This is a genomic window from Mycolicibacterium sp. SMGY-1XX (genome assembly GCF_059132455.1).
In genome coordinates this window covers 4016870-4073398 of sequence record NZ_CP101139.1, presented here as the reverse complement: position 1 = coordinate 4073398, position 56529 = coordinate 4016870, and the positions used below count along the sequence as shown (strand labels likewise).

Genomic DNA, 56529 nt, shown 5'->3' with positions numbered 1-56529 from the left:
GGCCAGAGCGGTAGCATTTGAGCAATCAGAAGCACTTGGTGTGCTCCAGGTTTCGTGGACCGGAGACAACCCGACAAGCCAAGAATTGCAGGTGGACGACGAGTCGGCGGAAGAACGGGATCAGCCATGACCGACGAGGTTCCCGCAGGCCTCGACCTCGACGACACCGCCGCCGTTCCCGAACTCGCCTCTCCTGAGCTCAGCGACGACGAACTCGGCCGGGTGCTCGAGGCGTTGCTGCTGGTGGTCGACACCCCCGCCACCATCGAACAGTTGTCTTCGGCGACCGACCAGCCCGGTGCCCGGATCGCGATCCGGCTGCACGAGATGGCCGACGAGCTGGCCGCCCGTGACAGCGGCATCGACCTGCGGGAAGCGGCCGGTGGGTGGCGGATGTACACCCGGGCGCGGTACGCGCCGTATGTCGAGCGGTTGCTGCTCGACGGGGCCAGGTCCAAGCTCACCCGGGCCGCGCTGGAAACGCTGGCCGTGGTGGCCTACCGGCAGCCGGTCACCCGGGCACGGGTCAGCGCGGTGCGCGGGGTCAACGTCGACGCGGTGATGCGCACGCTGCTGGCCCGCGGTCTGATCACCGAGGCGGGCACCGACGCCGACAGTGGCGCCGTGACGTTCGCCACCACGGAACTGTTCCTGGAGCGGTTGGGGTTGTCCTCACTGGCTGATCTGCCCGATATCGCGCCGTTGTTGCCTGATGTCGACGTGATCGACGACATCAGTGAGACGCTGGACTCCGAGCCACGTTTCATGAAACTCAATCCGGCGGCCACCCCCGAGGTGCCGCCGGCTATCGAAATGGACGAGGACTGACATGGCCCCCTCACATTCCGACGACGGCGTACGCCTGCAGAAGGTGTTGTCCCAAGCCGGGATTGCCTCGCGACGGGTCGCGGAGCGGATGATCACCGACGGCCGCGTCGAAGTCGACGGCCAGATAGTCACCGAGCTCGGCACCCGGGTGGACCCCGCCGAGGCGGTGATCCGCGTCGACGGCGTCCGCGTCCAGCTCGACGACGAGATGATGTATCTGGCGCTGAACAAGCCGATCGGCATGTACTCGACGATGTCCGATGAGCTGGGCCGGCCCTGTATCGGTGACGTCATCGAGCACCGTGTCCGCGGGAACAAGAAGCTGTTCCACGTCGGGCGCCTCGACGCCGATACCGAGGGTCTGATCCTGCTGACCAACGACGGTGAACTGGCGCACCGGTTGACCCACCCGTCCTACGAGGTGCCCAAGACGTATCTGGCCACCGTCACCGGCAAGGTGCCCAAGGGGCTGGGGAACACCTTGCGGGAGGGTGTCGAGCTCGACGACGGTCCGGCCAGCGTCGACGACTTCGCGCTGGTCGACACGATCCCGGGCAAGTCGCTGGTTCGGGTGACCCTGCATGAAGGACGTAACCGGATCGTGCGCCGGCTGCTCGAGCACGTCGGTTTCCCGGTGGAGGCCCTGGTGCGGACCGCGATCGGTGACGTGACCCTGGGGGAGCAGAAGATCGAGACCATTCGGGTGCTGACCCGTAAGGAAGTTGGCGAGTTGTACAAGGCGGTAGGCCTGTGAGCAGAGCGAGCGGATGGAGCGCAGCGACTGACGGGAGTGATGCGAACGATCGGGGTCCTGTGAGCAGAGCGAGCGGATGGAGCGCAGCGACTGACGGGAGTGATGCGAACGATCGGGGTCCTGTGAGCAGAGCGAGCGGATGGAGCGCAGCGACTGACGGGAGTGATGCGAACGATCGGGGTCCTGTGAGCAGAGCGAGCGGATGGAGCGCAGCGACTGACGGGAGTGATGCGAACGATCGGGGTCCTGTGAGCAGAGCGAGCGGATGGAGCGCAGCGACTGACGGGAGTGATGCGAACGATCGGGGTCCTGTGAGCAGAGCGAGCGACGGCTTGGTCGTCGCGATCGACGGGCCCGCGGGTACCGGAAAGTCTTCTGTGTCACGCGGTTTGGCGCGCGCTCTGGGAGCGCGCTACCTGGACACCGGGGCGATGTATCGCATCGTGACCCTGGGCGTGCTGCGCGCCGGTGTGTCCCTGGACGACCCCGCCGCTATCGCCGCGGTGGAGGTGCCGGTGTCGGTGGGCTATGACCCCGACGAGGATCGGGCCTACCTCGCCGGCGAAGACGTCTCCGCCGAAATTCGTGGTGATCAGGTGACGGGCGCGGTGTCGGCGGTGTCCGCGGTGCCCCAAGTGCGGACACGGTTGGTGGCGCTGCAGCGTGACCTGGCCTCCGGTGCGGGCAATGTGGTGGTCGAGGGCCGCGATATCGGCACCGTCGTGCTGCCGAATGCCGACATCAAGATCTTCTTGACCGCGTCCGCGGAGACCCGTGCGCGCCGCCGCAACGATCAGAACGTCGCCGCCGGCGCCGCCGACGATTACGAGGGAGTGCTGGCCGATGTGCGCCGCCGTGATCACCTCGACTCCACAAGGGCGACGTCGCCGTTGCGCGCCGCCGAGGACGCACTGGTGGTCGACACCAGCGACATGACACAGAACGAGGTCGTCGCACACCTTCTTGACCTCGTGCACGAAAGCGTTGGTGTGACACGATGACCGAGAACGACGCCTCCCCTTCAGGGCCGGAACTGGCCGGAGACGGCACCTGGAGCGACGAAAGTGATTGGGAGGCAATCGACTCCGAATACGCCGAGGAGCTCGAGGAGTTCACCGGGCCGCCGCCGGTGGTCGCGGTGGTGGGCCGGCCCAACGTGGGCAAGTCCACCCTGGTGAACCGCATCCTGGGCCGTCGCGAGGCCGTCGTGCAGGATCTGCCCGGTGTCACCCGCGACAGGGTGTCCTACGACGCGTTGTGGACCGGACGCAAATTCGTCGTCCAGGACACCGGCGGGTGGGAGCCCGACGCCAAGGGACTGCAGCAGCTGGTCGCCGAGCAGGCGTCGGTGGCGATGCGCACCGCCGATGTCATCATCTTGGTGGTCGACTCGATTGTCGGCGCCACCTCCGGTGACGAAGCGGCGGCCAAGATCCTGCGCCGCTCCGGTAAGCCGGTGTTCCTGGCCGCCAACAAGATCGACGGTGAAAGGCAGGAGCCCGAAGCCGCGGCGTTGTGGTCACTCGGGCTGGGGGAGCCGTTCCCCGTCAGCGCGATGCACGGTCGCGGGGTGGCAGACCTGCTGGACAAAGTGCTCGAGGTGATGCCCGAGGTCTCCGAGGTGGCGTCCTCCCAGGGTGGCGGACCCCGCCGGGTGGCGCTCGTCGGCAAGCCCAACGTCGGCAAGAGCTCGTTGCTGAACCGGTTGGCCGGTGACCAGCGCTCCGTTGTGCACGATGTCGCTGGGACCACCGTCGACCCGGTGGACTCGTTGATCGAATTGGGCGGCAAGACTTGGCGTTTCGTCGACACCGCCGGGTTGCGCCGCAAAGTGGGGCAGGCCAGTGGTCACGAGTTCTACGCCTCGGTGCGCACGCACGGCGCCATCGATGCCGCGGAGGTGGCGATCATCCTGATCGACGCGTCGCAACCGGTCACCGAACAGGACCAGCGGATCCTGTCGATGGTGATCGAATCCGGCCGCGCCGTGGTGCTCGCGTTCAACAAGTGGGACCTGGTGGACGAGGACCGGCGCTACCTGCTCGAGCGGGAGATCGATCTGGACCTGGCGCAGGTGCAGTGGGCACCGCGGGTCAACATCTCGGCGATGACCGGGCGCGCGGTGCAGAAACTGGTGCCGGCGCTGGAGACGTCGCTGGCGTCGTGGGACCGGCGCATCACCACCGGCCAGCTGAACACGTTCCTCAAAGAGGTCATCGCGGCCACCCCGCCGCCGGTGCGCGGTGGCAAGCAGCCGCGCGTGCTGTTCGCCACCCAGGCCGCGTCGCGACCACCGACGTTCGTGTTGTTCACCACCGGATTCCTGGAAGCGGGCTACCGACGGTTCCTGGAACGGCGGCTGCGCGAGACGTTCGGGTTCGAGGGCAGCCCCATCCGCATCAACGTGCGGATGCGGGAGAAGCGGGGCGCGCGCTCGCGGTGACGCGGCCTCGATAGGGTTGCCCGAGTGTCCGTCACTCACATGATCCTGATCGCGTTGGCCGGTGTGGGTGCAGGAGCCATCAACGCGATCGTCGGATCCGGCACCTTGATCACCTTCCCCACCTTGGTGGCTCTCGGGTTCCCGCCGGTGACCGCCACGATGTCGAATGCGGTGGGTCTGGTCGCGGGCGGCGTGTCCGGAACCTGGGGTTACCGGCGGGAGCTGCGCGGCCAGGGCAAGCGGCTGCGCTGGCAGATTCCGGCGTCGTTCCTGGGTGCCGCCGTGGGCGCCTGGTTGCTGCTGCACCTGCCGGAGAAGGTCTTCATCCAGGTTGTTCCGGTGCTTCTGGTGGCGGCGCTGCTGCTGGTGGTGTTCGGCCCCCGGATCCAGGGCTGGGCGCGTCGCCGCGCCGAGCAGTCCGGGAAATCGCTCGAGCATGTGTCGCGGAGAAAGATGGCGGCCCTGGTGCTCGGCACGTTCGCGGTGGGCATCTACGGCGGGTATTTCACCGCGGCCCAGGGCATTCTGCTGATCGGCATCATGGGTGCGCTGCTGCCGGAGTCCGTGCAGCGGATGAACGCCGCCAAGAACCTGCTGTCGCTGGTGGTGAATGTCGTCGCCGCCGTCGCCTACACCGTGGTGGCTTTCGACCGGATCAGCTGGCTGGCGGTGGGGCTGATCGCGGTCGGCTCGTTGATCGGTGGTTTCCTCGGCGCGCATTACGGACGGCGGCTCTCACCGGGTGTGCTGCGCGCGGTGATCGTGGTGGTGGGTCTGATCGGGCTCTGGCGGCTGCTGGCCGTCTGACAGGCACGTTGGGGCGGGGTGCCTCCAAGCGCTCAACGGCGCGTGTGTTCAAGTCAGACCCGAAGGCCGACACAACAGGGGTCACCCCGCCAATTCGAGCGTGGCACTGTTGAAGGCCGAGTACAAGACCTAGTTTCGGCTAGAACTGTCGGCGCGCTGATTCCTGCTCCACGACGGCCTCCAGATCGCTGAGCCGGTCCATCGACGACACCGCACGACGGGTGCGGTTGTTGTTGGCCAGCCTGTCCCGGTGGCGGTGCACGAAGGCCCAGTAGCCGGCGGTGAACGGGCACGCATCGTCTCCGAGGCGCTTCTTCGGGTCGTAGGCACAGTCGCCGCAGTGGTCGCTCATCTTGTTGATGTAGGCCCCGCCCGAGGCGTAGGGCTTGGTGGCCAGGCGTCCGCCGTCGGCGTGCTGACTCATGCCGACGACGTTGGTGGGCATCACCCACCGGAAACCGTCGACGTAGGTGGTGGCGAACCACTCGGTGAGCTCAGCCGGCTTATAACCGCGCTGCAACGCATGGTTGCCCAGCACCATGAGCCGCTGGATGTGGTGGGTCCAGCCGCGGTCGCGCACACCCATCAGCGCATGGCGCAGGCACTCGGCGGTCACCGCGTCGGCGTCGAGGTCGGCCCACCACTTCGGCAGGGCGGTCTGCGCGTTCAGGGCGTTGTTGGAGCGGGTGTAGTCCGGGCCGAAATGCCAGTACAGGTGCCACATGTATTCGCGCCAGCCCAGGATCTGGCGGATGAAGCCCTCCACCGCCGACAGCGGGGCCGCCTTGTCGCGGTAGGCCTGTTCGGCGGCGTGTACGGCGTCCAGCGGGTGCAGCACACCCAAGTTGAGCGGCACCGACAGCAGCGAGTGCGACATGGCCCAGTCCTGGCTCATGATCGCGTCCTCGTAGCGGCCGAATTCGGGCAGGCGGTGTTCGATGAAACGGTCCAGTGCACGTTTGGCTTCGGCTGGGGTGACCGCGAACAGCCGGGGTCCGTCGGCGCCCACGGTGTCCAGGTTCATGGCGTCGAGATCCGCGCGGACTTGAGCGTCGATATCGTCCTCGCGCGGCTGATACGGCTTGGGAACGTCGAGAGTCTTCTGTTTCTTGGGTGGGGGTTCGCGGTTGTCGTGGTCGTAGTTCCAGGTCCCGCCCTCGGGTTCGGAACCGCGCATCAGGATGTCGAAGCGACGGCGTTGGTCGCGGTAGAAGTCCTCCATCCGGAAGCGGTTGCGGTTGCCGGCCCACTGCTCGAAGTCCTTGCGCGGCAACGCGAAGGTGGGGGTGGGCAGCACGTCGGCGACCAGCCCCTGCTTGTGGAGCCGGTGCACGAACTTCTCCGCGGCGTGCGAGGTGGGCTGGTGCACCAGCACCGGGCGGTCGAACTGCTCGAGCGCATCGGTGTAGGTGTCCGCCTGGATCAGGGTCGAACGCTCGCCGAGGTCGCGGTGAGCGTGCCGGAGCGCCGAGAGCACGATGTGCAGCTTCTGGCGGTGGTAGCGACGTTTGGCCAGTGCCGAATGCGCCTCGACCAGCAGGACCTCGCGGTGAGCGTGCTCTCCGCCGTAGACCGCCGGGCCCAGCTGATCGGCGAACAGCCACAGGGGAGTGTCGTCTCTGCTCACCTCACCGGTATGCCCCGAATCTCGGTCGACCTCGCGGTTTCAGTTCCGGGGTCACGCTGATGTAAGCTTTCGACCGCTGCCGGCGATCCCGGCAGCGCCGCGGGCTGTGGCGCAGCTTGGTAGCGCACTTGACTGGGGGTCAAGTGGTCGCAGGTTCAAATCCTGTCAGCCCGACGCAGGTCAGAGGCGGTTTCCGGACAACGGGAACCGCCTTTTTCATGCCTTTACCCAAACGCTGTACCCAAACCAGCGCTACGAAAGTTTGGCGACACGGCGGAAGTCAGCGACCACGGCTTTGTGGAGATCATCGAGACCACGCACCGACAGCAACTCGATGTCGGTCATGGGATCTGTCGATCCGACCCTGGCGTAGTCCCACTCGGCACTTGAGTGGGCTTTCCATACCCGCTCAGCACTCGCGGCGAGGCCATCGTCAAGTAGCCGAATCTGCTCGACAATCAACTCCATCTCCGGGACATGCCGGACCGCAACGTCGCGCTTCCGATTCGGTAGGTCGGTCTGGAAATGCGACTCGTAACCCTCATAGGCGTCGCCGAGTTCGCTTTGGCGGTCCCTAGATAGCTGCAGGAGCCTGCCGACAAGCTTCTGTAATTCCTCGCGACGCCACTTCGCCATGTCCCTGCGGCCCGTTGCCCACTGCGTGTAGAGGAAGTTGGCGACGGTGCCAGCAGCGGCGAACGCGGAAATTGCCAATGCCCACATGTGAGTGAGGATAGGTTGCAATGTCGTTCGCTGACACAGCTACAAGCCGAGTGCCTTGCCCAAACCGTCAACCGCCGCGCGTGCAGTGTCATCGGAGGTGTGGCCGTACAGATCGCCCGTGATGCTGATCGACGAGTGCCCGAGTAGGTCAGCTGCCGCCTTGATGTGTACGCCCGATTCCAGCCATGCCACAGCTGCGCTGTGGCGCATGGTGTGTGCTCCGACGTTGGCGATGCCAGCCTTCTTCGCAGCGATCTCAACGGTGCGCAAAAGATTGCGCGGGTCGACCATCGTGCCGAGCTCGGTGGTGAAAACCATCTTGGTGTCCGTCCATAGGTTCCCGGCAGCAAGGCGCTCCTCCTTTTGCTGCTGACGCCACGCCTTCAGCTCGGTCACGACACCCGCATGTAGCGGCACACGACGACGAGACCGCTCGGTCTTCGGCTCGGCGAGGACCAGCTGCTTGTCCACCCGTGACAGGGTGCTGCGGACCCTGAGTTCGCCCTTGTCAAGATCGACGTCGGACCATGCAAGGCCGCACACCTCGCCTCGACGCAGGCCGGTTGCGGCCATCAGCAACACCGCCACGTAATAACGCAGTGGCCGCGCGGTCTCCAGCAGTCGTGACACTTCGGCGGCTGATAGATACACCGCCTCACGACGCGCAACCCCGGGACGCTTCACCTTGCCTACCGGGTTTTCGGCGAGCAGTCCGTCGCGCACGGCGACATCGAGCGCTTGCCGCAGGATCGTGTAGCACTGCCGCACTGACGAATCGGCCAGCGCTACGCGCAACTCCACGATCAGTGCCTCTACGTCGGATGGCTTTAGCCGGCCCAACCGCTTGGCCCCGATGGCGCCGCCCTCAAGATGCTTCTTGGACAACGAGGCGTATAACGCCTTCGTCGTCGCGGCGCGACTGCTTGCAGCCAACGACGATTCGCGCCACTGGGCGAGCCACGACGCCACTGTGTCGATGGCGTCTCTTGCCGGTTGACCATCGCTGATGCGCTTGAGAACCTTCTTCAGTTCCTTGCGACATTCCGCTGCCGTGGACCCGTACACCGATACAGATCGGCGCTTCTCTAGAACTGGGTCCATGTAGGACACGCGACCCTCCCATCTTCCGTTGGCACGTTGGCGCACACTGCCTTCCCCGTTGGCGCGCTTACCCATGGAGGTAACCCTCTTGCCGTGCTTTCTTGATGTACCGAAGTGCGGTCCGTTCATGAACCGAGAATGCGGCAACCACAGCCGCGAGGCGCCTACCCTCCGGCGCCGCCCTATGAACTTCTGCAACTTTCTTGAGCCGTTCATCGGTCATCGTCCGGCGTGACGTGGCACGGTTAACCGCCTTCCGCGCTTGTGGCGGCGTCATCTCGTACTCGTCGCCGTCCGTTGTGAATGTCCCTACCCCGATGGCGCTGTAGACGATCTCCCGGATGTCGTCGAGTCGAATCACGTGCAAGTCCTTCGTCCTCAAACCGACCCCCTGAGAGCGAACGGCAACGCTCATGCACTGGGGCGCACCGTCGCGAAGCTCCCACGCGATCTCAACGCCGTCGCGCCGGTAGAGAGCCCTCCGGCAAGCGAAGCCGTCACCCATAGAGGCGAGATCCTTGAGGTCTTCAATCACGACAACCCCGCCATCGCGCAGCGGAATGGACACGTTCTTGGTGGGAACCGTCTCCCACCCGTCTTCATCGGGTGACACCAGGAAGCCTTTCTTGTCAGGTGCAATTTGTCATGCGTACATGGCAGCATACACATGTCCCGCTGATTGGCAGCGGGCGACGAAAGGAAGACAAGCATGGAATCGACCGCCAAGTTGATGTCATACGACCTCGCGAGGTCGGTGCTCGGTGGCGTTGGAAGGACGACCCTTTACATGCTCATCGACTCCGGTGAGCTCCACCGAGTCAAGATCGGCAGCCGTGCATTCATCACCGCCCAGTCTGTCTTCGACTACGTGGAACAGTTGTGCACGTCGGCCGGCTACTCGATGGACGATGCAGCGTGATGCGCCATCTGCAATCACTCGGGGTTTCTCAACCCGCAACAGGAAGTGAAGTAGTGAATCAACACCTCGTCGAGCTGGACAGCACGTTCAAGAAGTGGCTCGGCGCCGATTATGACTTGGACGCAATCCATCTCACGCTGGCGGCTGCGGCAATCGCGAAGCACGAGGGCGATCCACTATGGGTCCTTGTGGTTGCTGGTTCCGGCGCAGGGAAGACAGAGTCGACGGTAACCCCGTTGGTGGGATGCCGAGGCGTTCACGAGGTATCGACGATCTCGTCAGAGGGCGCATTGTTGTCTGGCACCGGGAAGAAGGACTGCGCCGACGATGCAACTGGTGGGCTGCTCCGCCAAGTTGGCGACAACGGCATCATCCTCGTCAAGGACTTCACGTCAATCTTGAGTTTGGCGCCCAGCGTGCGTCCTCAGATCCTGGGCGCGTTGCGCGAATGCTACGACGGGTCTTGGTCGCGCCAGATCGGGGGCGACGGGGGTAAGGAATTAAAATGGGTGGGACGCCTGACTGTGATCGGCGCGTGCACCACGGAGTGGGATCGGTACCACGCGGCCGTCTCTGCGATGGGTGATCGTTTCGTGTTGCTGCGCCTGCGCGTCGATCCGATGCAGGTCGGGCGGCAGGCCATTGCCAATACGGGGAAGGAGGCAGTGATGCGAGCTGAGTTGAGCCTAGCCACAAAGCTGCTTCTCGATCAGTCCTGTTCAGTCCCCTTACAGCTCACCGAAACCGAACGTGACGCACTACTCAATGCTGCCGACTTGGTGACATGGGCGCGCACGGCCGTAATTCGCGAAGGCGGCAAGGTCGTTGACGCTCACCAGCGAGAGGCGCCCACGCGGTTCGCAAAGCAACTCTTCCAGGTTATGCGCGGTGGCGTAGTAATCGGCCTAGCGCGACATGAGGCACTGCGGCTTGCGTTGCGGGTGGCAGAAGATTCGATGGTGCCGATGAGGCTAGACCTCCTGCAGTATTTCGCCGACCATGGCTTCGGCGCCGATCACCCTCAAGGGAGTGACGTTGCCAGCGTTGCCCGCACTCTCGACAAGGTGCACAACACGGTGGACCGCGAGTTGAAGGCTCTCCACATGCTGCGGTTGATCACTCTCGTGCCAGAGTCGAGCCCTTGGCGCTATCGTCTGTCTCCAGGCGTAGACGTTGGTGTCCTGAATTCCGCCAGGGTGTTTCAACAGGTATATCAAGACACAGAAGCCAGTTTCAGTCCAAATAGTAAGACTGGTACCTCTAGTGAGTGGGTGATGATTACATCTGCTGAAACAGGCTCAGAGAGCCTGGACGAATCATGGCTCGACAGCGCTCCTGAAGGGCTCTTCAGCAACTGTGTCTGACACGACGTCGGCAGCTGTGCGGATCTGGCCTCCCCGAGATGACCGGATCTCCGCGCGCGTTTTCTCTAGCCCGTAAGGGCTACAAATGATCCCGGCCGGAGACCTCGGCTCGACTGCATCAACTCCCCGCAGCCGAGGTCTCTCGACCGGGCTCTGGCACGCAACTCGAAGTTCCAGTGATCCAAAGCTTCTCGACCAATAGAACTTAGAATGTCGACGACAACGGACTTAGTTTAGAGGAGCGTTAGTCAGCTATTCAGGGTCCCGACGCAGCATCGACTGTCGCGGCGAACTCTGCCCCGGTTCGTATCTCGATCTCGAACTCAGATGCCTTCTCGCGGACGGCTTCGTCGTCGGAGACAACAACCCAAGTGGGGCCAAAAAGCTTATCTTCGTCTCGTTCCCTTGCATCTAACGCACATGCCACGATGAGTGGGTCGGCGTTGCCGCGGTTCGCGTACAGATCAACGAGCCTCGTTTCGGACACAGGCACAGTCTTCATCACGGCAGTCAGGTGTCGGAGGACGTCAGTTGTCATCTCGTACGCTCGCACTCTCAGTTCAGAGATGTCCGGGAAACCCCTTGCCTCGTATAGCACTTCGTCCGGAATGTGACAGTGCGTCTGAAAGAACTTGCTCGCACGCTGATTCCGGGACAACGTGGAGAGAACGTTGTTGTCGATGAGGAACTGATACCCGGTCAACGCATCGCCGCTCTGAGATCGTCGATCTGAGAGGGCTTGATGTGGTTGAGACACACTGTTCGGCAGAAATCTCCTGGGGAGATTTTCCGTGAGTCGAGGGCATCGAGCATCCGGACAGAGAACTCTCGACCGTTGTATTTTCGGACTGCATTGACGATCAGCGGAGTCCGCGCAATTGGTTTGGGTCGGCTGGCGTACTCGCGTGCGAGTTCTTCAAGGTAGGACTGTGCGACGTCGTGGCCCAGGATGTTGAGTCGCGTGGCCCTGACCGTCACTGCACTCGCGGTGACATTCAACCTGGTTGCCAGGACCTTCACGTCATCCAACGCGGCGAGGCTATGGTCTCGGACCTCTGCGGCAGGCATTAAGATTTCACCGACTATGTCGTACTCCCGGCCGGCATCTTGACCGAGACTGCTGCCGTTGTAGGCGACCGGAGCGAAGATTTTGCGGGCGATGAGCACCGCGAGAAGCGTAATAGTGAAGATGCGACGCCCACCGGGCTCTTGGCTGTCGCCGTGGTCTCCTCCCGTCAGAAATATGTATGGGACTTTATTGTCCTTGATGGTCATCCCGCTGAACCTCACTTTTACCCTCTGCGGCATCACCGAACTAGCGCTCTGAGAGACGAGCACCTGTTTGGCTTCAAGTCGGCCTACGAGGTAGGCGAGCATCGCGTCCTTGTCTTCGATAGATCGCATTACGTCATGCGTGAGATCGAGTGCGAGCATCAGTTTGTCTGCGTCTTGCTTGACAGACTTACCGGGGCTCCGCAACAGGCCGATGATTGGGTTCCTGACCAGAGTCGTATCATGGCGTTTGAGCAATTCTTGCTTGCGCAAAAGATCTTTCACGATGAGCTCGATGTCGCGTAGCTGGACGAGGTCTCGGGAGTTCAGTGAGAATGTCGTTTTTGTGACGCCAGCCAGCAGCTTGTTAGTTTTGGCCGCGATCTGCTCACGGACCAACGGAAGTGGCGCGAAGAAAAGTGAGTACGGGATCTCGCCACGCCGGCTGAGGAACACGAGGTCGGAGAATGTGATCGCCCCGGTGGTGAGCGCCTTAAGATACGCGGCGTATGTGCTGGAGACGGAGTTCTCTAGCAGAGACGTAAATACTTCGTGGTCAACCGGCACAGCTTTACCGTTGATCAGCACGTCAATGCTCATGAACCCTCCCGGCCGGTCGCGCCATCAATCTCGAAGTTCCTCAGAGTTTCCAGCAAACGAGGCTTAATCGGGTGGGATTTGATCGCGGCGACAGGATCGTAGTTGCGGTCGCGCCGGGCACGTGCCGCAGCCGAACGTAGACTTGACGTTGCCTGCCGGGAACGGGTCGATACGCGACCTCATCTTCAACTGCACGTGGAACCTGCCACTCCTTCGCGAACGAGTGCTGGAGTACGAGAACGCAAAGACCGAAGGGTAGCCGCCGTGCGGGAATACGTTGAGTTCATACCCACCGCCGGCGTCTGCTTGACCACAAAATCCGTTATGGATCGGCGCGGCATGGTGCGCTGGATGAAACGAGACCCCTCCGCACGACCGGCCGACAATGGCTGGAGGATCTTCAGTCACATCGACACCACAGAGGACCTCAAAGACCCAGCCAACTGGCAGATCGAAGACTTCAACAACGTCTGCTAATTGAACCCGCACTCATAGGCATCTACGACTTCCCAGTCGGGTCTGACCTTGAGATTGTGCGCGACGAGCAGGGAATCCATATCGTAGACACCCAGACGGGGCGGGAAATCCTACCCGACAACTTCTACGTGCCTCCTCAGTTCCGCGCATGACTCCGAATCACACTGGCTCGCACCGGAACCACGGGGGCGTGTGGTGTTTCGATGACGTTTCAGTGTGGTCGTCGGCGCGGTTGAAACGGGACTGACTGCCCTTCGATTACAACTACGATCAGCGCCCGAACCGGACTCAGGAGCCTACCGACGAGGCTTACCTCGAAGACCCCGAACAGTTCCCGCGCCAAGCTGATCAGATGCCCGACTGGTATCCACGCCCTGCCTGACCACGTTCTGCCGCTGCCCTCCCTGCCACGGGAGCTGCGCCTGAACCCGTCGGATTCCACGCACCGCCAGAAACCGCGTCTGGTTGGACTAATTGTCGGCAAGCACTCGATAGACCGTTGCGCGCGAAACACCCAGGGCCGATGCGATAGTGGTCGCCGGTTCACCCGCGGCGTGCATGCGTCGGGCGAGTGCCGCCTTTTGGGCATTGAGCGCCTTCGGGCGGCCTATTGATTGCCCGCGAGCACGCCTAGCCTCACGAGCTGCAGTGCGTCGCTCTCGGCCAAGCTCAAGTTCCAACTCGGCGAGGCTGGCCAGGACACCGGCCACCATTCGGCCAGCGGCGTTTGAGGAGTCAATGCCCTCTCGCAGCGACCGCAGCACTATCCCGCGCTCGCCGAGCTCACGGATGGTGGACATGACCTCAGCCGCATTGCGTCCCAGCCGGTCGATCCCCACTACGACGATGCTGTCACCTTCGCGGGCGTAGTCCAGTAGCGCAGCCAGACCGGGACGCTGCTCTCGCGTCGACGTGCCCGACAACTTGTCGCTGTAGACACGGGAACCGTCAACACCCGCAGCGGTCAGCGCATCGACCTGTTGGTCGAGTGACTGATGACCCGTCGAGACGCGGGCGTACCCGAGTTGAGTGCCGGTGTTCGCAGACCCGATAGCGGTGGACATACCAGTATCGTCTCAAAAGTCTCAGAAGCCGTCAATATGCGACTGCTATTTTGATCCATCTTCTGAGACACGCCGACATGGGATTTTCTGAGCTGCTGGTGGTTCGGTAGGAACCGTCTCAATTGTTTAGTTGTGAGAACGCCCGCTCAGTTCTGAGATGGGCCCGTTAGGGATGTCGGCGGCACGGCGGGCGGAAGCCGGGCGCCCTATTGGCAGTCGAGCACTCCCAAGATGAATCGGTCGGTGCGCTTGACGTTAGACAGGATTTGTCTTGTCCTGGCCGCAAGGACTTCCCACTGACGGCACGTGGCCGCTCGCAAGTCCGGCAGTTTCGAGAAGCTCGCGAAGATGGCCGAGGAGAGCCGACGGTCAATTGGCCGCCACCAGGCGCGCCCATTCCTGCGACAGGACATCGTCCATCTGAGAGTGAGTCCGGGCTCCAGGAACGGAAGCAGTGTCGCGGAGGACCTGGCGCTGATGACCTCGACCCACGCGGTCAGTCATTGAGCCTGTAGAAATCCGCATTTGCACTCAGCGCCACCCTTCCGAAGTTGAAGACTGACACCGCATTTCGAACAGACCAACAACTCGTACGATCTGCGAACCGCCAGTCCAAATTCTCGCGCATCGTTGTCGCTAAAATTCTCAGCCCAAGAGGTTGAATGAGCGCCTACCAGATTCCTCATGTACAAATGTTTATCAAGCGACTCCAGCGATGAACTAATTGCGCTATACCTGGAACAGCGTTCTTTGATCCCTGGAAGTACGTCGCCAATCGTATATTTGTCGCTCTCAGTTCGCACGACCTTACATTTCAGTGAAATGCTTATGTTCTCGAATAGTTCTTCGATCACCCGGCTTGCGATGGTCGGGACAAGTTTGTAATCGCCATTCGCGAGAGAATCAACGAGATGGTCGTAGCTTGAAGAATACCCTTTGGTAACGCGAACCTCTCCACCAATATCACGCCAGATTCGTCGGCGCACATGCGGAAATTGTTCCGCCTTCGCGATGTCGGAAAATCGTTCGAACCAAGCACGCTCATGGAAGGCGATGATGAGCTGCCAGCCGGCAAGTTCGCGAAAGAGGTACCCAGCGAGTCTGTCACGCAGCGTGTTGTCCACGCTTTGAAAAACGTCGTCAAGAATTAAGACGCGCGACTGACCACGGTTCGCACCGTCCTGCACCAATGAAATCAACGCGAGAAGGGATGCAAGGTCCAGCGATGCTTCGCTCAGGACAGTGGCCGCTGGTACTACCACACCGTCTGGCAGGACAACTGAGAGCGCGACGCTCCCGCGTCCGGGGGTTTGCGTCAGCTCGATTCGGGACACAATGTTCTGGGTGTCGCCGTGCGCGAGCTCATGGAAAGCTGAATTCAAGCGATCAGAGGCTGCGGTGAGAACGTCTATTATGGGTCCACGTCGGCGTTCGACAGCCGCCTCAGCAAGTTGGTTAACACTTTTCTCGTGCTGGTCGGCCGCTTCCTGAAGACGGGCACCGAGGGCAGAAAGTTCTCGGATCTTTGGGCCATATCTCTTTGCACGCCCTCTACTTATCTGTTTTGAAGTAATTCGCTTGGCGGTGAGAAATATCTGGACATCAGAGGGGCTCATGGGAGGAGCTTCATGAGGCCGGATGGACAACATTTGTGTCAACTCCGCGCTCACCTTCTCAAACTCTGCTCTTGCGGCCGCTTTTTTGGCGGTCAGCGCCGTTTCTCGTTCGCTCAGTTCAGTCTTGTCGATAGACCGTGCTCTGACAATAGTTTGTAACAGCTTTCCGCGCTGATCATCATTACTTCTACCAAACGCCAGCAGATGGTCTCGTTTGATCAACAATGAAACAAGCCCGAACTCGGGAACTTGTGTCCAGGATTTGCTCTTTGACGAAATGGTGCGACCATCGCTCATTAGCACCTGAGTTTCCATTTCATCTTTGTCGGTAGCGAGATAATTCCGCGGATGCATCCGCAAAGACTGACCGACTTGAACTAATCGTGGCATTTGACCGGAAAGGCTGTAATTGATTGCTTCGAGAAAGCTCGACTTCCCGGAGCCATTGTCACCAAGTATGAACGTAGAAACGGGAGCACCGTCATCCGAGGTAAACGTGAGACTACCCTGACGTATCCCTCTAAAGTGAGTAACCGCTACGGACTTGACCCTTAAAGCCTGCGGATGTTGAGTTCTCATATAGTCCTAATCTGGTCACACATCGGCCGATTCGTTCTGAACCCACTCGGCCCTTTACGAGATTGCTCGTCCTTTATAGCGCGTTCCCTTCGATTGGTTGGTGACATCAACAGCAAGAGCTGCATGGACAGGCGTCCGCGAGTTCGATAATCGCGCATCGGAACCAGGGCTAGCGGTCGGCTCGACCAGGCTGAACCGCGCGATTGAACCGACAATTGAGAAGCTGAGAACGTTAGTTATGAGACTAGATAAGAGCCTCAGAATCGTACGCCGATACCGCCGTTTCGATACGTCTGACCCGAACGCACCGGGACCAACTGACGCCGGCAATCTACGTCCTCTGTGCTTGACTGGCCTCGAACTTCGTACCATCCGTGCGGAGTCCCGCAGCTGCTGAAGCACCCACGGCCGGCAATCGCTACGGGAGTGCGGTGACGACCTAGCGCCTATCTCAACAGGTCAGGTCCAGCAGTCGCCGCTGCTACCAATGAAATCGTTGGCCGTCGACAGCTGCTCGAATCATGGATTCCGGTACCAGTACGTCTGCGTGAGGGTTGAAATTCAGGTTCAATGCACCTTGCCCATAAGGTAAAGGGGAATGTCGCGCCGGGGTGTATTCGATCAGCCCTGATAGCCAATGATAGGTAGGATTTTTCCAGAGTCTCTCGGTCACGAGCGGCGACATAATGGTCCAATCCGCCCGACCGGTATGCAGGCCAATCGCAACTAGAAAGGGCATGCCAGGCGCACTTTGTCGCCGCTTGTTATCAATCGATCTTCTCAAAGAATCAACGGCATTATTGATGTCTTCGTCGGTTAGTTCTGGGTTCCATGCAAATGCAAACTGTTGAACTAAGCCTGAACCCACAGAAAACCCCCTAGCACCGGTGGACCTCACGAGATCCCAGTCAATGGTGGACTCGCTTTCAAAGTGCAAGAAAGGTTGCCATGACAGCGACGCGAGACGGTCAGCTCCCACGTCGAACGTCAAAGTTGCGCTGGGAACATCGATGATCATCTGGCACACTGCCGGACTGGCCACGAGTTTTCTGGTCGCATCATTGGCGGTGAGCGGTATTGCCGCCCGGATGTCGCGTAGAGCTCCAGCCTTCTTGACGCGATTTTCGATCACCTTCGATATTTCAGCCACCATCCGCTCCCAGCGCACGAGTCGTTCCCAGTGCCAGACGGTCACTTCGATTCCCACCACGGTTTCGGGCAGTTTTACGCCATAGTCAGGGCTGGATGGCTTATCGGGTGCAAAATGTAGCTCTTTAGGTACCAAGGGTTCCAAAGAAATGGGGCTAAAATGTTCGGTTAAAGTTGCTCCAACTTGGAACTCGGTGAGAGACTCCTCGAACTCTCGATCATTCGTTGGCCGGAGTAGAGATGCAAGTTTTGTGTCGAAGAGTTCACCGGACTTAGCGGTTATATTGCGCGAAAAACGATTCATTGCAAATGCAATATTGATAAGAAATGTTGCTGATTGTCCGGTAGCTGTTCTCCAAGGTAATGCGAGCGGCCCAACCGGATTCAGGGGCCAGTCCGTGTCTCCAATTCGAACGAAGAGATCGCGATAAGTTCCTTGTGCAAGCAATACTGTCTCTTCTGCGTTGTCGCCGTATCCTTCCGGATGAGCATCGCCAGGGTTTATGTAGAGAAAGTTAGGTTTTGTGACATCGGCAGGCTGTGACATTTCTAACCCTTCCCCCTCTTTAGCTAGACTCAGTTTACCGAACTATTACACACTTGTCTTACGAATTCCTGTTGGCCATCTCCCGGAGGGCGCGGTCGGCACTTCCTTGAACCTCGGCGATAGTCGGATGTAAAAGACCATTGCCACTCGGATGGAATCCCTCGCTACGCTGTGAGACGTGAGCGCGCACCTCAAGCTGTCGGAGGCGTCGAAACTATGCGGGATCAGTGTCGCGATTCTTCGCCAACTGATCGACGATGGCCTTCTGCGAGAGGCAGCACGCAGTGCGAACGGCCATCCAATGCTTAGCCGCGAATCGCTGCCCACTTGGGAGCAATGCCGCGATCTTGTTGCAGCGCAAAGGGATCGCTCCGTCCTCCGCGCACTGCAAATGATTGATCGAGTGGGCATCGAGGTCGAGGCGGTGCGCAACGACCTGCAGGAGGCGCGCGACCACCCAGGCCAACCGCTAGGAGTCGACCTCCTTGCTTCCGGGTTCTACGCCGCGAGCAACCAGTCCACTCTCACTACCGCTCTCCAAGAGCTGTCGCTGGCGCGATTTGACGTGGTTCTGTATCACCGGATGCTGCGCGAGGTGATCACAATGGTGCGGCCGTGACTTGATCACGTAGCCTGCCGCAGGGGGAGGGGCGGGGTCGAAAGTCTAGCGCCCTGCGACGCGGTGACACTCAGTAGCTGACCATTTTCGCAGGGCGACTCTGACTTCAACATGTTGACTGACGCTTCGCCGCCGAGCGCGCGTTGCCGACCCCGTACCCAAACGGGTACCCAAACCAGGCCAGAAATCCGCCTTCATCCGGTGGCGACCGTGTGTGCTCGCTGACGGCGTAATCCATTGCGAGACTTGAGCAATACAGGCTCCAACGGGCTTCGGCGAACATACGTGCGATGCCTGGGGGTCAAGTGGTCGCAGGTTCAAATCCTGTCAGCCCGACAGGAGAAAACCCGCTCTGACCAGTGTCAGAGCGGGTTTTCTGGTTCTCGCGGGGGTGCGTCGTGGTCTCGCCTGATCAATCAGCGGTGTTTTCCGGGTACGAGGTCATTCGGACGGGTGACGGTGGCAGAGCAGCGGGGGAGCCTATGCAGACTGCGTCATCACGACGTCATCTCGGTGAGCAACTCCGTCAGTGGCGCGGTGGCCAGGCCGACCGCGCCGTCGGAGATCCCGTAGGGGATCACCAGCGTATCGGCGTGCACCAGCGCGCCGCATGAGTACACGACGTTGGGCACATAACCGTTCTGTTCGTCGGGGCTGGGCCGCAGCAGGGGCCGTCGGAGCCGGCCCAGCATCCGGGCCGGATCGTCGAGGTCGAGCAGAATAGCCCCAATGCTGTAGGTGCGCATCGGCCCCACCCCGTGGGTGAGCACCAGCCAGCCGGCCTCGGTTTCGATTGGCGGGCCGCAGTTTCCGAGCTGAAGTGCCTCCCACGGCTCAGTCGGTTGCTGGCAGGGTGACGCACTGGTCCAGACGGCCAGATGGTGACTCGAGGCGAAGGTGTTGGTTTCGCGGTCCGATCGCGACATGGCGGCGTACCGGCCGCCGACGCGCCGGGGAAAAAGCGCCAGGCCCTTGTTGGCCGCGGCTTTGCCGACGAGCGGCCTGGAGGTGAAGGACCGGAAGTCCGTGGTCTCGAGCAACTGTTGGCTGATGACGGATCCGCTGTAGGCGGTGTAGGTGGCGTAGTAAGTGACTGCGCCGTCGTCGTCGACGAAGCGCACGAACCGCGCGTCCTCCATGCCGGCGTGCTCAGCTGCCATGGCCGGAAACAGCACGCGCTCGGACAAGTTTGTCTCGCTGGCGAATTCGACAGCATAGAAGCGGTCGGCAATCGTGCGAAACAGCCCGGCCGCGCGTTCACCATGCCCGCGGGTGCTCAGGTGCGCACGCAGGTTGTCGAGCCGCTCCTCGAGGTCGGCTCGCGTGAAGCGGTCGCCGAGTGAGTCGAACACGTATTCCGCGGACTCGCCGATATTGGAGATTCCGCTGAGTTCGCCGCGGAACACCGCCGCGTCGAGCAGCGCGTCATGGACACGTCCCGTCGCGGCCAAGGGCGGTGATTCGTCGATCGTGGGTCGGCCCGCAGCGTCGATGACACCGGTGCGGAATCCGATCGACGACCGGTGGCCCTCGCCGATTCCCCGCACGCTCATCACGATGCGCAGGCTTCCCGGCGCCGTATCGGCCTGATCGGGGTGAGCGACAATGCTCGGGTTGCACAGGGCGGCTCCCTCGATGGCGTACTCGCTCGTGAAAGTCGCTCCTATCAACAACATTCGCGCGTCAGACAGGTGCTGGTCGGGGCTCAGCCGGTCGGCGAGCTCACGGGCGTGCCGCCGGAACGTCCCGGCCAGATCACGGTGCCGGCCGTCGAAGCGGACGATCACGTCGTCGAGGGAGGACTGAACGTCGTCGTCGGACAGGGCCAGGACACGCTTGAGCACGATTCCCGCCCGGGACTCCTGGTCCTCGAAGCCTTCCTGGCCCGGCACAAAAAGTCGGGTGATGACACGCGCGGGATCAGCGACGAGCTTCTGCGGGCTGCGCGTGATCAAGCCCTCTTGTACGCAAGTCACTGTGACACAGCGGAGAATCGACGCGCCTGCTGAAAGGTGGATATCACGGCGAGCGTCGACTCCGCGCCCTGGTTGAGATTTACCCCGTCAGCACGCAGACCGTCGAAGCCGCCGCCGGTCTGCGGGTCCCACATGACCTGGCCGGCGTCGTTGTCGCCCAGGAACCAGGCAGCACAGGAGTGAATGGCTTTGGGCCAGAGCGGCCTGGGGTCCACGGCGGCCGCCCGCGCGCATGCGTCGGCAAGTGAGGCGATCTCGATCGGCTGCTGGTCGAACGCGGGCCTGGTGTCACGGGGTCCGCGTCCCCCGGCTGGGGTGGGCGAGAAGTGACCGCCCGCGGTCTCAGCGTCGAGCAACCACTCGAGCAGTTCCAGGCCATGTTGAGTCAGCGCGGAATTGTCCAGCGCGACGCCCGTGGCGATCATCGCCTCGGGCAGCACGGCGTTGGCGTAGGCCAGGCGGGTCTCGGGCCAGGGCCAGTCACGGTCGCCGGTGGGTCCGGCGACGGAGGCGGCGTAGTCGGTCAGCAGTGCCAGCGCCGACGGCCGGCCGGGCTCGACACTGACGAGTTCGGCCGCCCCGATCGCGGCGAAGGCCATCGCCCGCGGGTGCGGGGATCTGACCGCGGCGGCCCGGTCGAACTGAGTTGCTGCCAGCCGGCGAACCATGTTGACGTCGCTGTACGCGGCGGCCGTCCCGAGAGCCCAGAGGCAGCGGCCCCACGGGTCGTCGGTATTGGGCTGATCGGTCCAGTTTCCGGCCGCGTCCATCCGGTTGCGGCAGCCCCCGCTGTAGGACTGCGCCTCGTTCAAGAAGGTCAGTGCCTTACCGGCCAGACCGTTCAACACACCCGGCGTTTCGGGCTCCCGGGTGGTGACAATGAGAACCCTGGCCATGTCGTCGGTGCAGTATCCGTGCTCACGGCGGCGTTCGCCGAACACCGCATGCTCGAACGTGCCGCGGTGGTCCGTCATCGCGAGGAGATGCCCGAAGACCGGGTGGGGTGCGATGCCCGTCGCGGCGCTCACACTCCGGCCGAGCGTGCAGCGACGAGCCGTTTGGCCACGGTGAGGTACGCGTCGGCCACGACCGGCCACGCCATGGTCGGTGCCAACCCGCGGGCCTCCGATGCCATGGAACCTGCCGCGCGCGGGTCCATCAAGACCCGGCGGAGTGCGCCTGCCAGTGCACCGGGGTCGTCGTGCGGGACGACGAGCCCCGCACCGGTACCGAGCAACTCGACGGCGTGGGGGAAGGCCGTAGCGACGATGGGCCGACCGGTTGCGACGGAATCGACCAGCACGCCGGACGTGACCTGCTCTGTTGAGTCATAAGGCAGCACCACGACGCTGGCCTGCAGAATGAGCATGGACAGCTCAGCGGGACTGCGGTACCGGGGGTCGAAGGACACTGCATCGGCGACGCCGAGGCGCTGCGCCCTGGCAAGGCACGCGTCACGGTAGGCCTCGCCTTCGGCGGCCAGCACCTTGGGATGGGTCCGACCGGCGATGACATAACGCGGATTGCCCGGAAGCGACTTGAGCATGGGCATGGCGTCGATGACGCGCTCGAGGCCCTTGCCCGGGCCGATGAGGCCCCACGTCAAGATGATCGGGCGGGCGCAGCGTTTCAGTGCGGCGGTCGCCGGAAGCGCGGCGCCGTGGGGAATCGTGGTGACCTTGTGACGCTGGGCAGGGTAGGCCTCGCGCAGCCGGCGCCGGGCCGTATCCGACATGACGACGATCTGGTCGGCCAGTGCAACGACCCGTCCGAGCACCCGAAGTTGTTCAGGTGTAGGAGCTTTGAGCACGGTGTGGGCAACCACGACCGACGGGACCCGCAGGCGCTCCATGATCTCGATGACTTCGTCGCCGTCGGGACCGCCGTAGATGCCGTACTCGTGCTGGATGATGGCGATGTCACTTCGGTTAAGCAGCTCGGCTGTTTGTGCTATCGACGACGGTGAACCGTTGACGAGCTCCCCGACGACGTTGTTGCGCGTGGAGACCTCGTCGTCGGCGATGCGCACCACGCTGACCGCGGCGCCCTTCGCTGCCAATCCGTCGGACAGGGCCGCGCTGAAGGTCGCGATACCGCACGGAGTCGGCGGATGCGTGCTGAGGATGCCAAAGCTCGGCATATATGGAAAATGTTGCACCCCAAAAGGAGCGAACAGCGGCTGAATCAATGATGGAGCATTCAAGATAATCCCGACTGAGCGGTCAAGCGATGAATCCGGCGTGAGCGGATGCTCGACAGACCAGTGTCAGAAAACTGAACCATTTTCCGGATGGACTGGCAGTGCCAGCACCCTCGACACTACACCCCTGCGGGGCTCGAGCGCGCGGGTCGAGAGACTTGTCACTCGCTGGACGGCTGAATCAGGTACGTGCTCGGTGCTCTGAAGGCAGCTGCGGTGAGGCCCAGGACATCGCGCTCCCGAGCTGGCCAACAGAGGCGACGGTTCGCCTCGAATATGCAGTGCCGCAGTCTTATTCGCCGATGTAAGCGCGCCCGTGGTCATTGCTGGGGGCGGGCTGGTTCCATCGGCAGGCGGCGCCCACTCCGGCCTAGTCATGAAACGCCGCCGGGATGATCGGGTTACGTTCGACGCTTCCGGTTCGGCTGATCGTGTCGAACCGCAGCGTAAACGCGTGCTTCGCAAACACTGTGATGCGTAGGCAGGGGTGGCCGGCTATGCCGCCCAGGTGCATCGTTTGTGCCAGTCGGCGTGCCGGCGAGATAGAGAAAACTTCAAGATCGTAAGCGGGCAAAGTCTTCGTTTCACAGATATGGGGACACGGCGAAATTGTGGGCCGAAAGGTTTGAGAAAGTTCGCAGCCGTCCTCCAGATGCGTGAAACACTGCCCCATATGAGAGGCAGCCCTTTGCGGAACATGGACCGATTCGGCGCGGCTGCGGTGTACCGGATTGGGTCTACCGCGACCTATAAGAAGATTTTCCGGTATTGGTATCCGTTCATGACCCGTAGGCTCGTGGACAACGAGGACGTTTTTTTCCTGAACTGGGGCTACGAAGAGGACCCGCCTTTGGGTCTACCGCTCGAGGATTCCGATGAGACCGACCGGTACCACATCCAGCTCTACCATCAGACTGCCAACCAGGTCGATCTGAGCGGCAAGGAGGTGCTGGAGGTCAGCTGCGGACATGGCGGCGGAGCGTCCTTCGTGGTGCGGACACTGAAACCCGTTGCCTACGTGGGGCTGGACTTCAACGCTTCGGCCATAGAATATTGCCGCAAGCGACACCGACTACCCGGCCTGACGTTCGTTCAGGGCGACGCCCAGAACTTGCCGTTTCCGGACGAATCGTTCGACGCGGTGATCAACGTCGAGGCTTCCCATATCTACCCGGACTTCGACGCTTTCGTGGCCGAGGTGGCGCGCGTCCTGCGCCCCGGTGGGCACTTTCTGCATGCCGATTTCCGTAACCGTGACAATTTCGACAGCTGGGAATCGGGGTTGAATCGGCCTCCGCTGCGTCTTGTTTCTAAAAAGATCATCAGCGACGAGGTGCTGCGTGGCTTGCGTTTGAATTCACCCCGATCGAGTGAACTGATCGATCGCTATTCGCCGCCGTTGTTGCGCCGCTTCGGCCGTGAATTCGCGGTGGTGGACGGCTCGATGTTCTATAAGGACCTCGAGCGTGGCGAGCTCTCTTACCGGATCTACTGCTTGACAAAGAGTGGGGCTGGGAACTGAGCATGAAGGCGCGCTCAGCAAACTAGGGCACAACGGGGTTGCCGCCTCCCATGCTCGCCGAGGGTCGAGGCTGCTGCGGCCGTTTCTCTGAGGTTCCCGTCGGCGCATTCAGCGGGGAGACAGGTGCGACTCGCGGCTTTCGAATCGGCCTGAATCGAACCGGTGGTCGTATCGGTTGATGCAGCGAGGATCAGGGTGCGGGCCGGCCCCTCAGCCACGCCACCTCGGGATTGAGGAAGCCAGCGATGTGCTGCATCGACCTAGACCGAGGGCCGGCCCTCATTCAAGGTATCACCTGTTCACATGAACCGTCAGACAGATCGCATAAGGTGGCCATCAGGTCGCTGACGTCGCACAGCATCGCGTGCGCAGCGGCCGCAGCCCGCACCTGGGCCGCGCGATAACTGAACACCAGAAAGGAAGCCGCCATGGCTGAATACACGCTGCCGGACCTGGATTACGACTACGGCGCCCTCGAGCCGCACATCTCCGGGCAGATCAACGAACTCCATCACAGCAAGCATCACGCCACCTATGTCAAAGGGCTCAACGACGCGGTCGCCAAACTCGAGGAAGCGCGCGCGAAGGGTGACCACGGGGCGATCTTCCTCAACGAGAAGAACCTTGCCTTCCATCTCGGCGGTCACGTCAACCACTCGATCTGGTGGAAGAACCTCTCACCCAACGGCGGGGACAAGCCCACTGGTGACCTGGGCGCGGCCATCGATGACCAGTTCGGCTCGTTCGACAAATACCAAGCCCAGTTCACCGCCGCCGCCAATGGTCTGCAGGGTTCGGGTTGGGCGGTCCTGGGCTACGACACCCTCGGGCAGCGGCTGCTGACCTTTCAGCTGTACGACCAGCAGGCCAATGTTCCCCTGGGGATCATCCCGTTGCTGCAGGTCGACATGTGGGAGCACGCGTTCTACTTGCAGTACAAGAACGTCAAAGCCGATTACGTCAAAGCGTTCTGGAACGTCGTGAATTGGGAGGACGTCCAGAACCGCTACGCCGCGGCCACCACCAAAGCTCAAGGACTCATCTTCTAGCGTCGCCGGAAACCCGACGCACCGGAGTCGCGTCGAAGGGCTCCGACTCCGGTGCGTACCGTCCGATGAAGCGGGGACCGTCAGCCGCCGACGCGCCACGGGGCCGCCGGTGAACGCGCAATGGCCGCCGCATGTCGATTGAACAATCTGCCCGGCGATTCGCTATCGCCGTGTGCCCGGCGGACGGTATGAATCAGCGGTGAGCAACCACCACGTGAATCTGACTCCCCAGGAAACCTCGTTGATCGCCGAGAGTCATCCGGAAGCCCTTGCGCGCATTGACGATAAACAGCTCAAGGAATTGCAGATCCGGCTGCGGACCGCGCGCGAAAAGAACTTCAGCCTGCTGCGGCGCCAAGGCGCAGCCCGGGTGGAGGCCGAGGGAGCCCGGGGCGCCGCCCAGCCGGCCAACGAGAAGCGCCGCGAAAAGGTCGAGGTCTTCGACGAGGCGCTGGCTCGGGTGCATCAACGCCTCGAAGAGCGCACGCCAGCTGAGTGATCCGCTACGCGGATTCTGCTGCGGCTGCGCTTCGGAGCTGGACGGCGTGGTCAATGCTCGGCGCGGCGGCTCCGGGCCCGTCGTACCGCTTCCTCGACGACTTGTTGGGCGACCTGGGCGAGTTTGCGGTGCTCGTTCTGGCTGGCGGTCCGCAGCTTGTCGAATGCCTCGGATGCGGTACAGCCGCTGCGGCTCATCACGATGCCGATGGCCTGATCGATCACCGCGCGACTGGTCAGCGCTGTGCTCAGATTGGCTGACAGACGGCGCGTTTCATCCAGCTGATAGGCATTGTGGACGGATATTCCGGCCGGGATCGCAAACAGCTCACCCAGTTCGCCGGCGCGGTCGTCAAAAGCGTCCGTGGGGTGGGCGTACACATTCAGGACACCGATGACAGCCCCCGCGCCCCGCAGCGGCAGCGACAGCACGCTGTGGACCCGGAGTCGGCCCACGCGAGGCCCGAAGCGGGGCCACTCGCTGTCGCCGCTCAACGATCCTGAGCGGACTGTGCGGCCTTCGGCGGCCGCGGTGATGCACGGACCCTGCCCGAGCCGGTACTGGATCTCGTCGACCTGCCGTACGAACTCGGAGCTGGCCACCACGGTGTGGGCCTTGCCGTCACGTACCAGGGTCAGTCCGGCGCCTTCCGCGCCCGGAATCGCCTTGGCCGCGAACTCAGCGACATGGGTCAACATTTCGGTCAGCCCGGCCGCGTCCAACGTCACCCGCGACAGCCCGGCGAGGCTCTCCCGCAGGTCGGCGTCGTCCTCTGCCGCTTGCAGTTGGGTGGTGGGATCCGAGATGGTGCCGTCGGAGGTCTCCAGCGTCGGATCGGATGGGTGGGTCATGGCGCCTTTCCGCCGCCAGTGAACACACGGGCGGATTCGAGAGAAGTCTATTCCCCGAGGCGGGGAACCGGTTCGGGTTCCGCATCGACAAGTCGTCTCCGCGGACGCGGCGTGACACCGCGAGAACGGTCCTCCGACCCGGTTCGCAGGACTCGGAGTGTTCGATTGTTTGAACTCAAAAATCTTCAACTGCAGTGCATTACGCAGACACTTGGGTGCTGAGCGGGTCAAGCGCCAGAGGCCGGGGGGCGGCTGTTCTCCCCCTGCATATCGGCGAGGATGCTCTGGCGCGCTTCCCGATCGCTGATGAGGCTGCGCGAGACCTCGGTGAGGTGGTTGTCGTGGTCGCGCGCGTAGCGACGCAACATTTTGAAGGCATCCTCCACGGACACGTCGAAATGTTCTCGCAGAAATCCTTTGGCCTGCTCGATCACGATCCGGCTGGTCACCGCGGACTGGAGCTGGGGAAGAACCGACACCGGAGTGGGCGTGTGGTCCTGCAGGATCGCCACGCACGCGACATGCGCCAGGGTCTGGGCAACCAACCGGTCGGCATCGTTGAGCGCACCGGTCATGCTGCCGAACAGCCCGAGCGCGCCCAGCACCGTGCCGGCGGCCCGCATCGGAACGGCGTGCACCGAGGCAAATCCCGCGTCGGCGGCGGCTGCGACGAACTGCGGCCAGCGCTGCCGTTCGGCGGACAAGTCGGCCACCGTGATCGCCTCACCGGTGTTGTAGCAGTCCAGGCACGGTCCTTCGTCAGACTGCAGCTGGAACAGTTCGAGTTCGCGGGACTGCTCGGAGGTCGCCGCGATCAGGTGCAGATGCCGCCGTGGATCGGCCAACAGCAGCCCGGCCGCCTCGACGTCGAGGAGTTCGGCGCACCGCGACGTGAGGTCGGTGAGGATGTCAACGACGTCGAAACCGTCGAACAGGCTGTCCACCAGTGATACGACCGCAGCCAGAACTCGGGTTTCCCGGGGGGTGTCAGTCATGATGAATCCGTTCTGCGACCGTGGCCGCGTCATCTGACAGTAAGTGCTGGGCCGGCATCAGTGGGGGTCCAGTCGCAGGCGGCGTTCGAGGATGTCGCGGGCGACATCGGTGGCGCTGCGGCCGGTGGCGTAAGCGTGGGCACGCAACCGCACCAGTGCAGCCGGGGCATCGATGTTCAGCTGAGCCATCAACATGCCGGTGGCCTGGCTGACCTCGGCGCGGGTCAGGATGTTCAGCTCGGCCCACGCGTCACTGCCGGGGACGACGCCCTGGTCCAGGCTGGTGTCGAGGACGTCCAGAAGGGGGAGCTGCGCCAGCGCGGCAGCGCTCACCACCCCCATGACCTGGTCGCCGCTGAACACAGCAGGTTGGGCCTGGAACAGGTCGAGAGCGCCGACGTATTCGCCGGCCAGCACGATGGGCATGGCGTAGATACCGCGGATCTGGTGGGCCAGCATGGCCGGGCCGTACGCCGGCCAGCGGTTTTCGGCAGGGTCGGCGAGGTCGGCGACGATCACGGGGCCGCGGCGGGCCACGGCGTCCAAGCAGGGTCCCTCGCCGTAGGTGAACTGTTCCTCGTCGTATCTGCGTGCGTGCGGCGCGCTGGCGCCCAACGTGCCCACGTTGGCGCCGTCGAACACCAGGGATATCGCGGCCGCGTCGATACCCAGCAGACTCACACAGGCTTCGCACAGCCGGTCGGCGGCGCCGGGCCCGCGCCGCTCGCCCATGGCTGAGAGCAACCGGTCATCGATGGTGGACACCGTTATGGTCCCGCGGCGGTGAACAGCGGCTCGGGCGTTTGTATTTCAGCTTTCATGATGTCCTCACCTCGCGTCGCGCGAGAACACCCGGCTGCGGGGTGACTACCCGATGCTTGCGTCCGGTGACCGGCCGGACACCAGGACATGGTTCAACCGTACTCGCAGGGCCGGGGTCGAGGGGACTGCGGCTCACCTTCAGCGGCGCCGGCCGGGAGATGCCGCTGCCGGGGGTCGCCCTGTCGGTGGTGAATCGGTCCGGAAGGGCGAGTCGGTGAATGGTGCGGATGGTCTGGAGATACTGGCCCAGCAGCGATCCGCTGGTGTAGGGCAAGCCGTACTTCTCGCACAGCGCCCGAACCCGGACGGCGATCTCGGCGTAGTGGTTGCTGGGCAGATCCGGGAAGAGGTGATGCTCGATCTGGTAGCACAGATTGCCGCTGGCGAACGCCATCAACGGGCCGGCGCTGAAGTTCGCGGTGCCCAACATCTGACGCAGGTACCACTCTGGCTTGCTTTCGTTGTCCACCACTGCCGCGCTGAATTTCTGTGCCCCGTCCGGGAAATGCCCGCAGAAGATGACGACGTACGCCCACAGGTTGCGCAGCACATTGGCAGCGACGTTCGCCCCGAGCGTGCGGCGCCACCTCGGCCCGCTCAGCGCCGGGAAAAGCAGATAATCCTTGACCATCTGCCGGCCGATCTTCTTCACGACAGCGCGGGTCTGAGCCTTCTTCGCCGGTGCCGTGTCCACTCGGGTGTGCGCGGCGTGAACTCCGTGCAGCGCGATACCCCATTCGAATCCGATGGCCAGCAAGATGTTTCGCAGGGGTTGAAGCAGGAAACGGGGCTCCCACGGCTGGTCCCGGGTCATCCGCATCACACCGAAGCCGAGGTCGTCGTCCATGTCGATGACGTTGGTGAACACATGGTGCCGGAAGTTGTGCGAGTAACGCCACTGGGAGGACAGCCCCGCCATGTCCCATTCCCAAGTGGTGGAATGGATTTCGGGGTCATTCATCCAATCCCACTGGCCGTGGCCGACATTGTGGCTGATCTCCATGTTCTCGACGCTCTTGGCGAAGGCCAGGGCAGCTGTTCCGGCCAGCCATCCGGCGCGGGACCTGCCTGCGGCGAGCAGTAGCCGCGCGCCTACTTCGAGCGAGCGCTGAAACGCGATGGTACGACGGATGTAGGCCGCGTCGCTGGTGCCGAGGGAGGCCTCGACATCCCGGCGGATGGTGTCGAGCTCAGCGCCCAGCGCCTCCAGATCGGTGTTGCTGAGGTGTGCATACTGCGCGACGTCGGTTATGGCCATATCTGCCCTAGGGTCGGAGAAGCCACGCGAATCGCGGCCTTTCAGGTAGCTTCGGCTCCACGTTGTCCGGGAACCTGACCCAATCCGGAACCAGACGAGGTATCTGAGGACACCGCGGCGGTCTGCCTTAGGACTGGTTCAAGAATACCCGCGCAACGCGCCCGAAAACGGTGGCGCGGACCACAGTGAGCATTTGCGCAGGCCTGGATTGGCCTCTGACGGAAGACGCTCCCGACTTCGTCGAAAATCGCCGAGGTCACCGAGAAAAGTCCTGTCGACAAACGAGATTCGTGCGGCTGCCAGGGGCCGGATCACCAACACCGGTCGTCGCCGTTTGACGGGCCCGCAGTCGGGTATGCGGACCGGGTCGTCGGGCCTCCTTCAAGACTTGGGCAGTGTCTATTCGACTTACCCCAGGCTGAGGATCAACGACATGCTCCTACCACCCGCGTCGCACGCCGGCACAACAGCCGGATACGTGTGGTCAGCCGCCCGAGTCGCCATCGACTCAGCGCACTGACACCAAACTGCTGACCAGGCCCTGACGTTGAACTCAGCGGCGCCTCGGCATGAGGAGCTCTTATGACGAACGACACCATCGATGGCGACGTCCGCTACCTGAACCTGCACGGCGATCGATTGGCCTACCGGGAGGCCGGCAGCGGCGAAGTGGTGCTGCTGATCCACGGGATGGCAGGCAGCTCGGAGTCGTGGGGACCGGTGTTCTCCGCACTGGCCCGCAGCCACCGCGTGGTGGCGCCCGACCTGCTGGGCCACGGCGAGTCCGACAAGCCGCGGGCCGACTATTCACTGGGGGCCTTCGCCGCCGGGCTGCGTGACCTGCTCGACGAGCTGAACATCAAAGAGGCCACCGTGGTGGGGCACTCTCTCGGCGGGGGAGTGGCCATGCAGTTCATCTACCAGCATCCCGAATACTGCCGTCGCCTGATTCTGCTCAGCAGCGGCGGATTGGGCCCCGATGTGGGGTGGATACTGCGGCTACTGTCGGCGCCCGGGCTCGAGTTGGTGTTCCCCTTCGTCGCGCCGCCGCCGGTCGTCGGCCTCGGCAACGCGGTGCGCTCCGGGCTGGCCGCGCTGGGGTTCACGTCGCCGCGCGCCGCCGAGATGTGGAAAACCTACTCGTCGTTCACCGACCGACCCACCCGCCAGGCGTTCATGCGGACGTTGCGTTCCGTCGTCGACTACCGCGGGCAGGCCGTGAGCGCGATCAGCCGGTTGCACGTGCGAGTTGAGGTGCCGACACTGCTGATCTGGGGCGAGGAGGATCGGATCATTCCGGTGGAGCACGGCTACGAAGCTGCGGCGGCGCGCGCGGGAAGTCGTCTCGAGGTGCTTCCGGGGGTCGGGCACTTCCCGCAGATCGAGGCACCCGCCGAGGTCGCCGGCATCATCAGCGATTTCCTGGCCGAGCGCACCACGCCTCCCGGAGGCGCGGCGGCCGGCCTGAAGCACCTGGTGGAACGGCAAGCCATCGTTCACCGTGCGATCGGGATGATGATCGCCCGACGGGGACTGAGTGCGCAGGACGCAGCGGCGCGGCTTCAGCACCTCAGCCATACCGAGAACATCACGCTCGAGGACGCCGCGCGGCATCAGATCACGGAGATGGTTCGCCTGTCGACACGGTGCTGACCACAACCCACTCAAAGTGACTGCGGTCCGCGGCGTGCATGGCAAGGTAACCGCATGCCACAGGAATTGACCGCCGACGAGGCCGCCGCCCGGCTCAGCACCGCCGACACACTGGGCATGCCGTTGGGTCCTGGACAGCCTCCGGCGTTTCTGCGTGCGCTCGGACAACGCGACGATTGGACCGAGTTGCGGGTGTACGGCGCGCTGCTGGCGGTCGTCACGGAGCTGTTCTCCCGGCCCGGGGTGCACTATCTGTCAGGATTTTTCGGCCCGCTCGAACGCGGGCTGCGCGACAGCGGCTCCAACATCGGTTTCACACCTGCCGATTTCCGGCGGTTCGGCCCTCTGCTCGAACGGCAGGCCCCGCGCGTCATGACAACGGTGGCGGCGCCGCCCGACGCCGACGGGTGGTGCTCACTGTCGCTGCACGCGGGTGGCACCATCGACGAAATCCACCGTGCGGCAGCCGATCCCGACCGGGTGCTCGTTGTCGAGGTGTCCGATTCCTATCCACGGACCTTCGGAGTGGGCGGCGAGCACCGGCACGCGGTGCACATCGATGAGATCGACATCCTGGTGCACTCGACGGACGAACCGCTGTCGCTGCCCAGTGCACCGCCCACCGAGGCGGACACGGCAATCGCGCGGCACGCCGTCGAATTCATCCGCCCCGGCTCGACGCTGCAGACCGGCATCGGCTCGATTCCCAGCCAGATCGCCATGTTGCTGGCCGAGGGCGATGGCGGTGAGTTCGGGCTGCACAGCGAGATGTTCACCGACGGCTGCATGCAGCTTCACCGCGCAGGCAAGGTCACCAACGCCAACAAAGGCCTCCACTGCGGGGTGAGCGTGACGACCTTCGCGTTCGGCTCGCCGGAGCTCTACTCGTGGCTGGACGGCAACACCGACGTGGCGTTCCTGCCGGTCGAGATCGTCAATTCGCCGGAAGTGATTGCCGCCAACCACAATATGGTCTCGATCAACGGCGGGCTGGCCGTCGACATCCACGGCCAGGTCGTCGCCGACACCATCAACGGTGACCAGTTCAGCGGAATCGGCGGAGCCGAGGACTTCGTCGCCGGAACCGGGCTCGAACTGTCCGATCGCTCCCTGATCTGCCTGCCCTCGACATACGACAAGGACGGCGAACTGCAGTCGCGGATCGTGCCCTGGTTCGGTCCGGGAGCGGTGATCACGACGCCGCGCCATCACGTCGACGTCATCATCACCGAGTACGGCGCCGCCGAGTTGGAAGGTCTGACGGTGCAACAACGCGGTGAAGCACTCGCGGCGATCGCGCACCCCGCGTTTCGCGACGAACTGTTCGAAGCGGCAGAACGCGCCGCCAAGGGGCGCTCACCGATTCAGTGAGTTGCCGGATCTGAGTTCAGGGCCGGCGTTCGGGATTAGACTCCGATCAGGTCCGCGGTCCCTTGCAGGTATCACGGAATCGCGAGTGGGCAGGGGACTCCGATGAAAATCGTGGGACAGAACTTCGCGACAGCAGGTATCGCACTCGTGAGCGTCGCGGCGATCGCAGGCGCTACCGCCGTGCAACCCCCACCGCAACCTGCACCGGTTCCGGTCGTTCAACTGGCGGCGGCTTCACCGGCCGTGGCGCAACCGCCGCCGGAACCGCGATCCGGTGTTTTCCAGTCGTTGGTGGAGTTGGACCTGAACAGGTTCGTGATCCCGCCGAGCGTGAGTCAGCCGGCTCCCGTGGCGCCGCAGATCCCTGGACCGTCGCCGACGCCGGGCGCCTATGAGTTCGAAGACGCCATCATCGACACCTACCACGCCATCGAGCCGTGGGTGCGGTACGGATTCGAACTCGTCACCTGGGGTGTTGGCTGGGTGCCGTGGGTGGGATGGCTGGCGCCGCAGATCATGATCTTCTACGACTTCGGGGAGCACATCGTCGAAAGCCTCGTCGTCAACTCGGCCAACTGGCTCTGGGGCCCGCTGCCGTTCGGCGAAGGCCTGGGGAATGTCGCGCAAGACAGCTGGGATGCTCTGGTGCAGTTGGGCATCGACCAGTGGAACTTCTGGCTCTGGCCGTTGCCCCCGCTGCCATTCGCGGCTGCGCAGACGAACTCCGAACCCGCCGAAACCAGCACGCCTGCTGTTGATCAGGCCGCGTCGACCAGTCGTCCGCATCCGCGACGCGACGACGTCGGCCGTCCGGTCCGCAAGGATGACCGCGGGAACCTCGCTTCTCGTGAAGACCCCGACGCTCAGGAAGGGGAAGAGCCCGCCTCCGACGCCGACGAGCCTGCATCCGAAGACAGCGAGCCCGCAACGCCCAAGGAGCGGGAGCAACCAGCCTCGAGGACGTCGTTGCGCAAGAAGCCGGGGGCACAGGCGTCATCCTCGGAATCGTCTCGATCGGAGAAGAAGGCAGGCCAGGCTTCCACCTCCCACGCTGAATCCAGCGACAAGAACCGCGGCGAAACCGCCAAACGCGATTCCGACAGGTCACCCAGGCACACGGCGTCTGCCGCTGAATAGCCCACGCCGACCGGCCGGCGCGGTGACAATACGCCGGTGACGGGAAGAGTTGCGGTGATCGGCGCCGGGCCGGGCGGTGTGGTCACGGCGCGCTGGCTGCTGGCCCAAGGCTTCGAGCCGACCCTCTTCGAACAGGCGCCCACGCTGGGCGGCCAGTGGACCGGTCACCGGGGCCGCAGCGGCGTATGGCCGGGTATGCACACCAACACCAGTCGCGTGCTGACGGCCTTCAGCGATCTCGAGCCCACGGCGGACGCCGTGTTTCCGGCGAACCAGGACGTGCTCGACTATCTGAACCGCTACGCCGACGCGTTCGCCATCACCGCACGCATCCGCTTCGACACCGCTGTGCAGAGCCTGCGCAGAGCGGGGGAACGATGGGTGGTCGGCACGACGGACGGCGAGGAAGCGTTCGACCGAGTTGTGGTGGCCACCGGCCGATTTCACGCACCGGTCATTCCCGCCATCGATGGCCTGGATAGTTTCACCGGTTCGGAATCCACGATCCCGACGTTTGATTTCCGCGACCCCGCCCGCTACACCGACAAGCGGGTACTGGTGGCCGGGTGCGCGGTCAGCGCGCTCGAAATCGCCGCAGAGTTGGCGCAGCACGGCGCCGCTCGGGTGGTGGTCACCCAGCGGCGCCAACGTTATGTGCTGCCGAAATTCGCGGCGGGTGTTCCGTCGGATCACCGGATCTTCACCCGGTACGGGACGCTGGCCAACGAGGCGCTGCCGGCACCCGAAGTCGACCGGCAGCTCAGGCAGATCGTCCTCGAGGCCGGCGGGAGTCCGGAACAGTACGGCGCCCCGGCCCCGGATCCGTCCTTGTTCGCCGCCGGGGTGACGCTGAGCCAGCACTTCCTGCCGCTGGTCGCCGAGGGACGAATCACGGTGCGGCCGTGGCTCGACCATGTGGCGGGCACGACGGTGGCATTTGCCGATGGACATACCGAACAGTTCGACGGCGTGGTGTTCGGCACCGGTTTCCGGTTGCACCTGCCCTTTCTGAGCGATGAGATCCGGCACATCCTCGATCTCGACGACGTGCACCTGGATGCCGACCGCTACACCTTCCACCCCGACCTACCGGGCCTTGCCTTCTGCGGCATGTGGGACCAGTCCGGCGGCTACTTCGTTCCCTTGGAACTGCAGGCCAGATGGATCGCCTACACCTGGGGTGGCACGGTGCCCGCGCCGGCCGATGCCGAGCAGCGCCGCGCTGTTGCCGATTACCGCGCGCGCCGAGGGCTGCCGCAGAAGAGTCGAATGAACCTGGCGGCCCTGACCTTTGCGCGCGCGGCCGGTGTGGAGCCGAGACTGCACCGGTGGCCCGAACTGCAGCGCGCCCTGCTGTTCGGACCGCTGGCGCCGAGTTGCTTCCGGCTGGACGGACCGGACGCACTCCCGGAGGCATCCGCGAGATTCGCGGGCGACGCCGCAGCGTTCGGCGCCATCACGTCCAACGTCCTGACAGGACGGGAACAGCGGTTGGCGGCGCTGCTGGGCGACTACGCCGGGGCGGCCGCCTTGTCGTCGTCGGGGTCGGGGGAGTTCGACGCGGCGATCGACGACACGTAGTCGGCGGATTCGTGCTCGCGATCCTTCAGGTACTGGCGCAACGAGTACACGAAGGCGCCCACCCAGGCCACGATGATCACGGCATAGAACGCCCACCGCACCGCATCGCCGGCATCGATGAAGTCGCTACGCAGCAGGCTGCGGGTGTTGGTCAGCACGATGATGCCGCCCACCGAGGCGCCCAGCAGCCGGGGCGGGATATGCCGGACCAGCCAGGCGGCCAGTGGTGCGGCGATGACGCCGCCGGCGAGGATGGCCAGCACCCAACCGACATTGATGCCCTGCGAGCCGAGGCTGACCAGGAAACCGAGGCTGGCGGCGAGGGCGATGACGAACTCGCTGGTGTCGATGGAGCCGATCACCTTGCGAGGCTCGATGCGGCCGCTCGCCAGGATGGCCGGCGTGCCCACCGGGCCCCAGCCGCCGCCACCGGTGGCGTCGACAAATCCTGCGACGAAGCCCAGCGGCGTCAGGAACCGTTTGCGCAGGGGCTTGCCGAGGTTGTGGCGAGGGATGCCCTGGAAGGTGAACCGGACCAGGACGTAGAGGCCCAGCACCAGCAAGATGATCGCCATGAGCGGCGCTGCTGCTTCGGTGGACAGGCTCGAGAGCACTGTGGCCCCGAGGAACGCGCCGATGGCACCGGGAATCGCGATGCGCCGGACCACCTGCCAGTCGACGTTGCCGAATTTCCAGTGCGAGACACCGGAAATCAGGGTGGTGCCGATTTCGGCAAGGTGCACAGTGGCCGAGGCTGCGGCGGGATTGGTGCCGATGGCGAGCAACAAAGTGGTGGTGGTGACGCCGTAGGCCATGCCGAGACTGCCGTCGACGAGCTGTGCGGCCAGGCCCACCAGGCCGATGAGAACAAGGGTCTTCACTGATTTTCTCCGGGTCGGTCTACGTGACAGGAATGCGGGCAGCAGCCGACGGCGCGTGTGAGCGCGCGGGCGCCGCTATGTCAGAGACAACAGAGAGAAGAGGCAACACGCAGCAGATCGACAGCACGACGGCTGGTCAGACCCTGGTGTGCGGACATTGCGTACTTACTACCAGGAAACGTTCAGCTTCGCCAAAGATGCGCGCACGGGTCGGCGCGTGCGAAGTGGGTACTCGCTCCATCGCGGCACTCACTCGACACCCTCTGGAGGAAGTTCAATGCGCGAGAAGCCATCGAGTACGTCGGCCAAACTGCTGTACCGGCCGGTGGGCCTGGTGAGCTCGATGACCGGCGGCCTGCTCGCCGGTGTCATCTTCAAGCAGATCTGGAAGCGGCTGTCGCCGGGCGACAAGCCCGATCCGCCGAAACCGCTGGAGACCGAATACCCGCTCAAGGAGATCCTGCTGGCGGCCGCCATCCAGGGGGCGATCTTCTCGGTGGTCAAGACCATCATCGACCGCCAGGGCGCCCGGCTGTTCGAGCGGGCGACCGGTGAGTGGCCCGGTAGTTGACCTCTGAACCGCTCACCGCGGCAGCTCGTCCCCCGACTCTGTGGCGACCGGCCCGGGTCCTGGTGACCCGGTCCGCCGCCGCACTGCCGTTCGGCGCGCAGATCATCTCCCGCTGCGAGGCCGCGGGAGTCGAGGACATCGAGCTGTTGTCCGGTGACCGGTTGCCGTCCCTGCGGGCCGGCGACGAGCGAGCCACCTATGCGCTGGCCAAACGCACACTCGCGGTGGTGGTGGCGCCGCCGTCGAAACGACGCTTGCAGCCCATCCCGCCGAGCGCGGACTGGCGGGTCGACCTTGCCGAGGGGTGTCCGGGTCACTGCCAGTACTGCTATCTGGCGGGCTCGTTGTCCGGGCCGCCGATCACCCGGGTGTATGCCAACCTCGACGAGATCCTGGCGGGGCTGGACGAGCACGTGGGCCGGGGCGCGATCACGTCGGCATCGACGGATCGCGCCGGTGAGGGCACCACGTTCGAGGCGTCCTGTTACACCGACCCGCTGGCCCTCGAACACCTGACCGGATCGCTGTCGGCCACGATCGCGCACTTCGGTGAGCACCACTGGGACGGTCCGGTGGGGCTGCGCTTCACCACGAAATACGACAATGTGGACCCGCTGGTCGGGCTGCCGCACGGCGGCCGGACCCGGGTTCGTGTTTCGGTGAACGCCGAGGACATCGCCGGGCGGTTCGAGGGCGGGACGGCGCGGCTGCCGCAGCGCATCACGGCGTTGCGGCGATTGGCCGCGGCCGGATACCGGGTCGGGTTGACCATCGCGCCGATCATGCCCGTTCCCGAGTGGCGCGACGGTTACGGCGCGTTGCTGCACGCCGTGGCCGACGCCCTGGCAGACGTCGCGGATCTGGACCTGACCGTCGAATGCATCACGCACCGCTTCACCGCCGGCAGCAAGGACGTGTTGACGGGCTGGTATCCACGGACCAAGCTCGAGATGGACGAGGCCACTCGGACAAGGAAATTCGGCAAGTTCGGTTCTGCCAAGTACGTCTATCCGAACGACACCATGGCCGAGCTGCGCGGGTGGTTCACCGCCGCGGTCGGAGAGACCCTGCCGATGGCGCGGCTGCTGTATTGGACGTGACCCCGCCTCAGGGGCACAACTGGAAGTGGTGACCCGGCGTCGAGGGGCCCACCAGGTCGCGGTCGCGTAGCACCACCGATGGCGGAGTGCCGGCGTCGGCGCACATCTCGGCGAACGTTCGGGGCAGATTGTCGACGTACTCGATGTCAATGACGTGGGCGCCGTATGCGCCGGTATAGCTGGCGCACTCGCGGTAGGCGGCGCACTCCTCGGCGACGGCGAAATCGAAGCCCGCCGCCCGGAATGTCCCCGCGTCCTCGGCGGCGTTCTTCTGCGCCGCGGCCAGTCCCGCACTGTGCGCGCGGCCGGCCAGCTCGCGGGCCAACGCCGCGGCGTCGTCTCGGCGCAGCACACCACCGGACCGGGTGTAGGTGTCCAGGTTGTCGAATTCGACAGCCTGATAACCCTTTTCGGCGCAGTCGTCGATCCATCCACCGACCACGCCGACGATACGGGCACGTTGCTCGGGTGTCCTGGTATCGAGTAGCACTTCGTCGGGCCAGTCGGGATCGCGGACAGGCGCGCCGTCCGGCCAGCGCAGCAACACCTCATCAGGCCAGGCGGACAGCTCGCCGGGCTGGGTCTGGAAGGCGTTGAGGTAGCAGATCGCATAGTCACCGGCCGGCGGCGCGGTGCGGTCGCGCGCGACGATCGAGACCTGGCCCGCCGGCGGGTACGCCGACCCCAGCTGATAATCGGGTGCCCCGCCCATCGGCGGAAGCGTGATCGTCGTGGCAGACGCCCCGCCGCAACCGGCGACCAGCAGCACGGTGAGGAAGGCCAGCGGTTTCACGACCGACACGGTAGTACCGGCCGACTGCCCGAGGCGCCACCGCCGCAGGTGGCGGGGAAATGATGGGCGCCGAGGACACGTCCCGTCCCGCATCGCGGTATGCGAACCCCGCGGCTGACCTCCTGCGACACCGGCCGCCAACCGGCTGCGATAGGTTTGTCAACAGCCGCCACAAGCGGACGCTTCGCCGACATCTGACCAAGACTGACGTGGGAGAACACACATCATGAGCGCCGAGCAGCCGACCATCATCTACACGCTGACCGACGAGGCGCCGTTGCTTGCGACCTATGCGTTCCTCCCGGTGATCCGCACCTTCGCCTCCGCGGCGGGTATCGACGTCAAGTCCAGTGACATCTCGGTGGCCGCGCGCATCCTGGCCGAGTTCAGCGACCGGCTGACCGACGAGCAGAAGGTCCCGGACAACCTGGCCGAGCTGGGCGAACTGACGCTGCTGCCGGAGACCAACATCATCAAGCTGCCCAACATCAGCGCGTCGGTGCCGCAGCTGCTGGCCGCGATCAAGGAGCTCAAGGCCAAGGGCTACGACCTGCCGGACTACCCGGGCGAGCCCAAGAACGACGACGAGAAGAAGATCAAGGAGCGCTACGCCAAGATTCTCGGTAGCGCTGTCAATCCTGTTCTGCGTCAAGGCAACTCGGACCGCCGCGCACCCAAGGCCGTCAAGGAGTACGCCAAGAAGCACCCGCACAGCATGGGGGAGTGGTCGCAGGCGTCGCGCACCCACGTCGCGACCATGAAGACCGGCGACTTCTACCACGGTGAGAAGTCGCTGACCGTCGACAAGGACCGCAAGGTCAAGATGGTGCTCGAGACCAAGAGTGGCGAGACCCTCGTGCTGAAGCCCGAGGTCAAGCTCGACGCCGGTGACGTCATCGACAGCATGTACATGAGCAAGAAGGCGCTCATCGCCTTCTACGAAGAGCAGATCGAGGACGCCTACAAGACCGGCGTGATGTTCTCCCTGCACGTCAAGGCCACCATGATGAAGGTCAGTCACCCCATCGTGTTCGGCCACGCGGTCAAGGTGTTCTACAAGGACGCCTTCGCTAAACACGCCAAGCTCTTCGAGGAGCTGGGTGTCAACGTCAACAACGGCATGTCCGATCTCTACGACAAGATCGAATCCCTGCCCGCCTCGCAGCGCGAAGAGATCATCAACGACATCCATGCCTGCCACGAGCACCGGCCCGAACTCGCCATGGTGGACTCCGCCCGCGGCATCACCAATTTCCACTCGCCCAGCGACGTGATCGTCGACGCCTCGATGCCGGCCATGATCCGGCTCGGCGGCAAGATGTACGGCGCCGACGGCCGCACCAAGGACACCAAGGCCGTCAACCCCGAATCCACGTTCTCGCGGATCTACCAGGAGATCATCAACTTCTGCAAGACCCACGGCCAGTTCGACCCGACCACCATGGGAACCGTGCCCAACGTCGGCCTGATGGCGCAGAAGGCCGAAGAGTACGGCAGCCACGACAAGACCTTCGAGATCCCCGAGGACGGGGTGGCCAACATCGTCGACGTCGACACCGGCGAGGTGCTGCTGAGCCAGAACGTCGAGACCGGTGACATCTGGCGCATGCCGATCGTCAAGGACGCCGCCATCCGGGACTGGGTCAAGCTCGCGGTCAACCGGGCTCGTCAGTCGGGTATGACCACGGTGTTCTGGCTCGACGACGAGCGGCCCCACGAAAACGAACTGCGCAAGCTGGTCAAGAAGTACCTCGCCGAGGAGGACACCGAAGGCCTCGACATCACGATCCTGCCGCAGGTCTGGGCCATGCGATACACGCTCGAGCGGGTGATCCGCGGACAGGACACCATCGCGGTCACCGGCAACATCCTGCGTGACTACCTCACCGACCTGTTCCCCATCCTGGAACTCGGTACCAGCGCCAAGATGCTGTCCATAGTTCCGCTGATGGCCGGTGGCGGCATGTACGAGACCGGCGCGGGTGGCTCGGCGCCCAAGCACGTCAGCCAGCTGACCGAGGAGAACCACCTGCGCTGGGATTCCCTCGGTGAATTCCTGGCGCTCGGCGCCAGCTTCGAGGACATGGGTGCCAAGTCGGGTAACCAGAAGGCCGCGCTGCTGGGCAAGACGCTGGACTCCGCGATCGGCAAGCTGCTGGACAACGACAAGAGCCCCTCGCGCAAGGCCGGCGAGCTGGACAACCGGGGAAGCCAGTTCTACCTCGCGCTGTACTGGGCCCAGGAACTCGCCGGTCAGACCGAGGACAGTGAGCTGGCCGAACACTTTGCGCCGCTGGCCAAGTCACTGGCCGAGAACGAGTCCGCCATCGTCGGGGAGCTCAACGCGGTACAGGGCAAGCCGGCTGACATCGGCGGGTATTACTACCCGGACCCGGAGAAGACCGCCGCGGTGATGCGGCCGAGCAAGACGTTTAACACCGCGCTGGAGGCGGCGAAAGCGTAGTTTCTTTCGCCGCCGGGTAGCGCGTTGCGATGAAGCGCTGGAGGCGGCGAAAGCGTAGTTTCTTTCGCCGCCGGGTAGCGCGTTGCGATGAAGCGCTGGAGGCGGCGAAGAGCTGACCGGGGTCATCAAGCGCCGACACTCGCCGGATCCGACGTCACTGTCGTTGGATTCAACGTTGTGTCGGCGCTTGATGTGTTTGCCAGGCTACGATCACACAGTGGGGCGGGTTGAGGCGCTGCAGCGCAAGGTCAGAGGTGCGCGGCGCTGGCCGGGCATTGCGACGCCCACGTTGGAAGCGCGGGTGGCCGGGGCACTGCTGATCTTCGGCGGTGTCATGGTGACGTTGCTCGCCCTGCTGGAACCGACGAACTTCCGGATGGTCGGCGTGGTTCACGCCATCGCCGCGACAGTGCTGCTGGTGGGCAGCGGCGCGTGGATGTTGGGCCCACGAATGCGATCGTGGCAATTCCAGGTCCTCGTCTTGATTGCCATCGCCGCGATCACCGCGGTGGTGCACCTGGCCGCGACGGTGCCGGTCGCGATCTCGTTTGCCACGCTGTTTGCGTTCGTGGCCTTCGTCGCGTTCTTCCTGCCGTGGCCTCAAGCGGTGGCCAACCTGTGCCTTGCAGTGGTGTGCTGCATCCTGGCGCTGAACGCTGAACCGCAGGTGCCGTGGTGGTCGCCGCTGATTGCCGCCAGCACCGCGATCGTCATGGGAGCGGTGATAGCCAGCCTCGGCCAACTGGTGTCCCGATCCGAGCGCGATGTGGTGACCGGTCTGCCCAACCGGCAGGGTTTCGATCGGTTGCTCGGCCAGGAGATCGACCGCGCACATGCCGGCGGCCCACGACCCACCGTGGTGCTGTTGCGCATCGAGGTTTTCGACGACATCGACGACCGACTCGGGCACCAGGCCGGCGATCAGCTGATCCGCAACACCGTCGAGTCGTGGCGCGGTGCGCTGAGTCCCGAGCACGTCCTGGCGCGGCTGGGCGACGATGAGTTTGCCGTTCTGCTCACCGCAGCCGGCGAGAACGACGGGGTCGCGTTGAGCCACCAGATGCGGACGATGACGTCGACGGACTGCTCGGCGGGGGTGACCACCTGGCAACCCGGTGACGCCACCGTGGCGGTGCTGCATCGCGCTGACGTGGCATTGCGCCGGGCCAAACGCGGGGGCCCCAACCGCACCGTCCTGGAATCGCCGAGCCTGCCGTCGCTGGCTGCCGAATTGGCCGAAGCGATCGCGGCCAACGCCGTCGACGTGCTGTATCAGCCCATCGTGAGCCTGGCCGACGGACACCAGATCGTCGGAGTGGAGGCGCTGGCGCGCTGGGAATCACCCACCCGGCCCGACCTGGCGATCGCGGAGGTGATCGCCGTGGCCGAGAACAGCAATCTGATCGCAACGCTGGACCGATTCGTGCTGCGGCGCGCCTGCATGGACGTGCAGTGGATGCAGCAGCAGCGCAACGGTGTGCCCCTGACCCTTACGGTCAACGTGTCCGGTCTGGAACTGATCGAAAAGGGTTATGCTGCAACGGTTTCCGAGATCCTGGCAGCGACGGGCTGGCCCGCCGAGCAGCTGGTCCTCGAGGTCACCGAAAGCGTGGTGGACGTCGACACACCCGCTTCGGAGGCGGCCTTACGTGAACTGCGGGGGCACGGCATCCGGGTCGCGATGGACGATTTCGGCACCGGGTACTCGACGTTGAGCCGGTTGCAGACCCTGCCGATCGACCTGCTCAAGCTCGACGCGTCCTTCACCGCACGGACCGCACTGGACCCCGGCAGCGCGCCACCGGCGCTGCTGCAGGGCATCGCCGCGATGGCACGGGCGCTGGACCTGCCCGTGATCATCGAAGGAGTCGAAACCGAGCTGCAGGCCACCGCGCTGCAAGGTGTCGGGTTCGCCATGGCGCAGGGCTTCTTCTTCGGCCGCCCCCAGCAGCGTCAGCATCTGGTCGACCGCCTGATGATCGGGTGAACCGGCGTGAGCGAACACCACGACAAATCGCGTAGTCCTACTCAACCGCCCGGCGCCGGCGGCCGCCATGCTGAAACCATGCCCTTGACCGACACCACCGCACAGACCGCCGGCACGCCGGCCGAGCGGGACCGCGACCGCGCTGTCGACGTCGCCCGGCTCGGCGCACTACTTGTGGTCATGTTCGGCCACTGCGCGCTGCTGTTATCCACCATCGACGACAGCGGGGTGCGCATCGGCAACCTGCTGGGGGCGCTGCCCGCGATCGCACCCATCACCTGGGTGGTGCAGATCATGCCGCTGTTCTTCCTGGCCGGCGGCGCAGCCGGGGCCTACGGGTGGCACCCCGGATCGGCGTGGGGCTCGTGGTTGGTCACCCGCGCACAACGACTGTGCCGCCCGGCGTTCTGGTACCTGGCGTTCTGGGTCGCTGCGCTGATGGTGGCCCGCCTGGTCCTGGGCCCTGACTCGGCCGACGCGCTGGGCCGCGAATCAGTGGCGTTGCTGTGGTTCCTCGGGGTGTATCTGGTGGTGCTGGCCTTCGTGCCGGCCCTGACGCACCTGCGGTCCTGGCGCACCGCCGCCGGCCTGGTGCTGGCTCTGCTGGTGGCCGCCATGGTCACCGACATCATCCGGTTCAGGTCCGGTGAACCCATGGCCGGTGTGCCCAACTTCCTGTTCGTGTGGTTGATCCCGGTGGTCGTCGGGGTGGCGTATGCCCGTCGGTTGATCGGCCCGCGGGCCGCATTCGCCGCGGCCGCCGTTGCCTTCGCCGCGCAGGTGGCGCTCGCGGTCTTCGGCCCCTACGAGGTGGCTCTGGTGGTGACCGGCGCGGAGCACACCTCCAACGTGACACCGCCGACGCTGCTGCTGGGCCTGCACTGCACCTGGATGTCGTTGCTCTTCATCACCGCGGCGGGCGCCTTGAATCGGTGGGCGGCGCGGCCACGGGTCTGGCGGGCCGTCGCGGTGGGTAATGCCGGCGCGATGACGCTCTACCTGTGGCACATCCCGGCGATCGCGATCGCGGCGTTCTCGCTGCACGCGGTGGGACTCGACGCCTACGACGTCGAGGCACCCGGATTCTGGGGACTGCTGGCGCTGCGTGCGGTGGTGTTCGCGGTGGTCATGGCCGTGCTGTTCCAGCTGCTGTCACCGCTGGAGCACCGGCCGCTGCCATGGTGGGACACGCCCGCCCGCGCCACCGGGGTCAGGTCTGCCGCCGCCGGCGCGCTGATCTGCCTCGCCGGTGTGCTGCTGGTGCTGCTCGCCAAGAACGGCCTGGCCGATGTGACGGGCTGGTCGGCGCTGGCCGCGTTCCTGGCAGCAGCGCTGGCGGCGCGGATCTGCAGCTCATGACCGCGCTGTCCACCGAGTGGTCGCACTCGCTGGGCCTGCGGGTGCCGATCGTGAACGCGCCGATGGGCGGGGCCGCCGGTGGGGCACTCGCCGCGGCGGTGTCGCGGGCGGGCGGGCTCGGCATGGTCGGGATGGGCAGCGCCGGAACGGTCGAGCGCCTGCAGGCTGAGCTGCGCCCACTGGCCGGGCTCGGACACCCGTTCGGTATCGGGCTGGTGGATTGGGTGATGCGGCAGCAGCCGCAGCTGCTCACCACCGCTTTGGCGGCCCGGCCGGTTCTGCTGTCGGTGAGCTTCGGCGACGACTTCACCTGGGTTCGTCACGCGCAGGACGCGGGGGTACTGGCCGCTGCTCAGATCAGTGACGTGCAGTCGGCGCGGCATGCGGCGGACGCCGGGGTAGATGTGCTGATCGCGCGCGGTGCCGAAGGCGGCGGCCACGGGGCGCCGCGGGTGGGCACCCTGCCCTTGCTGGCGGAGACGCTCGATGCGGTGGCCGTTCCGGTTCTGGCGGCCGGCGGCATATCGTCCGGGCGGGCGCTGGCTGCCGTGCTGGCCGCGGGGGCGGCCGGGGCGTGGATCGGCACCGCGTTCGCGGCGTGTGCGGAGACGTTGACTCCCGAACCTGCGCGGCGGGTGATCCTGGCCGCCGACGACACCGACACCGTCGTCACCCGGGTCTTCGACATCGCGCAAGGCTATCGATGGCCGGCCGGGCTGCCCGAGCGGGTGATTCGCGACCCGCTGTTCGGCGCGTGGGACGGCCGAGAAGGCGAACTCGCCGCCGACAGCGAGGCCCGCGAGAAGTTCACCGGCGCGATGACGCCCGCGGTGGGTGTGAACGCCGGTCAGGGTGTCGGGATGGTGCGCTCGGTGCGGACGGCGGCCGAGGTCATCGACGAGCTGAGCGCCGACGCCCGCAGGCTGCTGGACCGGTGGTGATCAGCGTGCTGCGGGCGATCGGCGGGTGAATCAGCGCCGGCTCAGGCGCAGTCTTCGCACACCAGCTTGTCGCCGACCTGACGGGCCAGCCGATGTCGGTGCTGGACCATGAAGCAGCTCGAGCAGGTGAACTCGTCGGCCTGCTTGGGCAGCACCCGGACGGTCAGTTCCTCACCCGAGAGATCAGCGCCGGGAAGCTCGAAACCCTCGAGATCCTCGCCGTCGTCGACATCCAGGACGGCCGTGGCCGCGTCGTTGCGCCGGCCTGCCAGCGCCTCCAGTGATTCGACCTCGGTGTCCTCGGACTCGGACTTGCGAGGTGCGTCGTAGTCAGTAGCCATCGAAATCCTTTCCAGATTTGGTGTTGGCGACTGCACAACGCCGATGCCCGCCGCAGTGTTCCCGGCGGCACGCCCCCGACTGGGTGTCACGGGTTGTCAGCCCGGTTCGGTAGGGTCTCGGCGTGACAACAAGTGCAACCGTCAAGACTGTAAATGCCCGTCTGGCTGAGGAACTGGCTGTTCGTGAAGGCCAGGTCGCGGCCGCGGTGCAGCTGCTCGACGAGGGATCGACGGTGCCGTTCATCGCCCGCTACCGCAAGGAAGTCACCGGCAGCCTCGATGACGGGCAGCTGCGCACACTCGAGGAGCGGCTGCGTTACCTGCGTGAGCTCGACGAGCGCCGGGCGGCGGTGTTGGCCTCCATCGACGAGCAGGGCAAACTGACCGACGAGCTGCGGTCGGCGCTGATGAGCGCCGACACCAAGGCCCGCGTCGAAGACATCTATCTGCCGTTCAAGCCGAAGCGTCGCACCAAGGCGCAGATCGCACGCGAAGCCGGGCTGGAACCGCTGGCCGACCGTCTGCTGGCCGACCCCACACTGTCGCCGGAACAGGTGGCCGCCGAATTCGTCAACGCAGAAGTCGAAGACGCCGCCAAGGCTCTGGAGGGTGCCCGGGCCATCCTGGTGGAACGGGCCGCCGAAGACGCCGAACTGGTGGGCGCGGTGCGTGAGAAGTTCTGGGCCGACGGGTCGCTGCGCACCGTGCCGTGGTCGGAGGAAGCCGCGAAAAGCCCTGCCGCGCAGAAGTTCCGCGACTACTTCGACTTCTCCGAACCGCTGGAATCCATGCCGTCGCACCGGGTGCTCGCAGTGCTGCGCGGTGAAAAAGAAGAAGCACTGTCGCTCCGCTTCGACGGCGGCGACGACGATGCCTACCAGTACATGATCGCCCAGACCCTGGGCATCGACATGACGGCCAAGACCGCGGCCACGCCGTGGCTCGCCGCCACCGTGGGCTGGGCCTGGCGCACCAAACTGGTGGTCGGCGCCTCGGTTGACGCCCGCCTGAGGTTGCGCCAGCGGGCCGAGGAAGACGCGGTGGCGGTGTTCGCCAAGAACCTCAAAGACCTGCTCCTGGCGGCTCCGGCGGGTAACCGCACCACCCTGGGCCTGGATCCGGGTTTCCGTACCGGTGTGAAGGTGGCTGTCGTCGACAGCACCGGCAAGGTGGTCGACACCTGTGCCATCTATCCGCACCAGCCGCAGAAACAGTGGGACCAGGCCAAAGCCACGCTCGCCGCGCTGGTGGCGCGCCACGGTGTCGACCTGATCGCCGTCGGAAACGGCACGGCGTCCCGCGAAACCGACGCCCTGGCCACCGAGCTGATCGCCGATATCCGAGCCAGTGGCGCCGAGGCGCCGGCCAAAGCGATGGTCAGTGAGGCGGGCGCCTCGGTATATTCGGCCTCGGCGTACGCTGCCCGCGAATTACCCGCACTGGATGTGACCCTGCGGGGTGCGGTCTCGATCGCCCGCCGCCTGCAGGATCCGCTCGCCGAACTGGTCAAGATCGAGCCCAAATCCATCGGCGTCGGGCAGTATCAGCACGACGTGACGCCGGGAACGCTCGCGCGCAGTCTCGATGCCGTGGTCGAGGATGCGGTGAATGCGGTGGGGGTGGACCTCAACACCGCCTCGGTGCCGCTGCTGTCGCGGGTCTCCGGTGTCACCGAATCCTTGGCCGAGGCCATCGTCGCCTACCGTGACAAAGCCGGCGCCTTCCGCAACCGCAAGGCGCTGCTGGATGTTCCGCGGTTGGGCCCCAAGGCCTTTGAGCAGTGCGCCGGCTTCCTGCGGATCCGCGGCGGGGACGACCCGCTGGATGAGTCGGGAGTGCACCCCGAGGCGTATCCGGTGGTGCGCCGCATCCTGGACCGCTCCGGGATCACGCTGGCCGAACTCATCGGCAACGAGCGGACCCTGCGTGCGCTGCGTCCCGCCGAGTTCGCCGACGACCGGTTCGGTATCCCCACCGTCACCGACATCCTGGGCGAACTGGAGAAGCCGGGCCGTGACCCACGGCCGGCGTTCACCACTGCGACGTTCGCCGCCGGAGTTGAGAAGGTCGCCGACCTCAAGGTGGGCATGGTGCTCGAAGGTGTGGTCACCAACGTCGCCGCGTTCGGAGCGTTCGTGGATGTGGGCGTGCACCAGGACGGCCTGGTCCACGTCTCGGCGATGGCCGATCGTTTCGTCTCCGACCCGCACGAGGTGGTGCGCTCGGGTCAGGTGGTGCGGGTCAAGGTGCTCGAGGTCGACGTCGAGCGTCAGCGCATCGGGCTGACCTTGCGGCTCAACGACACCCCGCAGGCCGACAAGAGCAAGAAAAACGAGCGGCCCGTCGGTGCACCCCGGCGCGACGGTGGAAACCAGAACCGCGCCGCGCAGCAACGAAACCAGAACCGCAACAAGAACTCCGGCCGGCGAGAGTCGACTCAGCCGGCCGGTTCGATGGCCGACGCGCTGCGCAAAGCCGGTTTCGGAAAGTAGCACAACGGCGCGGTTACGGCGGTCTTAACGGCCGTTAGGAGTGTGTTTCGCGAAGGCGCGCGGCGTTACCCGCCGGCACGCCGGGGTAGCCACCTATCCATGAGCACCGGATTGGTGGAACTCCACGCCGCGGCCGACTCGCCGGCCGCCGCGCGGGCGGTCATTCGCCGCGGTGATTTCACCGGGCACACCAGCGGGTTGGCCGCAGGCTTCGCGCAGGCCAATCTGGTGGTGCTGCCGCGTCATGACGCCGTCGAATTCCTGCGGTTCTGTGTGGTCAACCGGCAGTCGTGCCCGCTGCTCGACATCACCGAGGTGGGTTCGCCGGAACCGACATTCGCCGCGCCCGGTGCCGATCTGCGCACCGACCTGCCGCGGTACCGCGTGTTCCGGCACGGCCAACTGGTGGACGAACCCACCGACATCACCCGGTACTGGCGGGCGGACCTGGTGGCGTTCCTGCTCGGCTGCTCCTTCACCTTCGAATGGGCCCTGGCCGCAGCCGACCTCCCGGTGGCGCACCAGCTGCAGGATGTCAACGTCCCGATGTACATCACCAACCGGCCGTGTGTGCCGGTGGGGCCGTTCGCCGGGCCGATGGTGGTGTCCATGCGCCCCTACTCACCCGGCGCCGCGCACCGGGCGGCGGCGGTGACGTCGCGGTTCCCCGCGATGCACGGCGGGCCCCTGCGCATCGGGGAGCCGGAGGCGCTGGGCATCACCGACCTCGACCGGCCGGACTTCGGTGATGCAGTCCGGTTGCGCGACAACGAGACACCGGTGTTCTGGGCGTGCGGCGTGACACCGCAGGTGGTGATCCAGCGAGCCCGACCTGAACTGGCGATCTTCCACATGCCCGGCCACATGTTCGTCACCGATCTGACTCACCGCAGGTTCGAGCTGTCGGAGCAGTCCCCTCATTAGTGGGGTCGCGACCGGTGCGGCGCTCTACGCTGCCAGCCATGTCGATCGATCGCGCCGCGGTGGCGGCCGGCAGCATCCGCCTGGCCTCGGGGGTCTCCTTTCTGGTGGACCCGCTGCGGGCCAACCGCTTGTGGGGTGAACCCGACGACCCCGGCCCCTCGGCGCGCCTGCTGCTGCGCTCGATGGGGTATCGCGATGCCCTGATCGGCGGACTGCTGCTGGCCGCGGCGGTGCGCGGACGTGACACCCGGGGCTGGTTCCTGGCTTCCGGGGGAGCCGACGCTGCCGATCTGCTCGGCGGGCTGAGCGTGCACCGCGATCTCACGCGCGGCCAGCGGGTCATCGGCCTCGGCGGTGCCGCAGTGGGGATCGGTGTTGGTCTGTGGGGGGCGCTGCGCGGTCGAGCGCCCGCCCTCGCTCAGGACTACTAGGCGTTGTAGTAGTACCGGAGTAAGGTTCGGGCCGTGAGCATGTCGGCCGGTGCCCTGCGCGGCACGCTGGTCGGTGCCTGTTCGGCGCTGGTGACGGCCGCCGCGCACGCCGCCGCGGGCGGCAGCGTGCTGGGCACCCCGGTGCTTCTGCTGGCCCTGTTGTGCGGAACCGTCGGCGCAGCCGTCAGTACCGTCCGGGTCGAAGGTCGCGCCGCGGAGATCCTCACCGTGACCGCCGCGCTGGGTCTGGCTCAGGCGATCGGCCACCTGACGCTGGCCGCCGGCGCGCACCACGGCGGGCACGGCGCCGCTGCGTCGCTTCCGATGCTGAGCGCACATCTGCTGGCCTCCGTCGGGCTGGCCGCGCTGATCGCCCTCGCCGAGTACCTCTACGCCGTTTGCGGGTCGGTGCTGTGCTGGCTGCGCCTGATCGTTCTCCATCGCGGCCGGCCCCGGTTGCCGCGCACAGCAAGCGCCCGGCCCGTGCTGGTGGCGCGGCCGGTGCTGCTGCGATCCGGACTCGGCATGCGCGCCCCGCCGCCCCTCGCAGCCTGCTGCGGCTAGCTGCCGCCACACCGCGTCGTCGTCCGGCGCGGCGCATCCCTGTTCGGACCCGGACGTGGTCCGCCCCCTGAACTCAGCCTGCGTTGCCAGGCTTCGACGTGAAAGTCTCGAAAATGCTCACAACAAAGCACTTTGCGGTTCTTCTGACCTCTGCTGTGGCCCTGGCCGGATGTTCGTCCGAACCGGCGCAACCGCGGGTGACGGCCGACGCCGTCACCGTCGCGGACGCCTGGGTCAAAGCCGCCGACGAAGGTATGACCGCGGCCTTCGGCCGGCTCACCAACAGCGGCGCCCATGACGCGCGCATCGTGTCCGCCACCACCGCCGCGGCCGCGATGGTGGAACTGCACGAGGTGGTCTCCGACGGCGGCGCGATGACCATGCGGCCCAAAGACGGCGGTTTCGTGATTCCGGCGGGCGGCGCCATCGACCTGATTCCCGGTGGTGATCACCTGATGCTGATGGAACTCACCGGAGCGCTCGAGCCGGGCAGCGACGTCGAGATCGCCGCCACGTTCGAGGACGGATCGACGCTGCCGATCACCGCACAGGTCCGTGATTTCCCGGGCGCCGACGAGCATTACGACCCGAATTCTCATGGCTGAGCCCCGTTCCGGGGTCAGCCGGCGCAGGGTGCTCGGTGCCGGCGCGCTGGCCGCGGGGGTGGCCGGTGCCGGCCTGACCGGGTGCGCCCGCCGCGACACTGCCGACGCCGCGGCGCCGCAGACCGAACCCTTCTTCGGCGTGCACCAGTCCGGAGTGGGCACCGCACCTCAGGCGTACGCGACGCTGGTCGCGTTGGATCTGCGGCCCGACCGCGCTGACCGGTCAACGCTGACCTCGGTGATGAAACTGTGGACCGCGGACGCGGCGCGGTTGACGCAAGGACTGCCCGCGCTGGCCGATACCGAGCCCGAGCTCGCGGCGCAGCCGTCCCGGCTGACGGTCACCGTGGGCTATGGACCCGAGCTGTTCACCGCGGTGGGGCTCGACGCGGCGCGTCCGGTCTCGGTGGCCCCGTTGCCGCCGTTTCGCATCGATCGTCTCGAATCACGCTGGAGTGGTGGGCAATTGCTGCTACAGGTGTGTGCAGACAGCCTGCTGACGGTGAGCCACGCCTGCCGGGTGCTGGTCAAGAACGCCCGCTCGATGACGACGGTTCGGTGGATCCAACGGGGCTTCCGCAACCCTCCGCGGTCCACGGAGCCGGGGGCCTCGATGCGGAATCTGATGGGTCAGGTGGACGGAACGGTCAACCTGAACACCGCCGCCGAGCTGGATCGGCTGGTCTGGGATGACGGCCGTTCGCAGCCGTGGTTCACCGGCGGCACCACCGTGGTGATGCGGCGCATCCGTGCCGAGATGGACACCTGGGATGAGTTGGATCGGACCTCCAAGGAGTTGGTGGTCGGGCGCCGTCTGGATACCGGGGCGCCGCTGACCGGTAGTCGGGAGTCCGATGCGCCCGACTTCGCCGCGACGCTCAACGGCATCACCGTGATCCCGGAGAACTCGCATATCGCCATGGCCCATCACCGCACCGACGCCGAGCAGTTCCTGCGTCGGCCCTACAACTACGACGATCTGCCCGAGCCGGGGCAGATCAGTGACAGCGGGCTGTTGTTCCTTGCCTATCAACGGGATCCGGCCACTCAGTTCGTGCCGGTGCAGCAACGCCTCGCCGACTCCGACGCCCTCAATCCATGGACCACGCCGGTGGGCTCGGCGGTGTTCGCGATCCTGCCGGGGATCGGCGAGGGTGGCTTCCTGGGCGAGCAGGTGCTGACATGACCTCCCGCTTAGGAGAAACTCGCGGGTGGCGGGCGCTTCGCCGATATCCGTGCTGTCTACTCTTACTGCGTGGACGAGACCCGCGAAGTGGAGTTGCGCGCATGCCGGGGCGAGGCCGAATGGCCGACGCTGGCGCGGATCTGGCGCAGTGCAGTGCAGGCCACCCACGACTTCCTGACCGCCGACGATATCGACTTCTTCGAAAGCCGGTTGCTCAGTGACTATTTCGGAGCGGTCGAGTTGACGGTGGCGACCGTCGGCGAAGTGCCGGTCGCCTTCTCCGGGCTGGCTGACGGCAAGCTGGAGATGCTGTTCGTCGACCAGCAATACCGGGGCACGGGCATCGGGGCGGTGCTGTTGCGCCACGCCATCACCGCGCATCCCGGTCTGCTGGTCGATGTCAACGAGCAGAACCCGCAGGCCGTGGGGTTCTATCGGCGCTTCGGGTTCGTCACCGTGGGCCGGCAGGACACTGACGGCGACGGGCGGCCGTTTCCGATCCTCAATCTGGCGTTGCCGGTTTAGGCCGCCATCGGCGGTCCGGGCGCCGGCGCTGCCACGGACACCGGCACCAGAGGCGCAGCTGGTGCTGGAGGCGGTGGGGGCAGCGCAGGGTCGACAGGAGGTTGTGTCGGCATCGGCAGATACATGTGGTGGGTGAACTGCGGTTGATACGCCCCGCCGCCACCGACCTGGACGCCGCCGCCCTCGCCGCTGGACACCGCGGTCCCGTCGGGCAGTGTGACGGCGGTGTGCGAGCCGTTCCAGCCGATGACCAACGCGTCCGGAGCGGTGCCGTGGCGGAACCCGCGGGCCAGCAGCGCCCGTTCCTGATTGCCGGTGTGGAAGCGGTCTCCGTAGGCCGGTCGCCCGGTCGCCACATTGGACACCCAGGACGCGAGGCCCGAGCAGTCGGTGCCGGCGGCGGAGTCACCGCCGACAACGTACGGAGTTCCGGAAACCTGGTTGACGAATGTCAACAACGTCGCGAGAACAAACATGCGGCGGGACTTTAACAACGGCTTCAGGCGTAACCAAACCCTGTGGCATCGATCACGATTTGCTGGTGAGATGGCCTCGGCAACAAAGATCGGCGTTTGCCCAGCGTGCGGTCAGACGTCGAGTTGGCCGATCAGCGCCTCGAGTGCGGCACACGCGTGGGGCGGTACGGGCTGGTCGGCCTCGGCCGCCTCGATGAGGCTGACCGGCAATCCCGCCGCCAGCGCGGTGTCTGCGGCGGTGAGGTTCGCACGCCGGCGCGCTGCGTAGAGGCGTCTGCCGACGGGAGCGTCAGGGGCTTGCGCCGCGCGGGCCATCAGCTCGTCGTACCGGCGCCGCACCCCGCCCAGGACGATCACCAGCGTCGGGGCCCCGGGGGCGTTTCGCGCGGCGTCCGACGTCACGGTCTGCAGGTTGCGAAGATCCCGCAGCACGGCACCGACTCGCTCGTCGAACTCCGGTGACGACTGGCTGGGCAGGGCGGCGATACTGCTGTCGACGCTGTTGAGAGCCAACTGGAGGGCCTGGGCGATCAGCGGCGAACTCACCGTCGTCGAGATGACCGCGGTGGGTTCCTCCTCGGGGGAGGGCTCACCCTGCCGGATCCCGGCAATGGCCCCGGGGGGCCACTGCAGTACCTGTTCGAGCCGGGCGCGGGTGCTCTCGTGCGGCCAGCTGCGGCCTTTCTCGAACGCGATCAAGGCGCCGGCGTTGATGATCTTGTCGCGCGCCAGACCGCGCTGGGTGAGGTCGAGTTCTCGCCGGCGCGCGGCCACCGCGGCGCCCGCGCGCGCGATATCCGGATCGATGGTCTGCTCGGAGGTCCAGTCGTCCTCGTCGGGGTCGGCCTCGGCGTCGGAAAAGGTGAAGTGCACGGCCAGGCCGTCGGGGTTTCCCAGCTGGAGAGTCAGACCGTCCGTCACCACCACGGACTCGTGCCGCACGCCGTCGATGAACATACCGTTGCGGCTGCAATCGACTGCGACCCAACGACTTCCGTCGGTCCGGAGGCGTACGTGGGTGCGGGAGAGCCAGGAGTGGTCGAGCCGGATCGCCGAGGAGGGATCCCGGCCGAGGGTGATCTCGCCGGCGGCGGGGCTGATGACGCGGGTCTGCTCACCGCAGTGGACGGCCAACCGGGGCGGTTCCTGGGACTCGGCCCGAAATTCGCCCACGGTTCCTTCTTCGTACACGGCCGACCGCAACCTCCGTTGAGTGGACAACGTTGTCGAGTGCTACACATCGGTGCCGCGGTAGCAGGCGACAGTCAAAGCGTACCGGCCGAAATCGAAGCGTCGATACGGTTTGTCGGCGCACCGGCGTGCTCTAAACTGAGCGAGTGCACAGCATGGATCAGGCGGTGGCTCTGACATGAAGCCCGCGCCGTTCGCCTACCACCGCCCGTTCGACCTCGACGATGTAGTGAACCTGTTGGCCGAGTATGACGGGGAGGCCAAGATTCTGGCCGGCGGCCAGAGTCTGACCCCGATGCTCGCCTTGCGGCTCGCCTATTTCGACAACCTCATCGACATCACCCGGCTGCCGGAGCTCAACGGCATCGAACGCCGGGGTGACGTCCTGCGCATCGGCGCGGCCACCACACACGCGACGGTGGGCGCCGACGACCAGGTGGGCGCAGGCGTTCCGCTCCTCACCCAGGTGACGCCTTACATCGGGCACTTCCAGATCCGCAATCGCGGCACCTTCGGCGGGGCGGTGGCCCATGCCGATCCTGCCGGTGAGTATCCGCTCGTGGCGTTGACGCTCGACGCGTCGATGGAAGCGGCCTCGAAATCCGGCACCCGTCGTATCGGGGCAGGCCAGTTCTTCACCGGGCTGTGGGAAACGGCGCTGGCGCCCGACGAGGTGCTGGTGGCCGTCGAGATCCCGGTGTGGCAGGGCCGCATCGGCTACGGCTTCCACGAATTCGCGCGTCGGCACGGCGATTTCGCCATCGCCGGTGCCGCCGTGGCCGTGTCCCTGGGCGCCGGTGGGGAAGTGGAACGGGCCGCCATAGGCCTGATGGGCCTGGGCTCGACCCCGCTGCGGGCCACCGCAGCCGAGGTGGCCGTCACCGGTGCCGCCATCGCAGATCTGGACGCCGAGGAGATCGGGCGACTGGCGATGACCGGTCTCGACGAGGTGCCCGCCGACCTGCAGGGCTCGGTCGCCTACCGACTTCGTGTCGGCGCCGCGATGGTGGCCCGTGCCTGGACCGACGCTGTGATCGCCGCCGATGTGAAGGAGACTGCCCATGCATGAGATGCCGGTCGAGATGACGGTCAACGGCCGCGCTGTCGATGCCGTCGTCGAACCGCGTGTCACGCTGGCCGACTTCCTGCGTGAGCGGTGCGGCCTGACCGGGACGCACCTGGGCTGCGAACACGGCGCCTGCGGGGCGTGCACGGTGTGGCTGGATGGGAATGCGGTGCGCGGCTGCCTGGTGTTCGCCGTGCAGGCCGACGGTTCGGCCGTCGACACCGTGGAAGGCATTGCCGCCCCCGATGGCCAGCTGTCCCCGGTGCAGACGGCGATGCGCGAGTGTCACGGTCTGCAATGTGGTTTCTGCACACCGGGATTCGTCATGTCGATCACCGCGTTGCTGCGTGACAACCCGAAACCCTCCGATGAGGAGATCCGCGAAGGACTGTCCGGCAACTTCTGCCGCTGCACCGGGTATCAGGGAATCGTGAACGCGGTGCACCGCGCCGCAGAGCTGCTCGAGCGCAACGGTCAACCCGCCGAGGCGGGCACCACGATCACATAAGGCCTGCGACGGCCGCCCAGCAGCGACCCCAGCAGCACGCCGGCGGCCAGCCCGACCGCCACCGGCAGGGCGCGCTTGGCCAACGGGGCGGCCACCACGGAGAACAGATCCAGCGAGGCCGCCTCGTCGGAGGCCGCGGGGGCCGGTTGTGAGGCGACGCCCGCGTCGGCGGCGGCTGTCACCGGAGTGGCCCCGGCACCGGTCAGATCGGCTTCGAGACGGTCGGCGAACTGCCCGATCAGCTTGGTCGCCACATCGGCGAGCACCCCGCGGCCGAACTGTGCCGCCTTGCCGGAGATGGTGAGGTCGGTGGTGAGCACACAGGTGGTGGAGTCGCCCTCGTCCTTGAGTTCGGCGGTGACAAGAGCGGCCGCGTTGCCCTGACCGCGGGTCTCCTTGCCGACGGCCTTGATGACGGCGCGGTGGGCGTTTTGGTCCTTTTCCTTGAACTCCGCATTGCCCTGGTACTGCACGGTGATCGGGCCGACCTTCACCTTGACAGCACCGGTGAACGCGTCACCGTCGACGGAGAGCAGTTGCGCACCGGGGATGCAGGGCGCGATACGCTCGACGTTCGTCAGCACCGTCCAGGCCTTGTCGACGGGCACGGGAACACGAAACTCGTTGACCAGTTCCATTGTTGAGTGGGTCCTTACTTGTTGGTGGCGGACTGTTCGAGCAGTTCCACGATGGCGGAGGGGGTGGCGGGCAGCCGGGTCAG

Annotated in this window: 56 protein-coding genes, 1 tRNA gene and 1 pseudogene (2 of these 58 only partly in view); 34 read left to right on the top strand and 24 right to left on the bottom strand. The window is 65.1% G+C overall.

Going from position 1 to position 56529, the window contains the following annotated elements; translation table 11 throughout:
* The 6 genes from NL241_RS19715 to NL241_RS19690 form a co-directional block, all read left to right on the top strand.
* A protein-coding gene (locus tag NL241_RS19715; protein WP_487695018.1) for a segregation/condensation protein A crosses the window boundary here: on the top strand, window positions 1-130 show its 3' portion. Its footprint begins 701 nt before the window's first position; 130 of the gene's 831 nt are visible here — the last part of the coding sequence; the start codon falls outside the window, past its left edge; it ends in the stop codon at window positions 128-130.
* Window positions 127-828 carry an SMC-Scp complex subunit ScpB gene (gene scpB / locus NL241_RS19710; RefSeq protein WP_494394796.1) on the top strand — a complete coding sequence of 234 codons (702 nt, stop codon included), beginning with the start codon at window positions 127-129 and terminating at the stop codon, window positions 826-828. Before NL241_RS19715 ends, scpB begins: the two co-directional genes overlap by 4 nt.
* Before the next feature lies 1 nt (window position 829).
* Entirely contained in the window at window positions 830-1582 is a 753-nt protein-coding gene (locus NL241_RS19705; protein WP_487695022.1) for a pseudouridine synthase, read from the top strand.
* 311 nt (window positions 1583-1893) lie between these two features.
* Window positions 1894-2583: a (d)CMP kinase gene (gene cmk, locus NL241_RS19700; protein WP_494394795.1), complete on the top strand. Its 690-nt coding sequence runs from the start codon at window positions 1894-1896 to the stop codon at window positions 2581-2583.
* On the top strand, window positions 2580-4025 hold the full coding sequence (gene der / locus NL241_RS19695) for a ribosome biogenesis GTPase Der (RefSeq protein WP_494394794.1): 1446 nt from the start codon (window positions 2580-2582) through the stop codon (window positions 4023-4025). The genes cmk and der overlap by 4 nt, the downstream gene beginning before the upstream one ends.
* A 39-nt stretch (window positions 4026-4064) precedes the next feature.
* Window positions 4065-4832, top strand: a complete 768-nt coding sequence (locus NL241_RS19690) for a sulfite exporter TauE/SafE family protein (RefSeq protein ID WP_487695173.1) — start codon at window positions 4065-4067, stop codon at window positions 4830-4832.
* 139 nt (window positions 4833-4971) lie between these two features.
* Here NL241_RS19690 and NL241_RS19685 read toward each other — a convergent pair whose 3' ends face one another.
* A complete protein-coding gene (locus tag NL241_RS19685; protein ID WP_494394793.1) occupies window positions 4972-6459 on the bottom strand; it encodes a cryptochrome/photolyase family protein in 1488 nt (495 codons plus the stop codon).
* A 100-nt stretch (window positions 6460-6559) separates the two neighbouring features.
* Here NL241_RS19685 and NL241_RS19680 point away from each other — a divergent pair.
* Window positions 6560-6633, top strand: a tRNA-Pro gene (locus NL241_RS19680).
* A gap of 78 nt (window positions 6634-6711) precedes the next feature.
* Here NL241_RS19680 and NL241_RS19675 read toward each other — a convergent pair.
* From NL241_RS19675 to NL241_RS19665, 3 genes are all read right to left on the bottom strand, one after another.
* Window positions 6712-7182 (bottom strand): hypothetical protein, encoded by a 471-nt coding sequence (locus NL241_RS19675; RefSeq protein ID WP_494394792.1) that lies wholly within the window; start codon window positions 7180-7182, stop codon window positions 6712-6714.
* Window positions 7183-7221: 39 nt separating this feature from the next.
* Window positions 7222-8283 (bottom strand): tyrosine-type recombinase/integrase, encoded by a 1062-nt coding sequence (locus NL241_RS19670; protein WP_494398344.1) that lies wholly within the window; start codon window positions 8281-8283, stop codon window positions 7222-7224.
* Between the two features lie 67 nt (window positions 8284-8350).
* Window positions 8351-8896, bottom strand: coding sequence for a hypothetical protein (locus tag NL241_RS19665; RefSeq protein WP_494394791.1), 546 nt, complete (start codon window positions 8894-8896; stop codon window positions 8351-8353).
* Window positions 8897-8992: 96 nt separating this feature from the next.
* Here NL241_RS19665 and NL241_RS19660 point away from each other — a divergent pair, with 96 nt between their 5' ends.
* Entirely contained in the window at window positions 8993-9202 is a 210-nt protein-coding gene (locus NL241_RS19660; protein ID WP_494394790.1) for a helix-turn-helix domain-containing protein, read from the top strand.
* Window positions 9202-10566: a winged helix-turn-helix domain-containing protein gene (locus tag NL241_RS19655; protein ID WP_494394789.1), complete on the top strand. Its 1365-nt coding sequence runs from the start codon at window positions 9202-9204 to the stop codon at window positions 10564-10566. The genes NL241_RS19660 and NL241_RS19655 overlap by 1 nt, the downstream gene beginning before the upstream one ends.
* 256 nt (window positions 10567-10822) lie before the next feature.
* On the opposite strand, the gene NL241_RS19650 is transcribed toward NL241_RS19655, so the two are convergent.
* Both NL241_RS19650 and NL241_RS19645 read right to left on the bottom strand, forming a co-directional pair.
* Window positions 10823-11269, bottom strand: coding sequence for a hypothetical protein (locus NL241_RS19650; protein WP_494394788.1), 447 nt, complete (start codon window positions 11267-11269; stop codon window positions 10823-10825).
* Window positions 11266-12438: a hypothetical protein gene (locus tag NL241_RS19645; protein ID WP_494394787.1), complete on the bottom strand. Its 1173-nt coding sequence runs from the start codon at window positions 12436-12438 to the stop codon at window positions 11266-11268. The genes NL241_RS19650 and NL241_RS19645 overlap by 4 nt, the downstream gene beginning before the upstream one ends.
* Window positions 12439-12789: 351 nt before the next feature.
* Between NL241_RS19645 and NL241_RS19640 the strand changes: the two genes are divergently transcribed.
* Complete coding sequence (locus tag NL241_RS19640) at window positions 12790-12915, top strand: immunity protein Imm33 domain-containing protein (RefSeq protein ID WP_494394786.1); 126 nt, start codon at window positions 12790-12792, stop codon at window positions 12913-12915.
* A gap of 470 nt (window positions 12916-13385) precedes the next feature.
* On the opposite strand, the gene NL241_RS19635 is transcribed toward NL241_RS19640, so the two are convergent.
* The 3 genes from NL241_RS19635 to NL241_RS19625 all read right to left on the bottom strand — a co-directional run bounded on the left by NL241_RS19635 (window position 13386) and on the right by NL241_RS19625 (window position 17870).
* The gene (locus tag NL241_RS19635; RefSeq protein WP_494394785.1) at window positions 13386-13979 is read right to left on the bottom strand and encodes a recombinase family protein; all 594 of its coding nucleotides are present in this window, start codon (window positions 13977-13979) and stop codon (window positions 13386-13388) included.
* 500 nt (window positions 13980-14479) lie between these two features.
* Window positions 14480-16174: an AAA family ATPase gene (locus tag NL241_RS19630; RefSeq protein ID WP_494394784.1), complete on the bottom strand. Its 1695-nt coding sequence runs from the start codon at window positions 16172-16174 to the stop codon at window positions 14480-14482.
* A gap of 481 nt (window positions 16175-16655) precedes the next feature.
* Entirely contained in the window at window positions 16656-17870 is a 1215-nt protein-coding gene (locus NL241_RS19625) for a hypothetical protein (protein ID WP_494394783.1), read from the bottom strand.
* 178 nt (window positions 17871-18048) lie between these two features.
* Here NL241_RS19625 and NL241_RS19620 point away from each other — a divergent pair, with 178 nt between their 5' ends.
* Window positions 18049-18489 carry a DNA-binding protein gene (locus NL241_RS19620; protein WP_494394782.1) on the top strand — a complete coding sequence of 147 codons (441 nt, stop codon included), beginning with the start codon at window positions 18049-18051 and terminating at the stop codon, window positions 18487-18489.
* A gap of 497 nt (window positions 18490-18986) precedes the next feature.
* On the opposite strand, the gene NL241_RS19615 is transcribed toward NL241_RS19620, so the two are convergent.
* Genes NL241_RS19615 through NL241_RS19605 form a run of 3 tightly spaced genes read right to left on the bottom strand, consistent with a single transcriptional unit; the run spans window position 18987 to window position 22605 of the window.
* The gene (locus NL241_RS19615; RefSeq protein WP_494398343.1) at window positions 18987-20441 is read right to left on the bottom strand and encodes a glycoside hydrolase family 130 protein; all 1455 of its coding nucleotides are present in this window, start codon (window positions 20439-20441) and stop codon (window positions 18987-18989) included.
* Window positions 20442-20461: 20 nt separating this feature from the next.
* Entirely contained in the window at window positions 20462-21439 is a 978-nt protein-coding gene (locus tag NL241_RS19610) for a glycosyltransferase (protein WP_494398342.1), read from the bottom strand.
* A gap of 50 nt (window positions 21440-21489) precedes the next feature.
* Complete coding sequence (locus NL241_RS19605) at window positions 21490-22605, bottom strand: glycosyltransferase (protein ID WP_487695028.1); 1116 nt, start codon at window positions 22603-22605, stop codon at window positions 21490-21492.
* A gap of 757 nt (window positions 22606-23362) precedes the next feature.
* On the opposite strand from NL241_RS19605, the gene NL241_RS19600 reads away from it, so the two are divergent.
* From NL241_RS19600 to NL241_RS19590, 3 genes are all read left to right on the top strand, one after another.
* Complete coding sequence (locus NL241_RS19600; protein ID WP_494394781.1) at window positions 23363-24187, top strand: phthiotriol/phenolphthiotriol dimycocerosates methyltransferase; 825 nt, start codon at window positions 23363-23365, stop codon at window positions 24185-24187.
* Between the two features lie 428 nt (window positions 24188-24615).
* On the top strand, window positions 24616-25236 hold the full coding sequence (locus NL241_RS19595) for a superoxide dismutase (RefSeq protein WP_494394780.1): 621 nt from the start codon (window positions 24616-24618) through the stop codon (window positions 25234-25236).
* Window positions 25237-25435: 199 nt separating this feature from the next.
* On the top strand, window positions 25436-25735 hold the full coding sequence (locus NL241_RS19590) for a hypothetical protein (protein WP_494394779.1): 300 nt from the start codon (window positions 25436-25438) through the stop codon (window positions 25733-25735).
* Window positions 25736-25785: 50 nt separating this feature from the next.
* Here NL241_RS19590 and NL241_RS19585 read toward each other — a convergent pair whose 3' ends face one another.
* The 4 genes from NL241_RS19585 to NL241_RS19570 form a co-directional block, all read right to left on the bottom strand.
* Window positions 25786-26586 carry a GAF and ANTAR domain-containing protein gene (locus tag NL241_RS19585; RefSeq protein WP_494394778.1) on the bottom strand — a complete coding sequence of 267 codons (801 nt, stop codon included), beginning with the start codon at window positions 26584-26586 and terminating at the stop codon, window positions 25786-25788.
* Window positions 26587-26813: 227 nt separating this feature from the next.
* Window positions 26814-27581 carry a GAF and ANTAR domain-containing protein gene (locus tag NL241_RS19580; RefSeq protein WP_494394777.1) on the bottom strand — a complete coding sequence of 256 codons (768 nt, stop codon included), beginning with the start codon at window positions 27579-27581 and terminating at the stop codon, window positions 26814-26816.
* A gap of 57 nt (window positions 27582-27638) precedes the next feature.
* Complete coding sequence (locus NL241_RS19575; RefSeq protein WP_494398341.1) at window positions 27639-28313, bottom strand: GAF and ANTAR domain-containing protein; 675 nt, start codon at window positions 28311-28313, stop codon at window positions 27639-27641.
* A gap of 85 nt (window positions 28314-28398) precedes the next feature.
* Window positions 28399-29661: a fatty acid desaturase family protein gene (locus NL241_RS19570; protein WP_494394776.1), complete on the bottom strand. Its 1263-nt coding sequence runs from the start codon at window positions 29659-29661 to the stop codon at window positions 28399-28401.
* 582 nt (window positions 29662-30243) lie between these two features.
* Here NL241_RS19570 and NL241_RS19565 point away from each other — a divergent pair.
* The 5 genes and pseudogenes from NL241_RS19565 to NL241_RS19545 form a co-directional block, all read left to right on the top strand.
* Window positions 30244-31092: pseudogene (locus tag NL241_RS19565) on the top strand (alpha/beta fold hydrolase); the annotation flags it as partial.
* A 45-nt stretch (window positions 31093-31137) separates the two neighbouring features.
* Window positions 31138-31314 carry an ANTAR domain-containing protein gene (locus NL241_RS19560; RefSeq protein WP_487695179.1) on the top strand — a complete coding sequence of 59 codons (177 nt, stop codon included), beginning with the start codon at window positions 31138-31140 and terminating at the stop codon, window positions 31312-31314.
* Window positions 31315-31368: 54 nt separating this feature from the next.
* Complete coding sequence (locus NL241_RS19555; RefSeq protein ID WP_494394775.1) at window positions 31369-32685, top strand: acetyl-CoA hydrolase/transferase family protein; 1317 nt, start codon at window positions 31369-31371, stop codon at window positions 32683-32685.
* A 102-nt stretch (window positions 32686-32787) separates the two neighbouring features.
* Entirely contained in the window at window positions 32788-33822 is a 1035-nt protein-coding gene (locus NL241_RS19550) for a hypothetical protein (protein WP_494394774.1), read from the top strand.
* 36 nt (window positions 33823-33858) lie between these two features.
* Entirely contained in the window at window positions 33859-35403 is a 1545-nt protein-coding gene (locus NL241_RS19545; protein ID WP_494394773.1) for a flavin-containing monooxygenase, read from the top strand.
* On the opposite strand, the gene NL241_RS19540 is transcribed toward NL241_RS19545, so the two are convergent.
* Both NL241_RS19540 and NL241_RS19535 read right to left on the bottom strand, forming a co-directional pair.
* Window positions 35334-36284: a sulfite exporter TauE/SafE family protein gene (locus NL241_RS19540; protein ID WP_494394772.1), complete on the bottom strand. Its 951-nt coding sequence runs from the start codon at window positions 36282-36284 to the stop codon at window positions 35334-35336. The two genes, NL241_RS19545 and NL241_RS19540, sit on opposite strands and share 70 nt — an antisense overlap.
* An 80-nt stretch (window positions 36285-36364) precedes the next feature.
* Entirely contained in the window at window positions 36365-36442 is a 78-nt protein-coding gene (locus NL241_RS19535) for a putative leader peptide (protein WP_487695181.1), read from the bottom strand.
* 119 nt (window positions 36443-36561) lie between these two features.
* On the opposite strand from NL241_RS19535, the gene NL241_RS19530 reads away from it, so the two are divergent.
* The gene (locus NL241_RS19530) at window positions 36562-36855 is read left to right on the top strand and encodes a DUF4235 domain-containing protein (protein ID WP_487695047.1); all 294 of its coding nucleotides are present in this window, start codon (window positions 36562-36564) and stop codon (window positions 36853-36855) included.
* Window positions 36852-37955: a spore photoproduct lyase family protein gene (locus NL241_RS19525; protein ID WP_487695048.1), complete on the top strand. Its 1104-nt coding sequence runs from the start codon at window positions 36852-36854 to the stop codon at window positions 37953-37955. Before NL241_RS19530 ends, NL241_RS19525 begins: the two co-directional genes overlap by 4 nt.
* A 7-nt stretch (window positions 37956-37962) precedes the next feature.
* Here the strand turns inward: NL241_RS19525 and NL241_RS19520 are convergent, their stop codons facing one another.
* Entirely contained in the window at window positions 37963-38748 is a 786-nt protein-coding gene (locus NL241_RS19520; protein WP_487695050.1) for an endo alpha-1,4 polygalactosaminidase, read from the bottom strand.
* A gap of 226 nt (window positions 38749-38974) precedes the next feature.
* Between NL241_RS19520 and NL241_RS19515 the strand changes: the two genes are divergently transcribed.
* From NL241_RS19515 to NL241_RS19500, 4 genes are all read left to right on the top strand, one after another.
* Complete coding sequence (locus NL241_RS19515; RefSeq protein ID WP_487695052.1) at window positions 38975-41212, top strand: NADP-dependent isocitrate dehydrogenase; 2238 nt, start codon at window positions 38975-38977, stop codon at window positions 41210-41212.
* Window positions 41213-41429: 217 nt separating this feature from the next.
* Entirely contained in the window at window positions 41430-43199 is a 1770-nt protein-coding gene (locus tag NL241_RS19510; RefSeq protein ID WP_494394771.1) for a putative bifunctional diguanylate cyclase/phosphodiesterase, read from the top strand.
* A 78-nt stretch (window positions 43200-43277) separates the two neighbouring features.
* The gene (locus NL241_RS19505; RefSeq protein WP_494394770.1) at window positions 43278-44558 is read left to right on the top strand and encodes an acyltransferase family protein; all 1281 of its coding nucleotides are present in this window, start codon (window positions 43278-43280) and stop codon (window positions 44556-44558) included.
* Entirely contained in the window at window positions 44555-45499 is a 945-nt protein-coding gene (locus tag NL241_RS19500) for an NAD(P)H-dependent flavin oxidoreductase (RefSeq protein WP_494394769.1), read from the top strand. The genes NL241_RS19505 and NL241_RS19500 overlap by 4 nt, the downstream gene beginning before the upstream one ends.
* 41 nt (window positions 45500-45540) lie before the next feature.
* Here NL241_RS19500 and NL241_RS19495 read toward each other — a convergent pair whose 3' ends face one another.
* Window positions 45541-45840: a DUF4193 domain-containing protein gene (locus tag NL241_RS19495; protein WP_487695058.1), complete on the bottom strand. Its 300-nt coding sequence runs from the start codon at window positions 45838-45840 to the stop codon at window positions 45541-45543.
* A gap of 122 nt (window positions 45841-45962) precedes the next feature.
* On the opposite strand from NL241_RS19495, the gene NL241_RS19490 reads away from it, so the two are divergent.
* The 7 genes from NL241_RS19490 (at window position 45963) to NL241_RS19460 (ending at window position 52567) form a co-directional block, all read left to right on the top strand.
* A complete protein-coding gene (locus tag NL241_RS19490) occupies window positions 45963-48332 on the top strand; it encodes a Tex family protein (RefSeq protein ID WP_494394768.1) in 2370 nt (789 codons plus the stop codon).
* 99 nt (window positions 48333-48431) lie between these two features.
* Window positions 48432-49256 carry a putative hydro-lyase gene (locus tag NL241_RS19485; RefSeq protein ID WP_494394767.1) on the top strand — a complete coding sequence of 275 codons (825 nt, stop codon included), beginning with the start codon at window positions 48432-48434 and terminating at the stop codon, window positions 49254-49256.
* A gap of 38 nt (window positions 49257-49294) precedes the next feature.
* Entirely contained in the window at window positions 49295-49687 is a 393-nt protein-coding gene (locus NL241_RS19480) for a DUF4267 domain-containing protein (protein ID WP_487695063.1), read from the top strand.
* Window positions 49688-49726: 39 nt separating this feature from the next.
* Window positions 49727-50251, top strand: a complete 525-nt coding sequence (locus NL241_RS19475; RefSeq protein ID WP_494398340.1) for a hypothetical protein — start codon at window positions 49727-49729, stop codon at window positions 50249-50251.
* A gap of 113 nt (window positions 50252-50364) precedes the next feature.
* Window positions 50365-50856, top strand: a complete 492-nt coding sequence (locus NL241_RS19470) for a copper chaperone PCu(A)C (RefSeq protein ID WP_494394766.1) — start codon at window positions 50365-50367, stop codon at window positions 50854-50856.
* Complete coding sequence (locus NL241_RS19465; RefSeq protein ID WP_494394765.1) at window positions 50849-52042, top strand: Dyp-type peroxidase; 1194 nt, start codon at window positions 50849-50851, stop codon at window positions 52040-52042. Before NL241_RS19470 ends, NL241_RS19465 begins: the two co-directional genes overlap by 8 nt.
* Window positions 52043-52111: 69 nt before the next feature.
* A complete protein-coding gene (locus tag NL241_RS19460) occupies window positions 52112-52567 on the top strand; it encodes an acetyltransferase (protein ID WP_487695067.1) in 456 nt (151 codons plus the stop codon).
* Here the strand turns inward: NL241_RS19460 and NL241_RS19455 are convergent.
* Together NL241_RS19455 and NL241_RS19450 are read right to left on the bottom strand one after the other, a co-directional pair.
* On the bottom strand, window positions 52564-53043 hold the full coding sequence (locus tag NL241_RS19455; protein WP_494394764.1) for a peptidoglycan endopeptidase: 480 nt from the start codon (window positions 53041-53043) through the stop codon (window positions 52564-52566). The two genes, NL241_RS19460 and NL241_RS19455, sit on opposite strands and share 4 nt — an antisense overlap.
* A 111-nt stretch (window positions 53044-53154) precedes the next feature.
* On the bottom strand, window positions 53155-54216 hold the full coding sequence (locus tag NL241_RS19450; protein WP_494394763.1) for an FHA domain-containing protein: 1062 nt from the start codon (window positions 54214-54216) through the stop codon (window positions 53155-53157).
* 196 nt (window positions 54217-54412) lie between these two features.
* Between NL241_RS19450 and NL241_RS19445 the strand changes: the two genes are divergently transcribed.
* A complete protein-coding gene (locus NL241_RS19445; protein ID WP_487695072.1) occupies window positions 54413-55303 on the top strand; it encodes an FAD binding domain-containing protein in 891 nt (296 codons plus the stop codon).
* A complete protein-coding gene (locus NL241_RS19440; RefSeq protein WP_487695074.1) occupies window positions 55296-55808 on the top strand; it encodes a (2Fe-2S)-binding protein in 513 nt (170 codons plus the stop codon). Before NL241_RS19445 ends, NL241_RS19440 begins: the two co-directional genes overlap by 8 nt.
* Here the strand turns inward: NL241_RS19440 and NL241_RS19435 are convergent.
* Window positions 55775-56446, bottom strand: a complete 672-nt coding sequence (locus tag NL241_RS19435; RefSeq protein ID WP_494394762.1) for an SRPBCC family protein — start codon at window positions 56444-56446, stop codon at window positions 55775-55777. The genes NL241_RS19440 and NL241_RS19435 overlap by 34 nt on opposite strands.
* Before the next feature lie 14 nt (window positions 56447-56460).
* Window positions 56461-56529, bottom strand: partial view of a xanthine dehydrogenase family protein molybdopterin-binding subunit gene (locus tag NL241_RS19430; RefSeq protein WP_494394761.1) — the end only. It continues 2277 nt past the right edge of the window; the window shows 69 of its 2346 coding nt (coding positions 2278-2346); its start codon lies off the right edge, out of view — the gene reads right to left on this strand; the stop codon is at window positions 56461-56463.

Excerpts from the sequence above, each read along its gene's own strand:
- NL241_RS19445 (WP_487695072.1), top strand. The coding sequence starts at position 54,413 with ATGAAGCCCGCGCCGTTCGCCTACCACCGCCCGTTCGACCTCGACGAT.
- NL241_RS19635 (WP_494394785.1), bottom strand. The coding sequence starts at position 13,979 with ATGTCCACCGCTATCGGGTCTGCGAACACCGGCACTCAACTCGGGTAC.
- NL241_RS19480 (WP_487695063.1), top strand. The coding sequence starts at position 49,295 with ATGTCGATCGATCGCGCCGCGGTGGCGGCCGGCAGCATCCGCCTGGCC.
- NL241_RS19655 (WP_494394789.1), top strand. The coding sequence starts at position 9,202 with ATGCGCCATCTGCAATCACTCGGGGTTTCTCAACCCGCAACAGGAAGT.
- NL241_RS19475 (WP_494398340.1), top strand. The coding sequence starts at position 49,727 with ATGTCGGCCGGTGCCCTGCGCGGCACGCTGGTCGGTGCCTGTTCGGCG.
- NL241_RS19595 (WP_494394780.1), top strand. The coding sequence starts at position 24,616 with ATGGCTGAATACACGCTGCCGGACCTGGATTACGACTACGGCGCCCTC.
- NL241_RS19675 (WP_494394792.1), bottom strand. The coding sequence starts at position 7,182 with ATGTGGGCATTGGCAATTTCCGCGTTCGCCGCTGCTGGCACCGTCGCC.
- NL241_RS19465 (WP_494394765.1), top strand. The coding sequence starts at position 50,849 with ATGGCTGAGCCCCGTTCCGGGGTCAGCCGGCGCAGGGTGCTCGGTGCC.
- NL241_RS19440 (WP_487695074.1), top strand. The coding sequence starts at position 55,296 with ATGCATGAGATGCCGGTCGAGATGACGGTCAACGGCCGCGCTGTCGAT.
- NL241_RS19670 (WP_494398344.1), bottom strand. The coding sequence starts at position 8,283 with ATGGACCCAGTTCTAGAGAAGCGCCGATCTGTATCGGTGTACGGGTCC.
- NL241_RS19500 (WP_494394769.1), top strand. The coding sequence starts at position 44,555 with ATGACCGCGCTGTCCACCGAGTGGTCGCACTCGCTGGGCCTGCGGGTG.
- NL241_RS19435 (WP_494394762.1), bottom strand. The coding sequence starts at position 56,446 with ATGGAACTGGTCAACGAGTTTCGTGTTCCCGTGCCCGTCGACAAGGCC.
- NL241_RS19605 (WP_487695028.1), bottom strand. The coding sequence starts at position 22,605 with ATGCCGAGCTTTGGCATCCTCAGCACGCATCCGCCGACTCCGTGCGGT.
- scpB (WP_494394796.1), top strand. The coding sequence starts at position 127 with ATGACCGACGAGGTTCCCGCAGGCCTCGACCTCGACGACACCGCCGCC.
- NL241_RS19505 (WP_494394770.1), top strand. The coding sequence starts at position 43,278 with ATGCCCTTGACCGACACCACCGCACAGACCGCCGGCACGCCGGCCGAG.
- NL241_RS19470 (WP_494394766.1), top strand. The coding sequence starts at position 50,365 with ATGCTCACAACAAAGCACTTTGCGGTTCTTCTGACCTCTGCTGTGGCC.
- NL241_RS19600 (WP_494394781.1), top strand. The coding sequence starts at position 23,363 with ATGGACCGATTCGGCGCGGCTGCGGTGTACCGGATTGGGTCTACCGCG.
- NL241_RS19630 (WP_494394784.1), bottom strand. The coding sequence starts at position 16,174 with ATGAGAACTCAACATCCGCAGGCTTTAAGGGTCAAGTCCGTAGCGGTT.
- NL241_RS19515 (WP_487695052.1), top strand. The coding sequence starts at position 38,975 with ATGAGCGCCGAGCAGCCGACCATCATCTACACGCTGACCGACGAGGCG.
- NL241_RS19555 (WP_494394775.1), top strand. The coding sequence starts at position 31,369 with ATGCCACAGGAATTGACCGCCGACGAGGCCGCCGCCCGGCTCAGCACC.
- der (WP_494394794.1), top strand. The coding sequence starts at position 2,580 with ATGACCGAGAACGACGCCTCCCCTTCAGGGCCGGAACTGGCCGGAGAC.
- NL241_RS19575 (WP_494398341.1), bottom strand. The coding sequence starts at position 28,313 with ATGGGCGAGCGGCGCGGGCCCGGCGCCGCCGACCGGCTGTGCGAAGCC.
- NL241_RS19455 (WP_494394764.1), bottom strand. The coding sequence starts at position 53,043 with ATGTTTGTTCTCGCGACGTTGTTGACATTCGTCAACCAGGTTTCCGGA.
- NL241_RS19535 (WP_487695181.1), bottom strand. The coding sequence starts at position 36,442 with ATGTCCGCACACCAGGGTCTGACCAGCCGTCGTGCTGTCGATCTGCTG.
- NL241_RS19610 (WP_494398342.1), bottom strand. The coding sequence starts at position 21,439 with ATGACGGACCACCGCGGCACGTTCGAGCATGCGGTGTTCGGCGAACGC.
- NL241_RS19570 (WP_494394776.1), bottom strand. The coding sequence starts at position 29,661 with ATGGCCATAACCGACGTCGCGCAGTATGCACACCTCAGCAACACCGAT.
- NL241_RS19495 (WP_487695058.1), bottom strand. The coding sequence starts at position 45,840 with ATGGCTACTGACTACGACGCACCTCGCAAGTCCGAGTCCGAGGACACC.
- NL241_RS19530 (WP_487695047.1), top strand. The coding sequence starts at position 36,562 with ATGCGCGAGAAGCCATCGAGTACGTCGGCCAAACTGCTGTACCGGCCG.
- NL241_RS19640 (WP_494394786.1), top strand. The coding sequence starts at position 12,790 with ATGAAACGAGACCCCTCCGCACGACCGGCCGACAATGGCTGGAGGATC.
- NL241_RS19485 (WP_494394767.1), top strand. The coding sequence starts at position 48,432 with ATGAGCACCGGATTGGTGGAACTCCACGCCGCGGCCGACTCGCCGGCC.
- NL241_RS19585 (WP_494394778.1), bottom strand. The coding sequence starts at position 26,586 with ATGACCCACCCATCCGATCCGACGCTGGAGACCTCCGACGGCACCATC.
- NL241_RS19580 (WP_494394777.1), bottom strand. The coding sequence starts at position 27,581 with ATGACTGACACCCCCCGGGAAACCCGAGTTCTGGCTGCGGTCGTATCA.
- NL241_RS19645 (WP_494394787.1), bottom strand. The coding sequence starts at position 12,438 with ATGAGCATTGACGTGCTGATCAACGGTAAAGCTGTGCCGGTTGACCAC.
- NL241_RS19625 (WP_494394783.1), bottom strand. The coding sequence starts at position 17,870 with ATGTCACAGCCTGCCGATGTCACAAAACCTAACTTTCTCTACATAAAC.
- NL241_RS19550 (WP_494394774.1), top strand. The coding sequence starts at position 32,788 with ATGAAAATCGTGGGACAGAACTTCGCGACAGCAGGTATCGCACTCGTG.
- NL241_RS19660 (WP_494394790.1), top strand. The coding sequence starts at position 8,993 with ATGGAATCGACCGCCAAGTTGATGTCATACGACCTCGCGAGGTCGGTG.
- NL241_RS19690 (WP_487695173.1), top strand. The coding sequence starts at position 4,065 with ATGATCCTGATCGCGTTGGCCGGTGTGGGTGCAGGAGCCATCAACGCG.
- NL241_RS19705 (WP_487695022.1), top strand. The coding sequence starts at position 830 with ATGGCCCCCTCACATTCCGACGACGGCGTACGCCTGCAGAAGGTGTTG.